The sequence below is a fragment of the Pseudomonas sp. IPO3749 genome (genome assembly GCF_013386605.1).
Lineage (GTDB): Bacteria > Pseudomonadota > Gammaproteobacteria > Pseudomonadales > Pseudomonadaceae > Aquipseudomonas > Aquipseudomonas azotoformans_A.
Map to the genome: position 1 here is coordinate 1 of NZ_JACARN010000057.1, position 56973 is coordinate 56973.

Annotated in this window: 53 protein-coding genes, 1 tRNA gene and 1 pseudogene (1 of these 55 only partly in view); 39 read left to right on the forward strand and 16 right to left on the reverse strand. The window is 58.8% G+C overall.

Features of this window, described 5'->3' with window-relative positions; all coding sequences use genetic code 11:
* Positions 1-210, forward strand: a pseudogene (locus tag HX812_RS32155) (IS110 family transposase); the annotation flags it as partial.
* Positions 211-242: 32 nt separating this feature from the next.
* Here the strand turns inward: HX812_RS32155 and HX812_RS21705 are convergent.
* From HX812_RS21705 to rfbB, 7 genes are read right to left on the reverse strand one after another with little or no spacing between them, the layout of a single operon-like run.
* A complete protein-coding gene (locus HX812_RS21705) occupies positions 243-698 on the reverse strand; it encodes a YiiD C-terminal domain-containing protein (protein WP_038842151.1) in 456 nt (151 codons plus the stop codon).
* Between the two features lie 26 nt (positions 699-724).
* A complete protein-coding gene (locus tag HX812_RS21710) occupies positions 725-2101 on the reverse strand; it encodes a sigma-54 dependent transcriptional regulator (protein ID WP_033898710.1) in 1377 nt (458 codons plus the stop codon).
* Complete coding sequence (locus tag HX812_RS21715) at positions 2098-3906, reverse strand: ATP-binding protein (RefSeq protein WP_033898706.1); 1809 nt, start codon at positions 3904-3906, stop codon at positions 2098-2100. Before HX812_RS21715 ends, HX812_RS21710 begins: the two co-directional genes overlap by 4 nt.
* Positions 3907-3951: 45 nt before the next feature.
* Entirely contained in the window at positions 3952-4824 is an 873-nt protein-coding gene (gene rfbD / locus HX812_RS21720) for a dTDP-4-dehydrorhamnose reductase (RefSeq protein ID WP_038842147.1), read from the reverse strand.
* Positions 4821-5366 carry a dTDP-4-dehydrorhamnose 3,5-epimerase gene (gene rfbC / locus HX812_RS21725; RefSeq protein ID WP_038842144.1) on the reverse strand — a complete coding sequence of 182 codons (546 nt, stop codon included), beginning with the start codon at positions 5364-5366 and terminating at the stop codon, positions 4821-4823. The genes rfbD and rfbC overlap by 4 nt, the downstream gene beginning before the upstream one ends.
* Positions 5347-6240 carry a glucose-1-phosphate thymidylyltransferase RfbA gene (gene rfbA / locus HX812_RS21730; protein ID WP_038842142.1) on the reverse strand — a complete coding sequence of 298 codons (894 nt, stop codon included), beginning with the start codon at positions 6238-6240 and terminating at the stop codon, positions 5347-5349. The genes rfbC and rfbA overlap by 20 nt, the downstream gene beginning before the upstream one ends.
* Positions 6237-7319 (reverse strand): dTDP-glucose 4,6-dehydratase, encoded by a 1083-nt coding sequence (rfbB, locus tag HX812_RS21735; protein WP_038842140.1) that lies wholly within the window; start codon positions 7317-7319, stop codon positions 6237-6239. Before rfbB ends, rfbA begins: the two co-directional genes overlap by 4 nt.
* A gap of 151 nt (positions 7320-7470) precedes the next feature.
* Between rfbB and HX812_RS21740 the strand changes: the two genes are divergently transcribed.
* The 3 genes from HX812_RS21740 (at position 7471) to HX812_RS21750 (ending at position 12050) form a co-directional block, all read left to right on the forward strand.
* A complete protein-coding gene (locus tag HX812_RS21740) occupies positions 7471-10371 on the forward strand; it encodes an aminotransferase (protein WP_038842138.1) in 2901 nt (966 codons plus the stop codon).
* A 122-nt stretch (positions 10372-10493) separates the two neighbouring features.
* Positions 10494-11600: an agmatine deiminase gene (aguA, locus tag HX812_RS21745; RefSeq protein WP_038842136.1), complete on the forward strand. Its 1107-nt coding sequence runs from the start codon at positions 10494-10496 to the stop codon at positions 11598-11600.
* A gap of 234 nt (positions 11601-11834) precedes the next feature.
* On the forward strand, positions 11835-12050 hold the full coding sequence (locus tag HX812_RS21750) for a hypothetical protein (RefSeq protein WP_038842134.1): 216 nt from the start codon (positions 11835-11837) through the stop codon (positions 12048-12050).
* A 59-nt stretch (positions 12051-12109) separates the two neighbouring features.
* Here HX812_RS21750 and HX812_RS21755 read toward each other — a convergent pair whose 3' ends face one another.
* Entirely contained in the window at positions 12110-14197 is a 2088-nt protein-coding gene (locus HX812_RS21755) for a TonB-dependent siderophore receptor (protein WP_038842132.1), read from the reverse strand.
* 411 nt (positions 14198-14608) lie between these two features.
* Here HX812_RS21755 and HX812_RS21760 point away from each other — a divergent pair, with 411 nt between their 5' ends.
* The 3 genes from HX812_RS21760 to HX812_RS21770 all read left to right on the forward strand — a co-directional run bounded on the left by HX812_RS21760 (position 14609) and on the right by HX812_RS21770 (position 17039).
* On the forward strand, positions 14609-15910 hold the full coding sequence (locus HX812_RS21760) for an OprD family porin (RefSeq protein ID WP_038842131.1): 1302 nt from the start codon (positions 14609-14611) through the stop codon (positions 15908-15910).
* A 203-nt stretch (positions 15911-16113) separates the two neighbouring features.
* On the forward strand, positions 16114-16317 hold the full coding sequence (locus tag HX812_RS21765) for a 4-oxalocrotonate tautomerase family protein (protein WP_016979078.1): 204 nt from the start codon (positions 16114-16116) through the stop codon (positions 16315-16317).
* A gap of 20 nt (positions 16318-16337) precedes the next feature.
* Complete coding sequence (locus HX812_RS21770) at positions 16338-17039, forward strand: SDR family NAD(P)-dependent oxidoreductase (protein ID WP_038842128.1); 702 nt, start codon at positions 16338-16340, stop codon at positions 17037-17039.
* A gap of 3 nt (positions 17040-17042) precedes the next feature.
* On the opposite strand, the gene HX812_RS21775 is transcribed toward HX812_RS21770, so the two are convergent.
* The 4 genes from HX812_RS21775 to HX812_RS21790 form a co-directional block, all read right to left on the reverse strand.
* Positions 17043-18620: a M48 family metallopeptidase gene (locus HX812_RS21775; RefSeq protein ID WP_038842125.1), complete on the reverse strand. Its 1578-nt coding sequence runs from the start codon at positions 18618-18620 to the stop codon at positions 17043-17045.
* A gap of 14 nt (positions 18621-18634) precedes the next feature.
* Positions 18635-19000 carry a hypothetical protein gene (locus tag HX812_RS21780; RefSeq protein WP_038842122.1) on the reverse strand — a complete coding sequence of 122 codons (366 nt, stop codon included), beginning with the start codon at positions 18998-19000 and terminating at the stop codon, positions 18635-18637.
* A 37-nt stretch (positions 19001-19037) separates the two neighbouring features.
* On the reverse strand, positions 19038-20384 hold the full coding sequence (locus HX812_RS21785) for a CHASE2 domain-containing protein (protein ID WP_038842120.1): 1347 nt from the start codon (positions 20382-20384) through the stop codon (positions 19038-19040).
* Between the two features lie 104 nt (positions 20385-20488).
* Positions 20489-21367 carry an AraC family transcriptional regulator gene (locus tag HX812_RS21790; RefSeq protein WP_038842117.1) on the reverse strand — a complete coding sequence of 293 codons (879 nt, stop codon included), beginning with the start codon at positions 21365-21367 and terminating at the stop codon, positions 20489-20491.
* Between the two features lie 122 nt (positions 21368-21489).
* On the opposite strand from HX812_RS21790, the gene HX812_RS21795 reads away from it, so the two are divergent.
* The 25 genes from HX812_RS21795 (at position 21490) to HX812_RS21915 (ending at position 49234) form a co-directional block, all read left to right on the forward strand.
* Positions 21490-21981, forward strand: coding sequence for a hypothetical protein (locus HX812_RS21795; RefSeq protein ID WP_038842114.1), 492 nt, complete (start codon positions 21490-21492; stop codon positions 21979-21981).
* Between the two features lie 456 nt (positions 21982-22437).
* The gene (locus HX812_RS21800) at positions 22438-23370 is read left to right on the forward strand and encodes an SDR family NAD(P)-dependent oxidoreductase (RefSeq protein WP_038842112.1); all 933 of its coding nucleotides are present in this window, start codon (positions 22438-22440) and stop codon (positions 23368-23370) included.
* A 62-nt stretch (positions 23371-23432) separates the two neighbouring features.
* On the forward strand, positions 23433-26246 hold the full coding sequence (locus HX812_RS21805; protein WP_038842109.1) for a bifunctional glycoside hydrolase 114/ polysaccharide deacetylase family protein: 2814 nt from the start codon (positions 23433-23435) through the stop codon (positions 26244-26246).
* Positions 26224-29823, forward strand: a complete 3600-nt coding sequence (locus HX812_RS21810; protein ID WP_038842106.1) for a tetratricopeptide repeat protein — start codon at positions 26224-26226, stop codon at positions 29821-29823. Before HX812_RS21805 ends, HX812_RS21810 begins: the two co-directional genes overlap by 23 nt.
* Before the next feature lie 26 nt (positions 29824-29849).
* Positions 29850-30368: a hypothetical protein gene (locus HX812_RS21815; RefSeq protein WP_016979090.1), complete on the forward strand. Its 519-nt coding sequence runs from the start codon at positions 29850-29852 to the stop codon at positions 30366-30368.
* 5 nt (positions 30369-30373) lie between these two features.
* The gene (locus HX812_RS21820; protein ID WP_038842103.1) at positions 30374-31741 is read left to right on the forward strand and encodes a PelD GGDEF domain-containing protein; all 1368 of its coding nucleotides are present in this window, start codon (positions 30374-30376) and stop codon (positions 31739-31741) included.
* Entirely contained in the window at positions 31719-32714 is a 996-nt protein-coding gene (locus tag HX812_RS21825; protein WP_038842100.1) for a HEAT repeat domain-containing protein, read from the forward strand. The genes HX812_RS21820 and HX812_RS21825 overlap by 23 nt, the downstream gene beginning before the upstream one ends.
* Positions 32704-34218 (forward strand): GT4 family glycosyltransferase PelF, encoded by a 1515-nt coding sequence (gene pelF, locus HX812_RS21830; protein ID WP_038842098.1) that lies wholly within the window; start codon positions 32704-32706, stop codon positions 34216-34218. The genes HX812_RS21825 and pelF overlap by 11 nt, the downstream gene beginning before the upstream one ends.
* Complete coding sequence (gene pelG, locus HX812_RS21835; RefSeq protein WP_038842095.1) at positions 34219-35589, forward strand: exopolysaccharide Pel transporter PelG; 1371 nt, start codon at positions 34219-34221, stop codon at positions 35587-35589. It begins immediately after the preceding gene.
* A 364-nt stretch (positions 35590-35953) separates the two neighbouring features.
* Positions 35954-37381 carry a site-specific integrase gene (locus tag HX812_RS21840; protein ID WP_177128286.1) on the forward strand — a complete coding sequence of 476 codons (1428 nt, stop codon included), beginning with the start codon at positions 35954-35956 and terminating at the stop codon, positions 37379-37381.
* Positions 37382-38823: 1442 nt separating this feature from the next.
* Positions 38824-39123 carry a helix-turn-helix domain-containing protein gene (locus tag HX812_RS21845; protein ID WP_050572363.1) on the forward strand — a complete coding sequence of 100 codons (300 nt, stop codon included), beginning with the start codon at positions 38824-38826 and terminating at the stop codon, positions 39121-39123.
* Positions 39120-39638, forward strand: a complete 519-nt coding sequence (locus tag HX812_RS21850; RefSeq protein ID WP_235165384.1) for a Rha family transcriptional regulator — start codon at positions 39120-39122, stop codon at positions 39636-39638. Before HX812_RS21845 ends, HX812_RS21850 begins: the two co-directional genes overlap by 4 nt.
* A gap of 472 nt (positions 39639-40110) precedes the next feature.
* Positions 40111-40374, forward strand: coding sequence for a hypothetical protein (locus HX812_RS21855; protein ID WP_038842092.1), 264 nt, complete (start codon positions 40111-40113; stop codon positions 40372-40374).
* On the forward strand, positions 40371-40880 hold the full coding sequence (locus HX812_RS21860; RefSeq protein ID WP_038842090.1) for a hypothetical protein: 510 nt from the start codon (positions 40371-40373) through the stop codon (positions 40878-40880). Before HX812_RS21855 ends, HX812_RS21860 begins: the two co-directional genes overlap by 4 nt.
* Positions 40881-40985: 105 nt before the next feature.
* Positions 40986-41273: a hypothetical protein gene (locus HX812_RS21865; protein ID WP_038842088.1), complete on the forward strand. Its 288-nt coding sequence runs from the start codon at positions 40986-40988 to the stop codon at positions 41271-41273.
* Entirely contained in the window at positions 41266-41493 is a 228-nt protein-coding gene (locus HX812_RS21870) for a hypothetical protein (protein ID WP_038842086.1), read from the forward strand. The genes HX812_RS21865 and HX812_RS21870 overlap by 8 nt, the downstream gene beginning before the upstream one ends.
* Positions 41490-42371 carry a toprim domain-containing protein gene (locus tag HX812_RS21875; protein ID WP_038842084.1) on the forward strand — a complete coding sequence of 294 codons (882 nt, stop codon included), beginning with the start codon at positions 41490-41492 and terminating at the stop codon, positions 42369-42371. Before HX812_RS21870 ends, HX812_RS21875 begins: the two co-directional genes overlap by 4 nt.
* Positions 42358-44160, forward strand: coding sequence for a DUF927 domain-containing protein (locus tag HX812_RS21880; protein ID WP_038842082.1), 1803 nt, complete (start codon positions 42358-42360; stop codon positions 44158-44160). Before HX812_RS21875 ends, HX812_RS21880 begins: the two co-directional genes overlap by 14 nt.
* 336 nt (positions 44161-44496) lie before the next feature.
* Positions 44497-44805: a hypothetical protein gene (locus tag HX812_RS21885; RefSeq protein WP_038842248.1), complete on the forward strand. Its 309-nt coding sequence runs from the start codon at positions 44497-44499 to the stop codon at positions 44803-44805.
* Positions 44802-45410: a hypothetical protein gene (locus tag HX812_RS21890; protein WP_038842080.1), complete on the forward strand. Its 609-nt coding sequence runs from the start codon at positions 44802-44804 to the stop codon at positions 45408-45410. Before HX812_RS21885 ends, HX812_RS21890 begins: the two co-directional genes overlap by 4 nt.
* 105 nt (positions 45411-45515) lie before the next feature.
* The gene (locus tag HX812_RS21895) at positions 45516-45896 is read left to right on the forward strand and encodes a hypothetical protein (protein WP_050572362.1); all 381 of its coding nucleotides are present in this window, start codon (positions 45516-45518) and stop codon (positions 45894-45896) included.
* A gap of 12 nt (positions 45897-45908) precedes the next feature.
* On the forward strand, positions 45909-46532 hold the full coding sequence (locus HX812_RS21900) for a tail assembly protein (protein ID WP_038842078.1): 624 nt from the start codon (positions 45909-45911) through the stop codon (positions 46530-46532).
* Between the two features lie 48 nt (positions 46533-46580).
* A complete protein-coding gene (locus HX812_RS21905; protein ID WP_038842075.1) occupies positions 46581-47012 on the forward strand; it encodes a hypothetical protein in 432 nt (143 codons plus the stop codon).
* A 156-nt stretch (positions 47013-47168) separates the two neighbouring features.
* Positions 47169-48275: a hypothetical protein gene (locus tag HX812_RS21910; protein WP_038842072.1), complete on the forward strand. Its 1107-nt coding sequence runs from the start codon at positions 47169-47171 to the stop codon at positions 48273-48275.
* A 251-nt stretch (positions 48276-48526) separates the two neighbouring features.
* Entirely contained in the window at positions 48527-49234 is a 708-nt protein-coding gene (locus HX812_RS21915) for a hypothetical protein (RefSeq protein WP_038842069.1), read from the forward strand.
* 113 nt (positions 49235-49347) lie between these two features.
* Here the strand turns inward: HX812_RS21915 and HX812_RS21920 are convergent, their stop codons facing one another.
* Positions 49348-50349, reverse strand: a complete 1002-nt coding sequence (locus tag HX812_RS21920) for a DUF5677 domain-containing protein (protein ID WP_038842066.1) — start codon at positions 50347-50349, stop codon at positions 49348-49350.
* A gap of 338 nt (positions 50350-50687) precedes the next feature.
* Here HX812_RS21920 and HX812_RS21925 point away from each other — a divergent pair, with 338 nt between their 5' ends.
* The 6 genes from HX812_RS21925 to HX812_RS21950 all read left to right on the forward strand — a co-directional run bounded on the left by HX812_RS21925 (position 50688) and on the right by HX812_RS21950 (position 55184).
* Positions 50688-50915 (forward strand): hypothetical protein, encoded by a 228-nt coding sequence (locus HX812_RS21925; protein ID WP_038842064.1) that lies wholly within the window; start codon positions 50688-50690, stop codon positions 50913-50915.
* 705 nt (positions 50916-51620) lie between these two features.
* A complete protein-coding gene (locus HX812_RS21930) occupies positions 51621-51845 on the forward strand; it encodes a hypothetical protein (protein WP_038842061.1) in 225 nt (74 codons plus the stop codon).
* Positions 51846-52871: 1026 nt separating this feature from the next.
* Positions 52872-53492 carry a hypothetical protein gene (locus tag HX812_RS21935; RefSeq protein ID WP_050572361.1) on the forward strand — a complete coding sequence of 207 codons (621 nt, stop codon included), beginning with the start codon at positions 52872-52874 and terminating at the stop codon, positions 53490-53492.
* Positions 53493-53504: 12 nt separating this feature from the next.
* Positions 53505-53882 (forward strand): hypothetical protein, encoded by a 378-nt coding sequence (locus tag HX812_RS21940; protein WP_152514678.1) that lies wholly within the window; start codon positions 53505-53507, stop codon positions 53880-53882.
* 16 nt (positions 53883-53898) lie between these two features.
* Positions 53899-54330, forward strand: a complete 432-nt coding sequence (locus tag HX812_RS21945) for a protein-export chaperone SecB (protein ID WP_038842058.1) — start codon at positions 53899-53901, stop codon at positions 54328-54330.
* Positions 54331-54983: 653 nt separating this feature from the next.
* The gene (locus HX812_RS21950; RefSeq protein WP_038842055.1) at positions 54984-55184 is read left to right on the forward strand and encodes a hypothetical protein; all 201 of its coding nucleotides are present in this window, start codon (positions 54984-54986) and stop codon (positions 55182-55184) included.
* 130 nt (positions 55185-55314) lie between these two features.
* Here the strand turns inward: HX812_RS21950 and HX812_RS21955 are convergent, their stop codons facing one another.
* The 3 genes from HX812_RS21955 to HX812_RS21965 all read right to left on the reverse strand — a co-directional run bounded on the left by HX812_RS21955 (position 55315) and on the right by HX812_RS21965 (position 56381).
* Positions 55315-55608 carry a hypothetical protein gene (locus HX812_RS21955; protein WP_152514677.1) on the reverse strand — a complete coding sequence of 98 codons (294 nt, stop codon included), beginning with the start codon at positions 55606-55608 and terminating at the stop codon, positions 55315-55317.
* A gap of 340 nt (positions 55609-55948) precedes the next feature.
* Positions 55949-56024, reverse strand: a tRNA-Thr gene (locus HX812_RS21960).
* A 123-nt stretch (positions 56025-56147) separates the two neighbouring features.
* Complete coding sequence (locus HX812_RS21965; RefSeq protein WP_038842052.1) at positions 56148-56381, reverse strand: DUF2790 domain-containing protein; 234 nt, start codon at positions 56379-56381, stop codon at positions 56148-56150.
* Between the two features lie 346 nt (positions 56382-56727).
* Between HX812_RS21965 and bcsQ the strand changes: the two genes are divergently transcribed.
* Positions 56728-56973, forward strand: partial view of a cellulose biosynthesis protein BcsQ gene (bcsQ, locus tag HX812_RS21970; RefSeq protein WP_235165383.1) — the beginning only. The gene runs 705 nt beyond the window's last position; 246 of the gene's 951 nt are visible here — the first part of the coding sequence; it begins with the start codon at positions 56728-56730; its stop codon lies beyond the right edge, outside the window.

The following is a 56973-nucleotide window of genomic DNA, read 5'->3' on the forward strand; positions in this document are numbered from 1 at the left end:
TTACGGCGCCTGGCTCACAACGCGGCAATGGCTGCTTGCCGGTCGGCTACCTGGAAACCATTTTATGAGTCGTACCTAGCGCGAGGCCTGGCAAAAACCCAGGCCCTGGTGATCCTCGCTCGCAAGCTGTGTCGAGTGGCATTCGCTCTGATGAAAAACCAGAGCGAATACCAGCCAGATTTAAGGTCGCAGGGTTGTCCTGCAACATAGAATCTCCCACATTCGGTTTTGTGCAGTGGCGGCTAGCGGTGCAGGACGTATTGACCGGTGAAAGCCACTGCTCTTTCCTCACTGCCCTCATTCACAACCCACGTCTCCAGCGTCAACCGCGCGCGGCCATAGCGCTTGTAGGTCGCCAGAAACCGCTTCCATACCTTTTCCTCGGGTGCTGCGCAAATCGCGGTTGCATCCCGCGTGACCGGCAGCGGATAGCTGATCTGCCCTTCCTGAATCACGATATGCCCGTCTTCAATCCCTTCTTCCCGCAACTGCAAGTGCAGCCAGCCCCAACCCGCCAGCACCGCGCCGCAATACAGACTGCCGCCGAACATGGTGCTCTTGTGGTTGATGTTGGCTTGCAAGGGCAGATGCAGTTCCAGCCGCCCCTGTTGCCAGTCGAGCACCTTGAGGCCCATTTCCCGGGTGAGGGGGATGTCGTGGTGAAGGATGGATTCCAGGTAACGGCTGTCGCGGTTCATGGGGGCCTCTTGGCGGGTGGGGGCTGTCATTCGTCGTCGCTGCTTTGGTTGGCGAAGTTCAGGCCATGCTTGCGTAGCTTGTCGTGCAGGGTCTTGCGCGGTACGCCCAGGGCTTCGGCGAGGCTGCGCATGGAGCTGTGGGGACGGGTCAGTTCGGCGGCGATCAGGCTTTTTTCGAACTGCTCGACTTGTTCGCTCAGACCGCCGGGGGTGGAGGTCAGGACACCGGCCGATGGATTGTCCGGCGTATTGTCCAGCGCCAGTTCCAGGCCTAGCGCAAAACGTTCTGCAGCATTCTGTAGCTCACGCACATTGCCCGGCCAGCTATGGCGCAGCAGCAGCGCGCGCTGACCGGGTTGCAGTTCGTGCAGCGGCAAACCGTGGCGGCTGCTGGCCTCATCGGCGAAATGCTGGAACAGCATCAGCGCATCCTCGCCCCGCTCGCGCAGCGGCGGAATACGCAGCGGCGCGACGTTGAGGCGGTAATACAAGTCGGCACGAAAACGGCCCTGATCGGCCGACTGGCGCAGGTCTTCCTTGGTGGCGGCGATGATGCGGATATCCAGCGGGATCAGTTGATTGCCGCCCAGGCGCTCGACCACCCGCTCCTGCAACAGGCGCAAGAGTTTGACTTGCACATCCAGGCTCATGCTTTCGATTTCATCCAGAAACAAGGTGCCTCCGTTGGCGAATTCGAACTTGCCGATACGGCGTTTCTGCGCGCCGGTAAAGGCGCCGGGTTCGTGGCCGAACAGTTCGCTTTCCACCACGGACTCGGCCAAGGCGCCTGCGTTGATCGCCACAAACGGGCCGCTGCGGCGGCTCGACAAATCATGCAGCGCGCGCGCCACCACCTCTTTGCCGGCGCCGGTTTCACCGAGGATCAGCACATCGGCCTTGGTCGCGGCCAGGGCACCGATCTGCTCGCGCAGGCGCAACATTTGCGGCGAGTGGCCGACCAGGCGCGTGCTCAGTTGCTGACGGTCGCTGAGGGCCAGGCGCAGGCTGCGGTTGTCCAGCACCAGGCGGCGCAGGGCCAGGGCGCGGCGCACACTGTCGAGCAGGGCGTCACTGGCGAACGGTTTTTCCAGGAAGTCATAGGCGCCGGCGCGCATAGCTTGCACCGCCAGCGGCACGTCGCCGTGGCCGGTGATCAGCAGCACCGGCAGGTCTGGGTCCTGGCCATGCAGTTCGGCGAGCAGCTCCAAGCCGTCCATGCCGGGCATGCGGATGTCGCTGACCACCACGCCTGGCCAGTCCCGCGACAGGCGCGCGGTGAGGCCGGTGGCTTCGCCCAGGGTCAGGACCTTCAGCCCGGCCAGGTCCAGGGTCTGGCACAGGGCCTGACGCAGGTGTGGATCGTCGTCGATCAACACCACCTGAATCTGGTTATCGATACTCATACACTGCGGTCCTCGGACGGTTGCAGACTGACGCCCGGCGCACCGGCACGCAATTTCAAGGTTAACAGCGCGCCGCCTTCCTTGTGGTTGGCAAACAGCAGTTCGCCGCCAAAGGCACGCATCAGGGTGTCACAGATTGCCAACCCCAAGCCAAGCCCCTGGGTGCGGGTCTTGGTGGTGTAGAACGGCTCGCTGGCGCGGCCCAGGGCCTCCATGCAAAAGCCCGGGCCGTTGTCGCGAATGTACAGGTTGACGCCCTGTTCGGTGGTTTCGGCACTCAGCCAGAGCTTACGCGGCGGGCCTTTTTCGGTGAGGGCGTCGAGGGCGTTGGCCAGCAGGTTGCCCAGCACCTGGCGCAGGCGGGTTTCACCGGCCTGGACCCACAGCGTCGCTTCGGGCAAATCGCGGATCAGCTCGACCTCCATCGACCGCCGCCGCTTGGCCAGCAACGCCAGTGCATCATCCAGGGCCGGTTGCAGGGCCACACTCTCGGGCGCATGGCGGTCGCGGCGGGCAAAGGCGCGCAGGTGGGCGATGATCGAGGCCATGCGCCCGGTCAACTCGCTGATCAGCTTGAGGTTGCCTCGCGCATCGGTGGTGCGTTCATGGTCGAGCAGGATTTCAGCATTCTCTGCATAGCTGCGAATCGCCGCCAGGGGCTGGTTGAGTTCATGGCTGATGCTCGCCGACATGGTGCCCAGTGCCGACAACTTGCCTGCCTGCACCAGGTCATCCTGGGCGCGTACCAATTCCTGCTGGGCGTGTTCACGTTCCAGCACTTCCTGCTTCAGGCGCCGGTTGAGGCCTTCCAGGTCACTGGTCCGCTCGACCACACGCGCTTCCAGCTCGCGACGGGCCTTGGCTTCGAACGCAATGCGTTCCAGGTAATGGCGGCGACGTTGCATCATCAGGCCCAGCAGCAACATCAACACCAACAGCGTAGCGCCGCCCACGGCGACCACCGTGCGCACCGGACGGTTGATCAGCGAACGCGGCGCGAGGATCTCCACGTTCCAGCCGGTTTCGGCGATGGCCGTGGATTGGCGCAGCCAGGCGGTGTTGCTCAGGCTCAGCGGCTGTGGGTCGCGGGTCGGGTAGGGCTGGATGGCGATGATGGCCTGGCGTTCTTCAGCCGTCAGTGGTCGGGTGGCACGGAATCGCCATTGTGGGCGTGAGGTCAGGATCACCACGCCATTGTGGTCGGTGACCAGCAGTTGCTCCGGGGTGTTGCCCCACAGGCTTTCGGTGTGGTCCAGGTCGACCTTGACCACCAGCACGCCGATGATCGTATCGCCATCGCGCACGGCGGCGGCGAAGAAGTAACCGCGCTTGGCCGAGGTGGTGCCCAACCCGAAAAACCGCCCCAGGCGTCCGTCCATGGCTTCGCTGAAATACGGCCGGAACGAGAAATTACGCCCGACGAAGCTGTCTTGCTTGTCCCAATTGGACGCCGCCAGTGTCTTGCCGGTGGTGTCCATCAGGTACATCACCTCCACCCCGGCCTGGGCGGCGACGTCCTTGAGCAGCAGGTTGGCGTTGACCAGGTTGGTGCTCACCCCAGGCGCATCCAGCGCGGTGCGCAAGGCCGGCAAGTCGCCGAGGATCTGCGGCAGCACTTCATAACGGTGCAGGGTCCCGAGCAGGTTGGCCACGTACAGGTCGAGGGTCTGGCGGTTCTGGCCGGCCAGTTCGCTGCGGTAATAACGCTCGGCCAGGTGCTCCAGCGGCCACAGCAGCGGTGCCAGGCACAACGCCAACAAGGCGAGGCTGCGCCAGCGGGGTCTACGCGGGAGGGGTGGAGTCATGGGAGTCGTGCGCCTGTGGGTACAGGCGCATTATGCCTAGTGCTGCTATGCAAGACACTCGCGCAATGCATCTTGCCAGTGTGGCTGGCTGACGTGCCATTGCTGTAGCAGTCTGCTGCAGTCCAGGCGCGAGTTCAGCGGACGCTGGGCGGGTGTCGGATAAGCGCTGGAAGGGATGGGCTCCAGTTCGGCGCAGGCTTTGCCCTGTTCGCGCAGGTGCTCGCCAATGGCCTGGGCAAAACCGAACCATGAGGTCTCCCCTCCGGCGGTCAGGTGATAAATGCCCCATTCTCCCTGTTCGCCTGCTTGCCAGCGCTCGATCAACGCACGCGTGCTGTTGGCAATGCTGCCGGCCCAGGTTGGCGCGCCGATCTGGTCGGCGACGATGCGCATCTGCGGTTTCTCTTGCAGCAGGCGCTGCATGGTCAGCAGGAAGTTCTTGCCGTGGTTGGAGTAGACCCAACTGGTGCGCAGAATGAGATGTTTGCCACCGACGGCCGTAATCGCCTGCTCGCCCGCCAATTTGCTTTGGCCGTAGACGCCCAGCGGGTTTGGCGGGTCGGCTTCGGTGTAGGGGGCCGGCTTGCTGCCGTCGAACACGTAGTCGGTGGAATAGTGGATCAGCAGGATGCCCAGGGTCTTGGCTTCCTCCGCGAGAACGCCAGGGGCAATGGCGTTGATCGCGAAGGCGGCGTCCGGCTCGCTCTCGGCCAGATCGACAGCAGTGTGGGCTGCCGCGTTGATGATCAGGCCTGGACGATGGTTGCGCACTTGCTGGCGAATGTGGTCTACGTTAGCCAGATCAAGCTGGCTGCGGCCCAGAACCACGAGTTCGCCCAGGCCTTGGAGCCGAGTTTGCAGTTCATGGGAGACTTGACCGTGTTGGCCGGTGATGAGGATTTTCAAAGGCGCGGTCATGGAAACAGATCCGCATCTCTGAGGTTTTTGCCGTTTTGATCCTTGGCCGACAAAGTCGGGGCACCGCTGAGTTGCCAGTCGATATTGAGTTCTGGATCATCCCAGCGGATACAGCGTTCGGCAGCGGGCGTGTAGTAGTCGGTGGTCTTGTAGAGGAACTCAGCGTATTCGCTGAGTACCACAAAACCATGGGCAAACCCCGGAGGAATCCAGAGCTGGCGGCTATTGTTCGCCGATAACCGCACCCCTGCCCACTTGCCGAATGCCGGTGAACTGCGGCGGATATCGACCGCTACATCCAATACTTCCCCGGCAGTCACACGCACCAGCTTGCCTTGGGCGTGTTCGACTTGGTAGTGCAGGCCCCGCAACACGCCTCGTTGTGAACGTGAGTGGTTGTCCTGCACAAACTCTTGTTGCAGCCCGGTAGCGTGGGCAAAGTCCCGGGCATTGAAACTCTCATAGAAAAAACCGCGTTCATCGCCAAAAACCTTCGGCTCGATGATCAAAACACCGGGCAACTCAGTGGCGGATACATTCATATGGATTATCCCCTGCGAGGGTGAACAAGTATTGACCATAGCCGGTCTTGCCAAAATATTTGGCCCGTTCCAGCAAGTGCTCACGATCAATCCAGCGATTCTGGTAAGCAATTTCTTCCAGGCATGCCACTTTCAGGCCCTGGCGATGTTCAATGGTTTGCACATACAGCGAGGCTTCCAGCAGGCTGTCGTGGGTGCCGGTATCGAGCCAGGCGAAACCTCGGCCGAAGCGTTCCACATGAAGGTCGCCGCGCTTGAGGTAGGCGTTGTTCACGTCCGTGATCTCCAGCTCGCCGCGGTGCGAGGGCTTGACTGCCTTGGCGATTTCGATCACGTCGTTGTCGTAGAAGTACAGACCGGTCACGGCATAGCGTGACTTCGGCTTGAGAGGCTTTTCTTCGATGGAGAGGGCCCGGCCGTCCTGGTCGAAATCGATCACGCCAAAACGCTCCGGGTCCTTGACCCAGTAGCCGAAAACCGTGGCGCCGGAAGGGCGTTTGGCTGCTGCCCGTAGTTGATCGCCGAAATACGCACCGTGGAAAATGTTATCGCCCAGGATCAGGCAGACAGGGTCAGTGCCTATGAATTCTTCGCCGATGATAAATGCCTGGGCGAGGCCATCGGGAGAGGGCTGCTCCGCATAGCTGAACCGCACGCCAAACTGGCTGCCATCCCCGAGCAGGTTGCGGTACTGGGGCAAATCCACCGGGGTGGAAATTATCAGGATGTCCTTGATGCCCGCCAGCATCAGTACCGAGATCGGGTAGTAGATCATCGGCTTGTCATACACCGGCAGCAATTGCTTGGACACGCCCAGGGTAATGGGGTGCAAACGGGTGCCTGAGCCACCGGCCAATACGATTCCCTTCATCATGCAATCAGATCCTTCATGTCGGTATTGCCCAATCGTTCACCCTGATAACTACCGTCCTGCACCCTGCGGCACCACTCCAGGTTATCGAGGTACCACTGCACCGTCTTGCGTAGACCGGTCTCGAAGGTTTCCTCAGGAACCCAGCCTAGCTCACGTTCGATCTTGCTGGCATCGATTGCATAACGCTGATCGTGGCCTGGGCGATCTTTGACGAACGTGATCAGATCAGTGAATTTCTCGACACCGGCCGGGCGTTGCAGCGCCAATTCTTCCAGCAAGCCGCAGATACCACGGACCACATCGATGTTCTTCTGCTCGTTATGGCCGCCGATATTGTAGGTCTCGCCTACCACACCTTCCGTCACCACTTTGAACAGTGCGCGTGCGTGGTCTTCGACGAAGAGCCAGTCGCGCACCTGCAAACCATCACCATAGACCGGGAGCGGCTTGCCTGCGAGTGCGTTGAGGATTACCAGCGGAATCAGCTTCTCCGGGAAGTGGAACGGCCCGTAATTGTTCGAGCAGTTAGTCAACAATACCGGCAGGCCATAGGTTCGATGCCATGCGCGCACGAGATGATCGGACGCTGCCTTGCTTGCAGAGTACGGCGAGCTGGGCGCGTAGGGAGTGTTTTCGGTGAACAGGTCATTCACGCCGTGCAGGTCACCGTACACCTCGTCGGTGGAGATGTGGTGGAAGCGGAATGCGCTTTTGGCCGGTTCTGCCAACCTGTGCCAATAAGCGCGGGCAGCTTCCAGCAAACTGTAGGTGCCGACAATATTGGTCTGGATAAAGTCCGATGGCCCGTCAATTGAACGGTCGACATGGGATTCGGCCGCCAAGTGCATGATCGCCTGGGGCTCAAAACGCTCCAGTACGGCGCTGACAGTGGCCTGGTCGATGATGTCGGCCTGGACAAACTCATAACGACTGCTGGACGCGATGCTGGTCAGCGATTCCAGATTGCCCGCGTAGGTGAGTTTGTCCAAGTTGAGCACTTCGTGCTCGGTGTGTTGAATCAAATGACGGATGAGGGCGGAGCCTATAAACCCAGCGCCGCCGGTGATGAGAATGCGCATGTCGGGGGCCTTTTCCTTAGACAGACATTAAGCGAATGAAGCATAGCTTGAGTTGTGCGGTGAGGTGGTGCAAGCGCGGCATGCCTCAGGGGTTGCCTAATCCCCCTGAACAATGGCGATATACACGCCTAAAAAAGCCGAGGCCAACCCCATGCTGCTCGCCACCCTGATCCATCGCGCCAGTCTACCCTGCCCGCAAGTAGGCCCCGACCAGGCGGCTCAACTGCTTGAGCAGCATTACGGCCTTACTGGCACTTTGCAATCATTGGGCAGCCAACAAGACCTCAACTACAAAGTCGACAGCCCTCGCGGTCGGTTTGTTCTGAAAATCTGTCGAGGTGACTACGCTGCCGTTGAACTGCACGCCCAACACGCCGCACTCAATAGCCTGCAGGCTGTACGCGTACCCAAGGTCATCAAGTCTTTGACAGGAGAGGAGTTGTTGACCCTGACCCTCGACGGCCAGACCCTGCATGTACGAGTACTCGATTATATCGATGGCCAGCCGTTGACCCATCTGCCGCACCTGGGGCGCAGGGTGATCGCCGGATTTGGTGACCTGTGTGGGCGCATGAGCCAGGCGCTGGCGCGGTTCGAGCATCCGGGACTGGACCGCACGCTGCAATGGGACCCACGCCACGCGCAGGCTTTGATCACGCATCTGCTGGCGACGCTGGACAATCTTGCGCACCGCCCGGCATTGGAGCAAGTGGCCGAGCAGGTCGAAAAGCGTATCCGCCCCCTGGCCGATCACCTGCCGTGGCAAGCAGTGCATATGGACATCACCGACGACAACGTGGTGTGGCAACGTGATGCTCAACGTCATTGGCAACTTCAAGGCGTGATCGATTTTGGTGACCTCGTGCACACCTGGCGCATTGCCGATCTGTCGGTGACTTGTGCGGCATTGCTGCACCACGCCGACGGCGATCCCTTTGCAATCTTGCCGGCGATCCAGGCGTGCCACGCGGTGACGCCGTTGCAGCACGAAGAATTACAGGTGCTGTGGCCGCTGATCGTCGCCCGTGCGGCGGTGCTGGTGTTGAGCAGTGAGCAGCAGCAACGCCTGGATCTGGATAACAGTTACCTGCTGAAAAACGCCGAGCATGAGTGGGAAATCTTCCACGTGGCGACGTCAGTGCCGTTTGAGTTGATGGAGGCGGCGATTCTGGGGTGTGTCGGTCTGGCGCCCGCACCGATCGCCAGCCAGGGTTTTGCGCCCTTGTTGCCGGGTTTGGTAGGGCGCGAGTTCGCGTTGATCGACCTGGGCGTCCTCAGCCCGCATTTTGAGGCTGGAAACTGGGAGCAGCCCGGCATTGATCAGCGCCTGTTACAGGAAGCAGCGGCGGTGCATGGCCTGGCGGCGAGTCGCTATGGGCAATACCGTTTGTCGCGTACCGAGCCCGACAGCGCGAATGAGCCAGAGACGTTCCCGCTGCATGTCGAACTGCACGTGCCGTTGGGTACCTCCGTCGAAGCACCATTTGCGGGTGTTGTGCAAACGGACGCCCACGGTGAGCTGCAGGTACACAGTAGCGAGGCACGCGTGCGGCTATGGGGCGTTAAAGCACAGTTGCAGCCAGGTGCTGCGGTGCTGAAGGGTCAGGTGATCGGCGAGGTCGAAGGCCCGCTCACCGTGCAGCTATGCCGTGCTGATGTACCCGCACCGCTGTTCTGCACACCGTCCCGTGCACAGGCTTGGCAAACGCTGTGCCCATCGCCGGCCGCGTTGCTGGGACTGGCCTGCGATGCCGAGCCCGAGCTGGACCCCGAGGCCCTGCTGGCCCGTCGCGACGCCAGTTTCGCCCGTTCGCAAAAGCATTATTACGTCGACCCGCCGCGTATCGAGCGTGGCTGGCGCAACCACCTGATCGACATGCAGGGCCGTTCCTACCTGGACATGCTCAACAACGTCGCAGTGTTGGGCCACGGCCACCCGCGCATGGCGGCGGTGGCGGCGCGGCAGTGGTCGTTGCTCAATACCAACTCCCGTTTCCACTACGCGGCGATTGCCGAGTTTTCCGAGCGCTTACTGGCGCTGGCGCCTGAGGGCATGGACCGGGTATTCCTGGTCAACAGCGGCACTGAGGCCAATGACCTGGCGATCCGCCTGGCCTGGGCCTACAGCGGCGGGCGCGACATGCTCAGCGTGTTGGAGGCTTACCATGGCTGGTCGGTGGCGGCGGACGCGGTGTCCACCTCGATTGCCGATAACCCTCAGGCATTGAGCAGCCGCCCGGACTGGGTGCACCCGGTGACTGCGCCCAATACCTATCGCGGCGAGTTCCGTGGACAGGACAGTGCGCCGGATTACGTAAGAAGCGTGGAACACAACCTGGCGAAAATCGCCGCGGGCAAACGCCAACTGGCGGGTTTCATCTGCGAGCCGGTGTATGGCAATGCCGGTGGTATCTCGTTGCCGCCGGGCTATTTGCAGCAGGTGTATGGACTTGTCCGCGCCCAGGGCGGCGTGTGCATCGCCGATGAAGTGCAAGTGGGTTACGGCCGGATGGGGCATTTCTTCTGGGGCTTCGAAGAACAGGGCGTGGTGCCCGACATCATCACCATGGCCAAGGGCATGGGCAATGGCCAGCCGCTGGGCGCGGTGATTACCCGGCGTGAAATCGCCGAGGCGCTGGAGGCTGAAGGGTATTTCTTCTCATCGTCGGGCGGCAGCCCAGTGAGTTGCCGCATTGGCATGGCGGTGCTGGATGTGATGGAAGAGGAAAATCTATGGGAAAACGCCCAGGTAGTTGGCGGGCATTTCAAGGCAAGGTTGGAGGAACTGATTGATCGTCATCCATTAGTCGGTGCCGTCCATGGTTCCGGTTTTTACCTCGGACTGGAGTTGGTACGCGACCGGCAAACCCTGGAACCCGCCACCGAAGAAACCACGTTGCTGTGTGATCGCCTGCGGGAGCTGGGGATTTTCATGCAGCCCACGGGTGATTATTTGAACATCCTCAAGATCAAGCCGCCGATGGTCACCTCCCGGCGTAGCGTGGATTTTTTCGTCGACATGCTGTCGAAGGTGCTCGATGAGCAACTGTGATTAATCGATTGTTATCGGCTAACTATTGTAATATTCACCCGCTATCATCTTATGTAGCTTCTAAAGCCGATTTTTATCCGTTATAAAGTCGGCCTTCACCCCCATTCGGAGTCCTGATCGCCATGACCACCCTGCACAGCACCCCCCGCGCCGATGGCTTCCACATGCCTGCCGAATGGGCGCCACAGACCCAGGCCTGGATGATCTGGCCGGAGCGCCCGGACAACTGGCGCCTGGGTGGCAAACCCGCGCAGGCCGCTCATGTGGCGGTGGCCAAGGCCATTGCGCGTTTTGAGCCGGTCACCGTGGCAGTTTCCGCCGGTCAATACGAAAACGCCCGCGCACGCCTGGATGTGCCGAATATCCGCGTGGTCGAGATGTCCAGCGATGACGCCTGGGTGCGCGACACCGGCCCAACCTTCGTGATCAACAACACTGGCGAAGTGCGCGGCGTGAACTGGGACTTCAACGCCTGGGGCGGTTTTGATGGCGGCTTGTATTCGCCGTGGAACCGCGACTCGCAGGTCGGCGGCAAGATCCTCGAAATCGAACGCGCACCGCGCTATCGCACCGAAGGCTTTGTGCTGGAAGGCGGCTCGATCCATGTCGACGGCGAAGGCACCCTGATCACCACTGAAGAATGCCTGCTCAACCGCAATCGCAACCCACACCTCGGTCGTGCCGAGATCGAAGCCGTGCTGAGTGCCAACCTGGCTGTGGATAAAATCATCTGGCTGCCGGACGGTCTGTTCAACGACGAAACCGACGGCCATGTGGATAACTTCTGCTGCTACGTGCGCCCAGGCGAAGTGCTGCTGGCCTGGACCGACGACCCGCAAGACCCGAACTACGCGCGTTGCCACGCCGCCATGGACGTGCTGCAAAGCAGCACCGACGCCCAGGGACGCCCGTTCACAGTGCATAAAATGCCGATCCCTGGCCCGCTGTACGCGACCGAGGAAGAATGCGCGGGCGTCGACCCGGTTGACGGCAGCCAGGAGCGCAATCCGACCGTGCGGTTGGCCGGTTCCTACGTCAACTTCCTGATCGTCAACGGCGGCATCATCGCGCCGAGCTTTGACGACCCGCTGGACAGCCAGGCCAAGGCCATCCTGCAGGACCTGTTCCCGCAGCATGAAGTGGTGATGGTGCCGGGCCGCGAACTGTTACTGGGTGGCGGCAATATCCATTGCCTGACCCAACAGCAGCCAGCGCCGCACAAAAATTGAGTGCGGTTGTAACATCGCTATGAGGACGAACCGGCGCTGATCGGTTCAGGTGTCCACAACAAGCCCGCGACCCAGACAGGTCGCGGGCTTTTTTGTGTCCAAACGCCTATGGGCCCGAGACATTGGCATAGCTCTTGTATCGCCGTTGTGACAGTAGCTCAGGGTCATGACTGCGCAGTTCTGTCATAAACCTTGAGTAAGTTAGCCGCTCACGCAGTAGGAGAGAGCGCTGAAATGAATGCCGATATCAACCTGATGTACACGCGCACGTTCCACCCTTTGCGGGTGAACGGCGACGCGATCCATGCGCTGGCGCTCTGGTTGAAGGAAAACGGCTCGCGGCAGATCAGGCAACCGACTGACTTGCGCAGCGTGATGAGTGAACGTTACCCGGCGGGGTTGTTCAGTGAGGATGAAGTGCACGCGCTGTGTGAGTTAATGAATAACTAAAGGAACACCGAAATCAAATGTGGGAGCAGGCAAGCCAGCTCCCACACGGACCGCGTTCTTCAGAAGCTGTAGGTACCTGTCACCACCAGGCTACGCGGCTCACCTGGCTGAATCTGCGCCACACTGGTCGCCGATGCGTAGTAATTTTTGTCCGCGATATTGTTCAGCGCCGCCCTCACGTCCCATTCCTTCTGCCGGAACCCGGCCAGCGCATCCCAACGGCCATAACCCGGCAACACCACGGTGTTGAGGCTGTCGGCATAACGGTCGCCCACCAGCGTCAGGCCGGTTTCCGCGTACCAGCCCATTTCCGGCTTCCAGGTGATGAACAGGCTGGCATTGCGCTTGGCCACATCGCTGACGCGCTTACCTTCGAAGCCGTTGTTGTCCTTCTCGACCTTGGCATCCTGCAGGCCGACACCGCCGCGTACATACCAATTGCCAACGAGCTTGCCGGTGGCGGTCAGCTCCACGCCCCGTGAGCGCTGCAAGCCGCTGAGCAGGGTGATGGTGCGGTCCAGCGGGTCGCTGGTGCGGCGGTTGTAGAGTTCCAGTTCGTACACCGCCAGGGTGGTGCTCAGGCGGTCGTCGAGCCAGTCGCTCTTGACCCCGATTTCCTTCTGCTTGGTCAGCTCGGGGCTCAGGTCGTTGACGCTGCCGGCAGCATTCGGGGTGATACCGATCAAGCCGCCGCCCGCAGGCGAGAATGTCTTGCTCCACGACGCGTAGAACGAGTGGTGCTCCAGTGGCGTCCACACCAGGCCGAAACGCGGGCTGGTGCTGTGGCTTTTGACAGCCTGCTGGGCGTGGGTCAGCTTGTTCTTGGTGTCGACTTCGAAGCGGTCATAACGCAGGCCTGCCAGGACTTGCCATTGATCATTCAGGCGCAGTTGCTCCTGTACATAAAGTGCGCGGCTTTCGACTTCGGTGTGATTGTTGCTCGACACGCTCATACGGCCGGTGTGGCTGAGGTTACGGTTGGGCTGGTTGAGGTCCAGGCTCGGCACGGCCTGGCCGCCTCGGCTGACGGCAGTGGCGGTATACAGCTTCGGATCGCGGCGCTGGCTGCCCAGTTCGAGGCCGGTGAGCAGGCGGTGCTCCAGGCCGTAGGTGCTGAAGCCACCTTCGAGCTCAACGTTGTTGAAGATATTGAGAGTGGTGAGGTCTTGCTGCCAGCGTTGGCGTGTGACGCTGTTGTTCGCCGGCACGTAGGCGGTTTGGTAGGTGTTGTCGAAATCACTGTCGAGCTTGAACACACCGAGTGTCTGGCGCAGTTGCCAGTTGTCGTTGAGTTCATAAGCCAGTTTGGAGCGCAGCGACTGGGATTTGTCGTCAATGTAGTCGCGGTTATCAAAGTAGGTGGTGCTGCGGCTTACGTCTGCTGGTCGGCCGTTGACGCCGGGAATGCCTCGGTCTGGCGTGCGGTTGTAGCGGCTGTATTCATATTGCACCAGCCAGTTCAGGTCGGGCGTGAGTTGCCAGCTCATGGACGGTGCGAACAACTGGCGATTGCCACTGACGCCGTCGCGGAAGCTGTTGTTGTCCTGGTTGCCCATGTTCAGGCGCAGGCTGATGTTATCGGTGGGGTCGGTGCTGAGGTCGGCGTACAAACTGCGCAAGTCGTTGCTGCCGCCTTGTGCCTCGATACTCGATTTATGCCCGGCCATAGGCAGTTTGCTCACGCGGTTGACGATCCCTCCCTGACCGCCTCGCCCGTAAAGCACAGCTGCTGGTCCCTTGAGCACTTCGATGCGCTCGATGTTGTGCAGGTCGCGCACATATTGGCTGTCGTCGCGAATGCCATCCAGATAGAAGTCGTTGCTCGCGTCGAAACCGCGGATGCGCAAGCTGTCGAAGCGCGTGTCAGCGCCGCTGCTGACGTTGGGAATGCCGCTCAACGCCTGGCCCAGGTCATTGGTGCCGTAGGACCGCAGGCTTTCGGTCTTTACCGAGTCGATCGCCTGGGGCACATAACGCACGGGTGTGGCGGTGCGAGTGGCGGTGCTGGTTTCCTTGACGCGCGGATCGTCTTCGTCAGCTTCGGCGCTGATCGACGTTTCGGGCAAAGTCGTGGCCGCACAGGCAAAACCGGCAGACAGCAGAACAGAAAGCCCAAGGGTGATGGGCGTCAGGCGAGGGGCAGGCATGGAGAAATGTATCCGAATTGTTTGGGAGGAAATTGCGCGTTAATGGTAATGCTTTGCATTTGCGCGCGTTATCCGTTATCAAACGTATCGGCTTTGAAATGTGTTACTAGATGTGTTTTTTGCCGTTTTGGATGCGGTTTCTTGTCGCTAACAGAACCGCTGTAGGCGCTTGCTTAGAATTATTTCGCCTAAATACAGACGATTCGCGAAATTGACACATAGTTCCGGGCGCGACTAGGATTGCGCCCAACGCCTGTGGCTAACCGCCATGACTCATCCAATAAAAAAGGCCCGCGGCCTGTTAAGTCGTCCGCGGGCCTTCTTTTTTCCGGAATCAGTCGACACCAGAAAAAGCAACACGGAGCCTGGTGTCACAGCGCGTACTCAACCAGGAATAAGGAATACAAGAAAATGTTGAAGCAACGGATGAGTCTGATCGCTCTGGGGATTTTGAGCGCATCGACAGCAATGGCAAACGACCAGGACCAGTCCAAGGGTTTTATCGAAGACAGCCACCTGAACATCGCCGCACGTAACGCCTACATCAGCCGTGACTACAAAAACGGCAAGCAAGACAAAGCCGAGTGGGGCCAAGGCTTCATCGGCAAGCTCGAATCCGGTTTCACCCAAGGCACCGTCGGTGTGGGTGTGGACGTGATCGGCCAATACGCTATTCGTCTGGACGGTGGTAAAGGCCGTGCTGGCGCCGGCGGTATCGACTTCTTCAAACCGGGTAATGGCACTGCCAACAACCCTGGCTCGGCACCCCACGACCTGGCCAAGGGCGGCGCTGCCGTCAAATTCCGCGTTTCCAACACCGTGCTCAAGTACGGTGATCAGTTCCCGGCCGTGCCTGTGCTGCAGTACGACAACTCCCGTCTGTTGTCGGAAACCTACACCGGTACCTCGATCGTCTCCAAAGAGATCGCCGGTCTGCAACTGGACGCGGGTCACTTCACCAAAGAAGCCCGCAAGAGCATGGAAGGCACCGACAGCGGTCGCCTGAAAAGCATCGACTACATCGGTGGTAGCTACAAATTCACCGAAAGCCTGTCGGCTGCGCTGTACGCCTCCGACATGCAGGACGTGCTGAAGAAGCAATACGTCAACATCAACTACGTGCTGGCCCTGCCAGAGAAGCAGTCGCTGACTTTTGACTTCAACGGCTACAAAACCAAGCTGGACAAGAGCTTCGCGCTGGAAAACCAGAAAGACGAAAACGCGCGTGACAACAAAATCTGGAGCCTGGGCGCCACGTGGGCTGTTGGCCCGCACAGCTTCACCGTCGCTCACCAGCGCAGCACCGGCGACACTGGCTACCTGTACGGCGGCTACCGCAACGCTGGCGGCATCGGCGACGGTGGCAACACCATCCTGCTGGCCAACTCCTACTGGTCCGACTTCAACGGCAAGGACGAGCGTTCCTGGCAGCTTGGCTACGGCATCGACTTCGCCACCTTCGGCGTACCAGGCCTGACCTACAACGTTGCCTACGTTCGCGGTACCAACATCGACGACGGTACCAACCGTGGCGATGGCACCGAGCGTGAAATCTGGAACCAGTTCAAGTACGTGGTCCAGAGCGGTCCAGCCAAAGACTTGAGCCTGCGTGCTCGCGCCTCTTGGTTGCGTGTCTCCAACAACGCTGACCAGTACAACGTAGGCGGTAACGAAATCCGTCTGTTCGCCGACTACCCGATCAACGTTTTCTAATTGATCCGGTGTCGCGCCTGATTCCAGGCGATAAAAAACCCCGACTGGTTCGGGGTTTTTTTATGCCTGGCATTCCATCGCGTCTTGTTACACCGCAGTACGAATGAAGTACCCGGCCCCACCTTTATCCCCTCCCGACGCAAGCCTAAATTGGCCCCACTGCCAGCCCATCACCCTGATGGCCGGCCACTGGAGTCATCGCCATGCCTTTTGTCAGCCTGCGCATCACCCGTGACGGCGTTACCCCGGAGCAAAAAGCCCAGGTCATCGCCGAGTTCACCGAAACCCTCGAACGCGTCCTGCACAAACGCCCGGACCTGACCCACATCGTCATCGAAGAAGTCGATACCGATAACTGGGGCTACGCCGGCATCACCACCACCGAATACCGCAAATCCCAAGCCTGAATCCCTACTGGAGAACCCTCATGAAAAAAGTCGTCATCATCACCGGCGCGTCCCAAGGTATCGGCGCCGCCGTGGTCCAGGCCTACCGCGCCCTCGACTACCGCGTAGTCGCCACGTCGCGCTCGATCCAGCCGTCCAGCGACCCGGATATCCTCACCGTCGCCGGCGACATCGCCGACCCGGCCACCGCCCAGCGCGTCATTCGCGAAACCCTGGCCACCTTCGGGCGCATCGACAGCCTGATCAACAACGCCGGTATCTTCATCGCCAAGCCGTTCACGGCCTACACCCAGGAGGACTACGCCAATGTGCTCGCGGTGAACCTCAACGGTTTCTTCTACATCACCCAACTCGCCATTGCCGAGATGGAAAAGAACCACGCCGGCCACATCGTCAACGTCACCACCAGCCTGGCGGACCACGCGATTGACGGCGTGCCGTCGGTGCTCGCCAACCTCACCAAGGGCGGCCTGAATTCAGCGACCAAGTCCCTGGCGATCGAGTACGCCAAGCGTGGCATCCGGGTGAACGCGGTGAGCCCAGGGATCATCAAGACGCCGATGCACGGCGCAGACACCCACGCTGCGCTGGGGCAATTGCACCCGGTCGGGCATATGGGGGAGGTGAGTGACATCGCCCAGGCGATCGTCTACCTGGAGAACGCCGGGTTCGTGACCGGCGAAATTCTGCACGTAGACGGTGGGCAAAGCGCCGGTCACTAAAGGTCAGGCTTTGGCCGGCGCCAGTTTTTTGCAGTTGTCTTTACGTGCCGGATATTGCTCACACTTGCGCAGCACGGTTTGTACCTGCTGCGCATTTTGCATTTGCTGGTTGGCCAACAGTTTCTCGGTGATGAACAGCTCTTCTGAGCCGAGGTGGCGCTCCGCCTTGTCGATCATCGCCAGCGCCGACTGCCCATCCCCGCGTTTGAGGTGATAGCTGATCATCAGGTCGTAGGTGGAGGGGCCCGCCAGGCTCCAGTCCTTGATCGCTTGCAGTTCCTTCAGCGCATCGCTGTTCCGGCCCTGGGCCAGCCGCACGGTGTAGGCGGTGCGCCGGATGCCTGGCTGATCTTTGACGGGGGAGGCCAAGGCTTTGCGGATGAATCCATCAGCGTCCGGGACTTTGTTTTTTTCCAGGGCGTCGTTGGCGAAATAGGCATCCTTGTAACCCTGCATGGCCTTCGCCACTTGCGGGGTGTTCTTCATTTTCGTCCAGCTTGCAGTGCTGACGCGGGCGCGGCGTTCCTGCCGATATTCGCGTTGCAGGTACTGGCGTAACTCGGTGTCGCGGTCGGTTGCCGACATATGGGAGCGATTGAAGTACTGGGCCGTCGCAGTGATGCTGGTGGTCAGGCCGCCTTTGACCAGCACATCCAGTTCCTGGGTAAACCGGTTCAGGTTGAACTGCTGCAGCGAGTCTTGCATGGCATCTTTACGTGCGGTCAGAAAGCCCGTGAGCAACGGTTTCTGCTTGCCCTGAAAATCGTTGAGGCGCTCAAGGCTGTGGGTGGCGGCACGGGGCGCATAACCGGCGCGGATCATCAAGTCAGTGCCGAGCAGGTCGGCCTGGTCTTCCTGGGTGCGGCCCCAGGCGGTGCTCCAGACATGGTCGGAAAACGTGTTGGCCAGCGCGGTATACAGCACGGTATTGCCGATGGTCTTCTGGGTGCCGGCCGGGTCTTTGCTGAACAGTTTCATCGTGCCGGAACTGCGATCCACGCCCGTGTCGGCAGCCATGGTGGCCAGCGCGACCGTGGAGGCGACCGTGGTGAACATCTCTTTCTGCTGCTGGAAGGCGGCCATGCGGTCGTGGTGGTGCAGCAAGACGTGGCTCATCTCATGACCGAGCATCGCGGCAATTTCGTCTTCGCTCCCCACGTTATCCAGCATGCCCAGGGGCACGAATACATTTCCGTAAGGGTCAGCCGACGGGCCGAAGCTGTAGCTGTCGGTGATTTTTACCTGCAAGACCGGCAACTCGCCCGGCCAGCCCTTGGACAAGCGCGTGACAATGCCCTGCAGGTACACCTGCAGCATCGGAATATCCACCAGGTTCTGCTGGCGGGCCTCGGCGGCGGGGACTGCGCGTCCGTCATAGCTCAAGCGTTGTTGGCTCTGGCGTTGCGGGTCGAGTTTGTAATACGGGCGCACGTCTGTGTTATCCACATAATGGCCCTGGACCCGGGATTGGGTCGAAGGCCCCACCAGGTTCATGAACGCCTGATCGGCGCCCTTCAACGTCGCGCAGCCACTGAGTAGCGTGCTTGCCAGCAGGCTGGCCGCCCATAGAGATCCTTTCACCGCAGCGCTCCTTGTTATTGATTACAGCCGGCACCAAAGCCAATGGTGGAGTTGTTGCGGCTGTCTTTGGCCTGGCTTTTGGTCAGGCCTTGGCAGGGAAGATCCACCACGTTCAGCGGCGGCTCGATGCGCAGGTCCATGGTGTCCAGCCAGACCTTCTGGCCGGCCAGTTCCACCTGCACCAAATCCAGCGCCTGGTTGTACTGCAACACCGGCAAAGGCTGCGTAGGCGTCTCTTGCTTCGATAACTCGCGCTGTTGTTTACCTTGCTCATCCAGCACCGCGACCGGGTCGGCGAGGAAGGCCTTGATGCTGTGGGTTTCCGCCCAGGCGCCCTGGGTAAAGAGGGTGGCGAGCAACACAATGAGGCTTCTGTTCATCCTTGGGTTCCTTGAGAAAGACATCTGAGTGGCCCCCTCAGCGATCGCGGTCGAAGAAGGCTTCGATCCGTTCGCTGAACAGCACCAATGACAGCAACACAATGCCCAGCACGTTGACCGGGGTGATGTGGTTGACGCTCAACAGCACACTCACCAGGACAAGTACGGACATCACCAATAGCCACGACGGGCACGGTGAAGAAAAAAATCGGATTTCCCTGCGGCGCCAACGGCTCCAGGTGCGGTGACCCGCCAGCCGTCGCGCATGCAGCGCCTTGAGCACGGCGATCAGCGCCAACAAGACAAGCTCCAGCAGGTCCAGCCAATTGAAGGGCAGGCCGGGAAAGTTGCCGGGCTCGTGGGCGTAGTCCATGCCTGAGTTGATCAGGTTGTCCAAGGCCATGGCGTGCAGGTACACGCCCGGTAGTTGGCCGTGAACCGGCGATTCAACCAGGTCGCCCGTGGAGGTGATATTGGCGCCGACCAGGACCAGGCGGTCGCGCAACAACTCGGTGAGCAAGGCTTGGTCTTGCGGGTCGCTGACTTCCAAGTCGCTGGCTGACACGGTCAGGGTGTAAGGGCAGCGGGCCTGGGCAGAGTCGTCGAGTTTCCAGAACACCGCCTGGAAAAACTGCGCGAGCCCATCCAGGACAAAGTGCCGCGTCGAAGCGCAGTGGCGCACATCGGCAATACGCGCCTGCTCTGGAGCCAGCTTAAGCCCCCACTGCACGGCGATAGGCTGCAGCTGTGCGGCGGTTTGGGCATCCACCGGCGGCGACGGGCACTCTTGCGTCCTACAGTGCTCGCGGTAGAGCGCCATGGCCGGCGTTTCCATCAGCCCGAGTGGCGTTTGAACTGCCAACGGGTACTGATCGCCCACGCCTTCCCAGGCCACCAGGCCTGGGCGACTGACCTCGGCGAAGGGTTGCAGTGTGTTGGCCTGGCCCGCCTCGCCTCGCACGACGCCGGTATTGGCCAGCCACAGCGGGATGCCCTGGCGCTGATATCGCTCGAACACATTTGCCAGTAGCTGACTGCCCCGCGCCGGGTCGCCAAAAGAATGGTCATGGCTGTACAGCAAATCGACGAAAACAGCCTTGGGCTTGTACGCCAGCAAGCGTTTGAACAATTTGCTTTGCTCGCCGTAGGGCATCGGCCAAGAGGTGCCGTTGCGCATCAAGTAGGCATCATCGATCACCACTACCGCCACGCGTTGTTGACCTTCGCTGGAGTAGTGGCTTGCGAACATCCGGTTCAGCCACTGAGCTGACGCCTTGTCGCTGGAGCTGGCCAGGCCGAAAGGGTCCAGGATCGCCAGTAGCACGATGATTGCCGCCAGCCAGTAGCGGCGGTGATTGAAAAGCGCAGGGGTCGACAAATCCATGTCTCGATAAAAAGCACAAGCAAGGCAGGGTTTTTAACGGAGCGAGGAGGGGGTGTCAATGAAAAAGGTGGCTAAGTGCCATAAGTGTGTGGCGCGCCCGCTGACTAAGCATTGTCCTCCCTTGGCGAGCGCCCGAAATAGGCTTTGTAGGCGCGGCTGAATGCCGCTTCAGACTCATAGCCAATCGCGAAGCCAACTTCTCCGATGCGGGCGTCCTGTTTGGACAGCATGGTTTTTGCCAGTGCCAGCCGCCATTCATTCTGATAACGCAACGGCGAGCGTCCTACCAGTGTGCTGAAGCGGTCGCAGAAATTCGACCGCGACATGCCCGCCATCTCCGCCAGGGCATCGATGCGCCACTGCTTGCCAGGCGTTTCGTGAATGACTTTAAGTGCCCGGGCGATCCGCGCATCCGACAACCCACCCAGCCATCCGAAAGCAAGCCCCTGGTGCACCCAAGTGCGCAGGATACGGATTACCACCAGGTCGATCAGCCGCGAAATCATCAATGCCCCACCTGGCTGCGTGTCGTGGGCTTCAAGCAACATGAAATGCAGGATGCCTTCCGACCAGGCGGCCGCGTCGGCATGCTGGATATGGATCAGCCGCGGCAGGGCAAACAGCATGGCCTGAAAGCTGCTCGCATCAAACCAGAAGCGGCAGATGACCACGGTGGCGGCCCCCTCCACTGCCGTCATCGCCAAGCCCGCTGGGCTGTGGGGCAGCAGGATGACATCGCCCTGGTTGAGTGTTTTTGGCGGTTGGCCGGCAATCTCCAAACGCAGTTGGCCTTGCTGAAGCACACAGATGTGAGCGCTTTTTTCATCGAGTTCCAGGGGCTGCGCTTGCGCCAGCGTGCAGGCATAAACACGGTCACCCGTCAGGCGGATCTGCGCCAGGACCTGGGACAGCAGATCCCCTTTGGCCAAACCTTCGAGTTGCATTTCTGGATGAATGATCAAGTTTTCCAAAGGATCCATCATGTCGCGCCGACCCCATCCTGATTAAGCTGAGCCTCGAGATCATAGCGCGCCGCCGCCGTCTGGATGCAAGTTTTCAGCGCCGCTCGTCTATGCACAACATCCAATTGCATGGGAACACTCAAATGTTCGGAATCTCCCCCCTTGGCTGGCTGCACACCCTCGGCAGCCTGCCGGCCGTTCCACTGGCCGCCTATATGTTTATCAAACACGGGCGCATTGTTCCTCGGTCGGTGCCGGGGTTGTTCTACTTCGTGTCGATGTTGATCGGTGGCTTGACGGTATTTCTGGTCGCGCATCAACCCGTCAGTCCTGTGATCGGTGTCATTACCCTTGCGCTGCTGTTGGCGGGCTACGGAGTCGAGTACGTCGTTTGGCTGGGAAGAGCGCGCGCGTACCTGGAAACCGTTTTCTTGAGCCTGACCGCGTTCTTTCTGATGGTGCCCACCGTATCCGAAACGCTGCGTCGTGTGCCGGATGGCCACCCTTTCGTGACCGATCTGAAATCCCCGGTACTGCTTGGCGCGCAAGCGATTATCGCCGTGATGCTGGTGGTTGGCGTGGCCGTACAGATGGTTCATTTGCGCAGGAAGGCGCGTCTTATCGCCGCCCACTGAAACTCTGCAAGACCTCCCCGCCAGTAAAGCCATTCCCCTCGGTATCCTGTATGCCGCCCGCAAAAATCCTCGGACGTTCTTGCCTTTTAGTGTGCTGATGGTGCCGCACGCTACAGGGCAAGTTCGGTCGTGCGGCGTGACCTGTGATCAATTAGTGCCGTCAATTAAATGACTTATTTTTGACTGAAACTGCCGTTTGGCGGCAAGTAAGACAATGCGTTGACAGTCTCTTGCGGATCCAACATTATTCGCGACGATTTTGATGGCTCTAAGCCATTAAAATGACATTAGCGACGCGCATTCGTCCCATGCTGTGGTTCTTCAAGATTCAGGGATAAGGCGGCTTGGACTCGGATGGCCAGGCGATGTTGGTCAGGGTAGCCCTTAAACACTGTCACCTTCAATTTGCGGGTCCGCTTCTGCGTGCCTGCGCTCGAGTCTTAGGAAGTAAACTTCATGGCTGTAGGACGAATTCTGGTTACCGGTGGTGCAGGTTTTATTGGGTCACATCTGGTTGATGCTTTGCTGGGTAAAGGCTACAAAATTCGCGTACTGGACAACTTGTCGACCGGTAAGGTGGCTAATCTGCCCGCCGGGAACCCAGAACTGGAGCTGATGATAGGTGATGTCGCAGACAGCGCCGTGGTCGAGCAGGCCATGCGTGATTGCAGCGCCGTCGTGCATCTGGCTGCAGTGGCGTCGGTGCAGGCCTCGGTAGACGACCCTGTCGCGACCCACCAGGCCAATTTCGTCGGCACGCTCAATGTGTGCCAAAGCATGCTCAAGGCCGGCGTGGCGCGCGTCGTGTTTGCCTCCAGCGCTGCGACCTACGGCAACAACGGCGAAGGCACAGCCATCGCCGAGGACACCCCCAAGTCCCCGCTGACGCCTTATGCCAGCGACAAGTTGGCCAGTGAGTACTACCTGGACTTCTACCGTCGTGAGCACGGCCTGCAACCGGTGATATTCCGTTTCTTCAATATCTTCGGTCCCCGTCAGGATCCGTCTTCGCCGTACTCCGGTGTGATCAGCATCTTCACCGAGCGCGCGTTGGCGGGTAAGCCGATTACCGTATTTGGTGACGGCGAGCAAACCCGCGATTTCGTCTACGTGCAGGATCTGGTGAGCATCCTCGTCCAGGCAGTCGAGACTCGCGAACCGGCACCTGAAGCAATCAACGTAGGGCTTAGCCGCTCGACCAGCCTCAACGACCTGATCGCCGAACTGGGCAATGCCACCGGCACCCCGTTGAACGTGACGTACCAGGCGCCACGCCAAGGCGACATACGCCATTCGCGCGCCGATAACACCCGTCTGTTGGAGCGTTTTGCACTCGCGCAACCGACATCCATCGGTCAGGGTTTGGCGCAGCTTTTGCGCAGTTTGTAGTTCGCCGGTCACTTCGCCCGACGTTTACGCAGTATTGGCTCAGTCATCTTCAAGAGTGAATTATGGAAATCGTTTTCCGCAGGACGCGTGTCCGCGCGATCGCTGAGCGGCTGTTCGCCGCTCTTGCCTTATTCGTCGGTGGGCCGGCTGTGCACGCTGCTGCTTTATCCCAGCCGAGCAGCGTAGCTTTCTGGTACGCCGAGCAACCCCCGCTGCCGGAACTGTCGCAGTTCGACTGGGCCGTGGTCGAGCCGGGCCACATGACGCCCGCCGATGTAAAGACCTTGCGGGCGCTGGGCAGCCAGCCGTTTGCCTACTTGTCCATCGGTGAATTCGATGGCAACAAGGCCGAGGTCGAGAAAGCGGGGTTGAGCAAAGCGGTTTCCCCGGTGCGTAACGACGCCTGGAACAGCCAAGTGATGGACCTCACGTCGACGGCCTGGCGCGAGCATCTGTTCGGGCGTGCCAAGGCGCTGGAAGCGCAAGGCTATGCCGGCCTGTTCCTCGATACGCTCGACAGCTTCCAACTGATGCCCCAGGCCTCGCGCGAAAGCCAACGCGTCGGCCTGGCCAGCTTGTTGCGGGAGCTGCACAAGCGTCAGCCAAACCTGAAGCTGTTCTTCAACCGTGGTTTCGAAGTGTTGCCTGAGCTGGACGGCGTAGCCGCCGCCGTGGCAGTCGAGTCGATCCATGCCGGTTGGGATGCTTCCGCCAAACGCTATCGCCCGGTGTCCGAGTCTGATCGCCAGTGGCTCGAAACCCACCTGCAACCGCTACGCGCCAAAGGCGTGCCGCTGGTGGCCATCGACTACCTGCCACCGGAGCGTCGTGAAGAAGCGCGCAAACTCGCCAAGCGTCTGCGCGATGAAGGTTTCATTCCCTACATCAGCACTCCCGACCTCAACACCCTGGGCATCAGCAGCATTGAGGTCCAGCCGCGTCGCATTGCGATGATCTACGATCCACGCGAAGGCGCGCTGGAGGATGCTGCCGGCCATAGCAACCTGGGCGGTTTGCTGGAGTATCTTGGCTACCGTGTCGATTATCTGCCTGCCAACAGTGACCTGCCGCTCTACGGTTTCAGTGGCTTGTACGCGGGCGTAGTGACCTGGATGACCAGCGGTCCACCGCAGGATGCGCCGGCGTTCAATCGCTTTATCAATGCACGCCTGGACGAACAGGTCCCGGTGGTGTTTTTCAGTGGCCTGCCGGTTGAGGACAAATTGCTGCTCAAGCGCCTGGGCCTCAAGCGGGATGCGCCGCCTGCCACTCAAGTGTTGACCGTCACCCACCAGGACAAAGCCTTGCTGGGTGCATTCGAGGCACCGGTGGTGCCGCGCTCGCGCGACCTGGCAGCGGTTTCTGTATTGCCCAACGGCCCAACCCCGGCGTTGTCCTTGAGCGGTGCCAATGGCGCCGTTTTCAACCCGGTGGTGGTCGGCAAATGGGGCGGCATTGCCCTTGCGCCTTACCTGCTTGAAATCAACAACGAGCGCAGCCGCTGGATTCTCGACCCGTTCGCATTCCTCCAGGCCAGCCTGCGTCTGCCGGCGCAACCGCGACCGGACACTACCACCGAAAATGGCCGGCGCATTGCGACCGTGCACATCGATGGCGACGGTTTCCCCTCCCGTGCCGAAGTGCGCGGCACGCCCTACGCCGGTCGTCACACCCTGGACGACTACATCAAGCCCAACCCGTTCCTGACGTCGGTGTCGATCATCGAAGGCGAGATCTCGCCGCGCGGTGCCTTCCCGTTCCTGGCGCGTGAGCTTGAGCCGATTGCCCGTGAGATCTTCGCCAACCCTAAAGTCGAAGTGGCCACGCACACCTACAGTCACCCGTTTTTCATGCAGCCGGACAAAGCCAAGAAGCGCGAGAACTTCAACCCGGAATACGGCTTGAACATGAAAATCGCCGGCTACGACAAAATCGATTTTCGCCGCGAGATCTTTGGTTCGCGCGACTACATCAACCAGAACCTGACCACCCCGCAAAAGCCGGTGAAAATGGTGTTCTGGCCAGGCGATGCACTGCCGTCCTCGGACACTCTCAAGCTGGCGTATGACGCCGGCCTGAAGAACGTCAACGGCGCCGAAACCATCATGACCAAGGCCAACCCGTCGCTGACCGGCCTCAACCCTTTGCTGCGTCCGACGCCTGGCGGGTTGCAATACTACGCGCCGATCATCAACGAGAACCTGTACACCAACCTGTGGAAAGGCCCGTACTACGGGTTCCGTGAGTTGATCGAGACTTTCGAACTGACTGACAGCCCGCGCCGTCTGCGTGGCCTGCACCTCTACTACCACTTCTATTCCAGCACCAAGCAGGCGTCGATCAAGGCCATGCACGAGATCTACGGCTACATGCGCGAGCAGCAACCGATGTCGTTGTGGATGAGTGACTACGTCGACCGTCTGCATGGCCTGTACCAGTCGAGCCTGGCGCGTACGGCTGACGGCGCCTGGCAGATTCGCGGGATGGACGCACTGCGTACTGTACGCCTGGATGCGCAAATGGGCTGGCCGGACTTGCTCAACTCCCAAGGCATCGCGGGTGTACGCGACTTGCCGCAAGGGCGCTACGTCGCCCTGAGCAGTGACCGGGCGTTGCTGGTATTGCGTGCCGACAGAGACCCCCGACCTGCACTGGAGGACGCCAACGTGCCGTTACTCGATTGGCGTTATTTGGACGATCGTCGCGTGAGCTTTTCCTTCGCCGGCCAGTTCGACCTGACCTTCTCCGTGCGCTCGGCCACCGCCTGCCGCGTGGAAGTCGATGGGCAACGATTCGCGGGCAAGGCTTCGGCCGGCCTTTGGACTTTTCAACTTCCTATGAAGCAGGTGAGTAATGGTCAACTCCTCTGCAACTAAAAGCAGCCGCCTGCTCAATCCATGGGCATTGGCGGTGGTCGCGGTGGCCGTGGGCGGCTTGCTGTGGGCAACCTTCCAGCGTGAAGAGGTGTTCCAGCCCGACGGGCGTGAACCCGACGCCGTGTCGGCCAACTATGCCGAGCTGTTGCTGACGGCGCACCCGGAGGACGACCACTTGCGTTTGCAACTGGTCGACCTGCTGATTCGCCTCGGTGACTACACCAAAGCGCGCCAACACGTGGATGCCTGGCCCAAGCCACAGCCGGAAATCCAGGCCTACTATCGCCTGGAACTGGATGCGCTGATCGCGGCCAGTGGCAACGACTTGATCGCGCAACAGGCGTTGGTCGAGCGTTTGCAAAGCTTCGATCATCGCAAGCTGCCGGTGGCCCAGCTGCAAAACCTGGCGAAGCTGGCGTTGACCCTGCAGGCGCCGGCATTTGCTGCCACGGTGTTCGAAGAGATCGCCGGGCGTGACCCGGCGCAACATACCGAGGCGCTCAAATCAGCCGCGCAGTGGTACCTGGCGGGTGAGCAACCGGCGCGCGCCGCAGACATCTATCTGCAACTCAAGCGTGAAGCCCAACAACCGAGTGAGCGACGGGAATACGCACAACTCGCGTTCAACAGCCTGCTCTCGGCCGGCCGTGACGAGCAGGCCGCGCAAGTGCTGGCGGATGAGTTGCCCCAGCTGAAGAACCCGCAAACCGACGTGGCATGGCTGGAGCAAGGCGTGGATATCGCCGTTGCGACCAAGCAGTTCGACTTGGCCCAGCGTGTGCTCCAGCAGTGGCATGACCTGGAGCCTGATAACCGCAAGATCCTGGTCAAGGAATTCCAGGTGCGTTTGTCTATCAATGATCTGGCGGGTGCATGGGAAACCGGTCAAGAGTTGGTCATCGATTACCCGGATGACACCGCGTTGCTGGAGCAAATGGCCAAGCTCGGTGAGTGGCGCGGCGATAACGAGGCCGCGCTGGACTACTGGATTCGCCTGCTCAAACTCAAGGAAGACGCAAAAACCCGCGAGCACGCCTGGCGTCTCGCCAGCCTGCAATTCGACTTTGCCCGCTCGATCCCGCTGCTCGCTGAGATCATGCAGCAGCGTCCGCTCACGGATACCGAACTGGATGCGTTGATCTACGGCCATGAATCACGCGGCACTCCCGCTGAAGCCGAGTCCTGGTTGCGCACCTACCTGCGCAAGTACCCGGCCCATCGCCTGGCTTGGACACGCTTGTTGCAGAATCTGGAAAACACCGGACAGTTCGCGGCCAAAGGCAAGCTCTACAAGGACTATGCCAAACGCTACAAGCTGACCACTGCCGAATTGGTCGATTGGGCCAGTACGGAAATGAAGCTGTTTGATGAGCAAGCGGCCTGGGAAGTGGTGAAGTCGGACGACGCCTCCATCAATGACCCTGAGTACTGGCGCACCCGTGCGGCGCTCGCTTGGGACCTGGAACGCGACGAAGACTTGCGCGTCTCCCTGGAAAAGCTGCTGTCCCTCAACGGCAAGCTGACCAGTGGCGACGAAAGCCAGTTGATCACCCTGTATCGCACCAGCGATCCCCAGCGCGCCTTGAAGTTGATGGTCGACAGTTGGCACCGCGCCCAGGACCCGCAACGGCTGGTCGAGGCGCTGCAACTGGCCCAGGAGCTACAAGAATGGGACCAGGTCGTGGCCCTGCTGGACGACGCCAAGAAATATCCGGCGGCCTACGAGCAAGCGCAGGTCCTGGCGGTTCGCGGTGCGTTGGCAGTGGAGCAGGGCGATACTGCCGAGGCCGAGCGTCTCTATCTGCTGGGCTTGTCGCGCTACCCGGATGACAACCTGTTCCGCGAGCGCTTGACCTGGCTGTACGTCGACCAGGCCGACACGGCAAAGCTCAAGCCTCTGCTGACCAAGTGGCGTGCCTATGCACGGGAAGACCGTCTGCTCTGGTTGCCATTCGCCAGTGCCAGCCAGCTATTGGGGCGCGATGCCGAGGCCTTGGCCTGGTATCGCCTGTACCTCAAGCTCAGCCCGAACGACTGGCTGGTGCAGGCGGCGTATGCCGACGCACTGGAAACGTCCGGCTACCAGGACGCCGCCCAGCGCCTGCGCTTGAAGTTGCTGCGCAGCCCCGAAGCCGACAACCTGCAACCCTCGTCCCAGCGCTATGCGATCTGGCTGCGCTTGATGTCGAGCAGCTACTCGCCGCAAAAGGCCCAGCAAGCACTGCTGAAGTGGAAAGACGGTTCGCCAGCGATGAAACAGCTGTGGTTCGAACGTCTGCTGGCCCGCCTGGATGCGACCAACCAGCAAGCGCAGAAAGACGACTGGCTGGCCTGGGCGCGTACCCAAGGTCTCAAGGTCGACCGTTACGAGCAGATCCAGGAAGCCTTGCGCAGCCGTAATAAAGCCCAGGTTGAAACCCTGTTGGCCAGCAGCGACCTGAACCCGGCGCAGCGTGCACAAGCGCTCAGCCGTTTGGGCCGTACCAACGAGGCCCTGGAAACCAGCCTGTCTGCACTGGGCGACGACCAGCAGGATTCGGTAAACGAGCAACTGCGTCGCCAAGCGGTGGAGATCCACGAAGCCACCCCGCAAGGTGCATTGCTGTCGTATCAGAAACAGGACTTCGGTGGCTTGTCGTTTGACTCGCCGCGCCTGGAAATCGCCCACAACCTGGGTGACAACTGGTACGCCGATGTCGAGATGGAACACGGCAACTATAAAGGCGACGACGTCATCTCTTCGCGCATCGGCGACGAGAGCAACGCGGCCCTGACCTTGGTGCGCTCGGTGGAAAACGGCAGCTGGAAGCTGTTCGCCGACACCAGCCAGCGCAAGGACGACGACCGTAACGGCCTGGGCCTGTCGCGCATGTGGCAGTTGGGCAACAGCCACCAGCTCGAAACCGGCCTGGACTGGCATCGCAAGAGCGACGACAGCGGCCTGATGCGTGCTTTCGGCCAACAGGACCGCGCCTGGGTCGGCGGTCGCCATGGCCTGACGGCACGGGACCAATTGAGCTGGGAAGTGGCACAGCGCTCGTTCTCGACCCGTGCCGGCGACTCGTTGGGCAATGGTCATGCGCTGAAGGTGGAGCTTAACCATACGCTGGAATTCGCCGGGCCTAACTGGACGGTGCGCAGTGGCGTGGATTACCAGAAGAACAACGTGAAGGATCGCAACCTGGACTACCTCTCCAGCGATTTCAAAGGACCGATTCGGGTGCCTGATGTCGCGCCGCCTGAGCCTGGTGATCCGATCGAGTTGCAGACCATCCCGTCAGGCGACCTGCTGCAAAGCCGCTACGGCCAACTCTACGTCGGCACGTCCTGGCGTCGCGGCATCCCTGGCGCGCTGGTGCGCAGCAAGCCGCAATACACCTGGCTGGTGGACATGACGGCGGGCTGGCAGTGGACAGACCAAACCTTCAACTATGGCATCAACACCGGCGTCGGCTTCGAAGTCCTGGGTGACGACGAACTGGCCCTCACCTTCGGCTACCAATCTGCGCCACAGGGCGGGGATGGCAAGTCCGGCGGCACACTGGGTATGAGCTACGGCGTGCGTTTCGGGCGCTGATTACAGAATCTACGGGAGAAAAACCTATGCAAGCAATTCGTAACCTGAGCCTGGCTCTGACAGTCCTGTTCGTCGCCGGCTGCTCCAGCTTCACCAGTGAAAACAGCCCGAACCTGCCGCGCAATGCGCAGTGGGGCATCGTGCCGATGATCAACTATTCGCAGACTCCGCAAGCGGGTGAGCGTAGCGAGCAGATCCTGCTCAGCGTGCTCAGCAGCCATGGCCTGCAACCTCGGGTCTACCCCACCAGCACCCAGGGCGAACAGGCGCTGATGGACGACAATGAGCGCCTCACCGGTGCCTTGGAATGGGCCCGTGAGCAGAAGCTCGATTACGTCGTTGCCGGCAGCGTCGAAGAGTGGCAGTACAAGAACGGCCTGGACGGCGAGCCAGCGGTGGGCATCAGCCTGCGCGTGCTGGAAGCCAACAGCGGTCGTGTGCTCTGGAGCAAAAGCGGCGCGCGCGCCGGCTGGTCCCGTGAAAGCCTGGCGGGCAATGCTCAGACGGTAATCGACAAATTGGTTGGCGCCCTTCGATTCGAGTGAACGCAATGAATTCTCCACACATGGATTACAGCCTGGCGCCTCGCGCCAGCGGGCCGGTGTCTTGGCTGGAAACGCTATTGGTGACGGGCTTGGCCATTGGCCTCGGCTTCTGGCTGACTCCCGAAGACCCGTTGCAGATGCACGGTGGTTTCCCCTGGCCAATCCTGGCGCCGCTGCTGTTGGGTGTGCGTTACGGTTTTGTGCGCGGCCTGTTCAGCGCTGTGCTGCTGGTGGCGGCGCTGTTTGCCCTGCGTTACACCGGGCATCAAGGTTATACCCAGCTGGAGCCGTCGTTCATCGTCGGTGTGCTGGTGTGCGGGATGCTGGTGGGTGAGGTCCGCGACCTGTGGATGCGCCGCCTGGAACGTCTTCAGATGGCTAACGAATACCGTCAGTACCGCCTCGACGAATTCACCCGCGCCCACCAGATTCTGCGGGTGTCCCATGACCTGCTGGAGCAGCGCGTGGCAGGCAGTGACCAGAGCCTGCGCAGCTCGTTGCTGGGCCTGCGTGAAAAACTGCGTGGCATGTCGGTCGAAGGCGATGCATTGAGCGAGCTGGCCGACCCGATCGTGGCGATGCTCGGCCAATACGGCGCACTGCGTGTGGCGGGCCTGTACCGCGTCGACGACAGCGAGAAAAACGTACTGCCCCAAGCCTTGGCGATGATCGGTGTGATGGGGCCGCTGGAAACCGATGACGGTTTGATCCAGCTGTGCCTGGAGCGCGGCGAGCTTGTCAGCGTGCGTCAGGAACTGATCGATGCCGGCAACGCCGCGCAGTTTTCCTCGCTGCAGGCGTGCATCCCGTTGATCGATGCCGAAGGCCGCCTGCTGGCGATCCTGGCGGTTCGGCAGATGCCGTTCTTTGCATTCCAGGATCGCACCTTGAGCCTCTTGTCGCTGCTGGCGGGCCACATCGCCGACTTGTTGCGCCGCGATTCGCAAGTGCTGCGCCTGCCCGATGCGGACGCCCAGCAATTTTCGTTGCAGCTCAAGCGATCGCTGGTGGATGTGGAACAGCACACGTTGCCTGCCGGGTTGTTTGCGTTCGAGATGACACGCGCCAACGATGAGCTGACCCGCCTGATGGCGCGCAGCCAACGTGGCCTTGACCTGCACCTGCCGGTGCGCAACAACCGCGATCACGCGCTGTTGCTGGTGCTGTTGCCGTTGACCAGCCCGGAAGGCACCCAAGGCTACCTCGCGCGTATCGGCCTGTTGCTGCACGAACACTTTGGCATCGACACCGATCTGGACAGCCTGGGTGTACGGGTCATGCCTTTCAATCTGGAGCCTGGCTGTGATCGCAACGGGCTGCGTAACTTCCTTTACAACGAGTGTGGCCTGAATGATCAGCAAGTGGCTGTTTAGCGGCGCCGTGTTGTTGGAGGCGGGCAGTTGGGCCAGTTTGTGGCTCGATGCGCCGCAGGTCCACCAATTGCTGGTATTCACCTTCAGCCACGGATTGGCCTGCCTGATGCTCTGCGGCGCCGTTTGGTTGCTGTTGCCGGCGCGCTACCGCGCGCCGTTGCCGTGGAGCCCGCTGTTCATTTTCAGCCTGGCGTTCTTTGTGCCGGTGATCGGCACCCTGGGCGTGGTGGCGTCGATCTTCCCGGCGCTGTACCTGCCGCGTAAGCGCGACCAGCAAGCGTGGCAATCGGTCGGTATTCCAGGCCTGCCGTTCCGTGCACAGGCCCAGACGCGCACGCCGATCTTCGCCGATGGGGGGTTGCAGGACGTATTGCGTCACGCGCCCAACCCCGATCAGCGACTGGCCGCCCTGTTGGCGACACGCCGCATGCCTGGCAAGGACGCAGTGCCCATCCTCAAGCTGGCCTTGGGTGACCCCAGTGATGACGTCCGTCTGCTGGCGTACTCGATGCTCGACAAGCAGGAAAGCGACATCAACCTGCACATCCAGATGGCCCTTGAGCAGCTGGCGGGCGTCAGCCCTCGCACAGCCGGCCCGGTGCACAGCATGCTGGCGCGCTGGTATTGGGAGTTGGCCTACCTCGGCCTGGCCCAAGGCAGTGTGCTTGAACACGTACTGAACCAAGCCAGTGAGCATGCCGAGCAAGGCCTGGCGGCCGGTGAGGGTGGTGAGCTGTTATTGCTGGCCGGCCGTATTGCCCTGGAGCGCGGTGAAAATGAGCGAGCCGAAGCGCTCTTGCATGAGGCCGAGAGAAACGGCTTGGGCGCGGCTCAGTTACTGCCGTTCCATGCCGAGCTGGCGTTCGAAGCGGGTCGCTATCACGAAATCCCCGGGTTGCTCGCCAGCCTGCCGGAAAAAACCCGTCAGCGGCCACCTTTCGCTGAGTTGGTGAGGAGCTGGAATGAATCATAAAGACGCGACCCCGACGGCCGACATCTGCCTGCTGCTGGAAGGCACCTGGCCGTACGTGCGCGGCGGTGTATCGAGCTGGATTCACCAGATGATCCTCGGCCTGCCAGAACTGACTTTTTCGGTGATGTTCATCGGTGGTCAGCGTTCGGCGTACACCTCGCGGCGCTATGAAGTGCCGGCGAACGTGTTGCACATCGAAGAGATGTTCCTCGAAGACGCGACGCACCCTGCCGACACCCGTGGTACGCCACGCGATGCCGACCCGCAGCAGCTGGCCGACCTGTATCGCTTTTTGCATCATCCGGACCAGCCCGAGCGGGAACTGGGTGAGCGCATGCTCAATTGCATCGCCGAGGGCCACATGACCCTTGATGACGTGCTGCGCAGCCGTGCCAGTTGGGACACCCTCAGCGAAGGCTACCGCCAGCATTGCGCCGACCCCTCGTTCGTCAACTATTTCTGGACCCTGCGTTCATTGCAGTCGCCCTTGCTGATGCTCGCCGAAGCCTCGCGCAAGATGCCGCCGGCGCGGGTGCTGCATTCGATTTCCACCGGTTACGCCGGGCTGCTGGGTTGCATCCTCAAGCACCGCTGGAAGTGCACTTACCTGCTGAGCGAACACGGTATCTACACCAAGGAGCGCAAGATCGACCTGGCGCAGGCCACGTGGATTGCCGAAAGCTCCGGGCAGGCGCTCAACCGCAGCCTCGACGGCGGTTCGGGGTACATCCGCACGCTGTGGGTGCGTTACTTCGAACGGATCGGCCAACTGGCGTACAACAGCGCCGACAAGATCATTGCCTTGTATGACGGCAACCGTCAGCGTCAAATCAAGGACGGTGCCGACCCGAGCCGTACGGAGTTGATCGCCAATGGCATCGACCTGTCGCAGTGGTCCCGCGCCATGGAAACCCGTGAGCCCGGCATCGCGCCTGTCGTGGGTTTGATCGGCCGCGTGGTGCCGATCAAAGACGTGAAAACCTTCCTGCGTGCCATGCGTGGCGTGATCAGCGCCATGCCGAACGCCGAAGGCTGGATTGTCGGCCCCGAAGAGGAAGACCCGGAATACGTCAGTGAGTGCCGCAGCTTGATGGCGAGCCTTGGGCTTGAAGGCAAAGTGCACTTCCTGGGCTTCCAGCGCATCCAGGACATCCTGCCCAAGCTGGGCCTGATGGTGCTGACCTCGATCAGCGAGGCGCAACCCTTGGTGATCCTTGAGGCTTGGGCCGCCGGTACGCCGGTGATCAGCAGCGACGTCGGCTCATGCCGCGAGCTGATCGAAGGCGGCAGCGCCGAAGACCGCGACCTGGGCGTGGCGGGCAAGGTGGTGGCGATTGCCGATCCTCAGGCCACGTCCGCGGCCATCCTCGAACTGCTGCGCAGCCCTGAGCGCTGGAAGGCCGCACAGGCCGCCGGCTTGCTGCGGGTCAACCGTTACTACACCGAAGCCTTGATGCTGCAGCGCTACCGCGACCTGTACCAGGCAGCCATGGAGAACAGTTAAATGGCCGGCATTGGCTTCGAACTGCGCAAGATCCTCTCGCGCGACTCATACACCGCCACCTTGCATGCTTATGTGTACGCGGGCCTGATCAGCTCTGGCCCGTGGGTGCTGTCGATCATCAGCGTGATGCTGGTGGGGATCATCAGCCTGGGCCTGCTGTTGCCCAACTCGCTGGTGGGGCAGTTCCTGGTCACGGTGACGTACCTGATGGCCAGCTCGTTGATCCTCACGGGCGGCCTGCAGTTGTTCTTCACCCGCTTCGTGTCCGACCAGTTGTTTGAGCGCAACTACGAACAGATCCTGCCCAACCTGCTGGGCATCCTGTTAATGGTCACGGTCGGCGCCGGGGTGCTGGGGATTATCGTGCTGGCGGTGTTGTTCGATCAGCCGCTGATCTACCGCGTGCTGGTGCTGTCCAACTTCGTGGTGCTGTGCAACCTGTGGCTGGTGATCATCTTTCTTTCGGGGATGAAGAAGTACAACCGCATCCTGCTGGTGATGGTGGTGGGTTACTCGCTGATGGTGGCGAGCGCCTACCTGCTGAGCTTCCTGAAAATGCCCGGCCTGTTGCTGGCGTTGTTGATCGGGCACGGCAGCCTGCTGTTCCTGTACCTGTACGACATCCTGCGCGAATACCGCGCCGAGAAAATGATTGCCTTCGATTTCCTCAATCGTCGCAACGTATTCCTCAGCCTGTTGGTGACCGGGTTCTTCTACAACTTCGGCATCTGGGTCGACAAAATCCTGTTCTGGTTCAACCCCGGCACCTCCAACGCGGTCATCGGCCCGCTGCGCGCCTCGATCCTGTACGACATGCCGATCTTCATCGCTTACCTTGCGATCATCCCCGGCATGGCCGTGTTCCTGGTGCGTATCGAAACCGACTTTGCTGAATGGTACGACCGCCTGTTTCGAGCCATCCGCGACGGCGAGACCTTGCAGCACATCGGCTCGCTGAAAACCGAAATGACCCTCTCCATCCGCCAAGGTCTGCTGGAAATCTGCAAGGTCCAGGGCCTCACCGTGGTGCTGCTGTTCCTCTTCGCCCCACGCCTGCTGGAGTGGATCGGCATCTCCAGCTACTACCTGCCATTGTTCTACATCGACCTGATCGGCGTGAGCATCCAAGTGGTGTTCATGGCGTTGCTCAACGTGTTCTTCTACCTCGACAAACGCCGCGTGGTGCTGGAGTTGTGCGTACTGTTCGCGATCCTCAACGCCGCCCTGACCCTGCTCAGCATGCACCTGGGGCCTAGCTTCTTTGGGTATGGGTTTACGCTGTCGCTGCTGGTGTGCGTGTTGCTGGGGCTGGCGCGGCTGTCGTCGGCGCTGGAAGATCTGGAGTATGAGACGTTTATGTTGGCGCGGTGATTGGCTGGCAGGAGATGTGACGAAGACACTTGTCGGGGACGGCAGGTGCCTTTTTTTTCGCTGGGGCTTGATGGGGCGGTTGTGCTTTGGTTTCCCATACTCCAGAAACCACAAAGCCCCGCATTGCGGGGCTTCGAGATATGGTGCCGGCACCAGGAGTCGAACCCGGGAACTACTGATTACAAGCCGTTTGCTCTGAGGCTTCACCCCACTTCATCGAGTATCACCTGTTTCTATTGGTCTAAGTTTTACTTGGTCTGTAGCCAATTCGATGTCTTTCTATGTTTCACCTGTTAGCGTACCTTTGCATGAGAAACGGGGAACGGATGGGGAAAACGGGGAAAGAATGGCTAAGCGTACGCGAATGACCGAGATGGAGGCCTATGCGGTAAAGACTCGTCAGTCGGAGCCGGTCGGCTCTCGCGGAAAGGGGACTTTGCTGCTCGAACGTAAAGCTTCCGGAGCTATTCAGGCCTACTACCGGGAACGCACATCGGACAGCGACAAGCGGCTGCCTCTCGGGACGCTCGCGAAGAAGCCGCGTGTGGGTACAGACGAGCAGAGCTTGGATGGTATCCGTGGTGAGGCTTTGCGAATTTCAGTTGAGGCCGCTGCCGCTGGCGGTATTGCCAAGTACTTGGAGCACATCTCGGTGCAACAATTAGCGGCCGCGGCTAGTCGTGCAGCCACAGCCGCATTGGAAGAAGCGGAGCGGCTAGAACGTTTCCGCCTCGACGAAATTGAAGCGGCCCGCGGAAGCTTTCACGATTTGTTCCTGGATTACATTGAGTCGCGCCGCGTGAAGGCGACACCAGGCGTTGTGAAGGAGTTGGAACGGCTGCTCAAGACGAACATGCAAGAGCCCCATCCAGAGGTAATGCGGATGAAGGCCCGAGATATTAGGGCTGACCACATCCTCACCATTCTCAATCCGATCTGGGAGCGCGGCTCCAAAGTGCAGGCGGATCGTATGCGTTCGTTTCTGGTGGCGGCATTCAACCATGGGCTCACGGCTGAGAGTGTGGTCGGTCGCTCCAATGCGAAGACCTATAGCCTTGAGATCAACCCTGCAGCAATGGTGAAGGTCGATAAAGTCTCGGCCCCTGTCGAACGAGCCTTGTCTTATGCAGAGCTGAAGCAATTCTGGGAGACGGTTGAGGATACTGACGGTATCGGTCCGGTTATGGCACTGTTATTCAAGTTCGTCATATCAACGGGCGGCCAGCGGATCAAGAACCTAATCGAAACCACTTGGGCGGACTACGATCTGGACGCGGGTACGGTGCTATTGATTCACCGTAAAGGTAGAGGTGGCCAGACCCTGAGCCGACCGCACCTGGTACCGCTCTCTGATCGAGCCATTGCCATAGTGCGGCAAGTTCGGGAAATCAATGGGGATCATCCATGGCCCTGGACTACACACGGTAAACAACCTTTTGTGATCAGTAGCCCGACCCATGCCGTTGCAGACTGGCTGGATTCCAAGCATGCGCTAATCGCTGGCGGGAAGATCTCGACGTTCTCCCCGAGAGATTTGCGCCGCACCTGTACCCAGCTAATGCAGAAACATGGGATTGATGATCGACTGTCGGATCTTCTTCAAGCTCATGGCCAAACAGGTGTCGTTTCTCGACACTACCGAAATAATCCCGAAGCGGCGATGCCAGAGAAACGTAAAGCTATCGAGCTCTTTGACCGAGCTTTGGCTAAGGCTTTGGGGGAGGTCACTGATACGGGCAACGTGCTTTCCATCTCGCGCCGGAAAAAGAAAAACCCCGATGCAATGTCGTGAATGTCGTGCAGCTGACCCGAATCTGAAAAAGAAAATCCCCGCCCCATGCCCCATTCTTGTCGCACATAGGGCACCACCATCAGTCCGCTGCTGAATCCCCATAGTACGCGGCCTACAGCACATTTCAGTTCCGCAAACTCTACTCAAAACACGCTGAAACTGCGAATAAGTGGGAATAACAGCGAATAAGCGGGAATAAACAACGTTTAGTAATACGGTACGTTGTTAGTTTGGTAGTTTGAGCTGGCGAGATATGTCGCGACACGGTTTCTTAACTCACATTTTGTGTCGCGACACTGCGATTACTTAGCGCGGCTGCGATTTCCGCGCCACGTTTTACTTAGCTTGTGTTTCGTGGCGCGCACGACAAAACACTGGGGCAATCATCGTCAAAATATCATCGTCAAATCGATGCATGATCATTGCATGAACCTACTGAGGCCCTCATAAGTCCCTCTGAAACCCCCGGCCGTAGGGCTTCATGACTAATCCGACGAACGGTCATTACGATGATTTTGGGTGCTCACGGGGGCTCAGGGGTAAGCAAGAGACAGTAAGTTTAGCGCTAGAGATGTACGGGGATAGTTATTGCACACAGGTGATTCGAAAAATCTGGTTGATGTTTTTCTAGCGGCAGTTAACATGCGACCACGGCTAGAGCTTTCTAACAACAAATGAAACGCCATAGAACATCAATGGCTGGAGTTAGAATCGCTGACAGTTGGATTATCAGACAAAGAAAAGCCCCGGACGCTACCAACGCCGGGGCCTGTTCGGGAAAGACGCTACCAACGTCCTCTGCATACCAGCTAGGCCAGTACACAACCCCGAGGGGAGAAGCATTTTGACGGGCTTCTAAGTGATTCAGTTAGGCTAAAAGCGCCTAATTGGTTCACGGGCGGACTGTAGTGCCTGCGGGAATATTGCGCAACACTGGTGTCCTATACAGGTGCTGTGTTTCCGATGACTTGCCACCTTTCGACCTTTTTTCAGGCGCTGGTGGCCTACAGAGCGCTCCTCTCGGTTTTTCCAGTCTTTGGAGATTCCGTGAATGGCACAAATAGCAACCCGCAGTACCGATGTACCCAATCTGCCCATACCTGGTGCACGCGCTACCGCTGCCCAGCTCTGCGCCAAATACCAAGTCAGCCGCGCTACCTGGTGGCGCTGGTCCAAGACTCCCGGCTTTCCCGCGCCTATTCGCTTCGGTCGTTCCGTCCGCTGGGAGCCCGACTCTGTGGAATCCTTCCTGCTCAGTCAGGAGGCTTAACCCATGATGACCAATCAACTCTGCGCTGACGCGGGGACAGGATCGCTTTGTCTAGAAAAAGCGGCTCTATCCCTTCCTCTACCCTTAAACGCTTTGGTGCTTAATCGTCGTCTAGTTTGCCGCCATCAATTCGTCCATCCCGACGCTGACTCTGATAGTGGGGTGGCCTGACATGGAAAAGATCCTGCATTCCGAGAAGAGTTGCTCGGCGCAAAGCATCAGCGACACCAGTGGTAGCGCCCAGCGCATGCGCCTTTTGGCTTACCTGCATCTGCATGGTTCGATCAACACCTTCCAAGCCATCATGTTTCTAAACATCCTGCGCCCTGGTGCGCGAATATCTGAGCTGCGTGCGCAGGGGCACGGCATCGTTACCCACCTGGGTACGCTGAAGGATGCTCAAGGCCGCGATCACCAGAAGGTTGCGACCTACTACCTGAGTATTGGCCCAGTGCAGAAGGTGACCTCATGACGACCAAGATCATTGAGCCGATGGGCGAGGGTGATCTGGGAAATCCTCACATTGCCGTGATTGATTACCAGGGCGAACCTCGCGTGGACAGCCGCCTCCTGGCTGAGCAACTGGGTAACAAACACAAAAACTCGATGGCGCTTATCGAGCGCTACCTGGCGAAATTTGAAGAGTTCGGAGTTGTTCCTTTTCAAACGGAGAAACCCTTGGCCGGAACTGCCGGTGGTAGGCCGGAGCGCTTCGCCCCGCTGAACGAAGATCAAGCGTTCTTCCTGCTGTCGTTGTCCCGCAATACCGACCGAGTTGTGGAGCTGAAAGCGAGCCTGATCATGGCGTTCCGCGAAGCACGGTATGGGAACGCCTGCCGGACGCTGGAGGCCCGCAAGAAGGAAGCCAGCAGCAGTGGCCGGCGCCTTGCCCACTGGCGCTACGACAAACCAGGCGTGTACGCGCACGTCGCCCATCTGAGGGAGCAACTGAAGCTGCCTCTCGGTTTGGAGGACTTCCGTCCATGACAGCTATGCTCATGATCAGCGATAAACGGTCGATAACTTTTGTTGCAAGCAGTCGTGGTCGTCGGTATGGTTTGCCCGTCGCTGCAAATTCAGCGATCGGGCTTGGTAACCCGACGAAATCAAGGCGCAACAGCGCCCCCATTACGATTGCAGGCGCTTTTTTTGTGCCCGCAGTTACGTGTTATGGCGGCTGTGCGTGGGAGGCATTCGTGCCTGCCGGGTTCCTTGATTCCCGGTTTACCAACCTGCGCACAGCTGCCACCCATTCGCTTGGTAACGAACGTGGCAGCTCCTCAGATCAAGGAGCTACACCGATGAAACACGCCCTCATTCCGTCCGCAATTCGCGCATTTGCTCACCGCCGCATGGCCCTGAGCGCCCTCCGCGCAAACTCATCACTCTCCGTTCGCCTCGCCCGTTACAACTCCCACATGGCCATCGCTCGAACCCTGGAGTCTGCCGGCGGTGCGCTATGAATACTCCCGTCCGAACCATCCAAGAAATCGCCCACGAAACGCTTGAGGATCTCGAAAGCGCCCAGATCGCCCTGCGCAAGGTTGAGGCTGTGCTCTACGCCGCGTTGGCGGACAAGGGCACCAGCCAGCACGTCCGCAACTTGGTAGACGTTGCGTGGAACCTGGCCGCTGACGGCGCCAACACCGCCGACTGCAACCGCGAGGCAATTTCCGCCGCTCTGTCCGGGTGCGCTTGCCTGGGCGCCGGGGGCGACCTATGAGCCGCTCCTACAAGGAAATAGCCGAGACCGGCGTCCAAGATCTGTACGAAGTGACAAGTGCGCTCGAGAGCGTGCGCGCAATCTTCACACTGATGCTTGAGACCTTCCCCGAAGACAGTACGTCTCACGCTTTCGCGCAGTTGGGCACCCTCGAAATAAGCGACTGGAACACCAAGGTTTATCAGTGGTGCGAGTGCATGGAAGACGAGCTGGATGATGCGAACGCCGAGGCTAAAAAGACAGCACCATTGCCGCACTACCTGCTGGACCAGCGCAGCAACGAGGTGGCCGAGGCGATTTCTGCCGAGCGCACACACGCTACCAGATGGTGGACGCACTTGAACGAGATGCGGCGCCGCAAGGAACTGCCTGACTGGGTGGCGGCGGGCGTCGGCACGCATGATGAACACGATCTTATGCTGGAAAGCCGGAAGGCCGTCAACCAAGCCCTATTCGGATCGGACGATCTGGGCGGCGTTCAGACATACCGCGAGGTCGCCCTATGAACCAACACATGCGTTCACATTCGATCTTTTTATCAGCCTCACATTTTGCCCAAAGCCAACGCGTACTCACGCGAAGCGCCGACACCCTGACCTAAGAGGTTAAGCATGAAAATTCAAAACGGCGCATCTGCGTCGACGGGATCGGCTTGCCCGAAAAAAGCCACAGAGCTTTGGTTCGTCACCCACCCGAAGGTGCCCAAGGCTTTGCTAGGGCCGTTCTTGAGCGAGGCCGACGCAGAGTTCGGGCGCCTAGTTATGCGTAGTGCTGGCGCTCACGTAACAGCCTGTCTCGTTGACGGGATCGACGACATCACCCGCTGGCATGGCGTGAATAACGGCCAGGTTTGCCGGGCCTTTGCTGGCGCTGATCGCCGGGAGGTCGGCCATGGGTAGTGTGACCCCAATGAAGCGCAAGGGCAGCGGCATACCGCCCACCACGGGCGCCCACATCGACAGCACCAGCTATGCCCTGCTGGTGGAAACCCTGATCGGCTTCCTAGAGCTGCGCATCTCGGAAGGCGACCAAGGCCGCCACTGCGATGAGCTGGAACGCCTGACTCAAAAACTGGAGAACTTAGCCAAGCGGTTTACCCCGCCGAAGGGGGCCGCATGACTGACGCAACGATCCTATTCCGTGATGCGCTCCAGGCCGTCTATGGCCCTCTCGACTGGCTACCAGAGCCCGATGGTGCAATCCACCGGTTCCGTGTGCCGGAGGATAAGCCCGGCTCGCTCAACGGCTGGTATGTGCTGTACCTGGACGGCATTGCTTCCGGCGCGTTCGGCAGTTGGAAAGCCGGTGGCGCCAGCACCTGGTGTAGTCGCGAACCGGTAGACGCCCGCGAAGCGGCCCAAATCCGCGAGCGGGTCGACCAGGCCCGGCGTCAGCGTGAAGCCGAGCAACACCGGCGCCAGCAGCAGGCCGCCGAGAAGGCTAATCACTGGTGGCGCAATGCACGCCGGGCCGCGCCCGACCACCCGTATCTGGTAGCTAAGGCGGTTCGCTCCTACGGCCTGCGCCAGCGTGGCACTGACCTGCTGATCCCGCTGTACCTGGATGGGCGCTTGGTCAATCTGCAACGAATTGCTCCGGACGGCGAGAAGCGCTTTCTGTTCGGCGGCCGGATCAAGGGTACCTATTCGCCACTGGGCATTATCGAGCCAGGTTCTGTGCTTTGCATCTGCGAAGGGTGGGCAACGGCTGCCAGCCTCCACCAGCACGGCGGATACGTCGTTGCCGCGGCCATGAACGCGGGCAACTTGATCCCGGCAGCGATGAGCCTGCGTGCTCGCTACCTGGGCCAACCAATCGTCATCGCCGGCGACGACGACCGGCTCACCGATGGCAACCCGGGGCGCGCAGCGGCAAACGCAGCGGCCGCGGCCGTGGGTGGTCAAGTGGCTTTCCCCGAGTGGCCGGAAGGCGCCCCCGATGACCTCACCGACTTCAACGACCTCGCCAACTGGAAACTCGCCCATGTCCAAGCCTGACACCAACGTGATCAACCTTCGGCCGGACGCCGCGACCATTGCGCCAGATCGCCCCTGTTGGGCGGTGTATGAGCATTGGGTGATCAATGAGAAGGGCCGCAAGCTGCGCCCGGGCGTTTACTGGCATAGCTTCAAGCGCGCCGCCGCTGACCAGGACGACGCCGAGGGCGACACCGGCGACCGGCCTATCACTGATGAGTGGATCTCCAGCCCCGTCACCGTCGTCGCCCGCACCACCAACAGCGACGATGGCAGCGAAGGCCGTTTGCTGCGCCTGGTCACAGAGGGCGGTATCAAGGAATGGATCATCGCCATGGAAGTGTTCGGCGGCAGCGGCGAGGACGCCCGGCGCGCTTTGTTCGGGATGGGCGTCATTATCGCCCTCAAGAAACGCGGCACGTTCATGGAGTACCTGCTCGACCAGCATCCTGCAGAAGTGTTTGCCACCACCAGTCGGCCGGGCTGGCATGAATCGGGAGCGTTCGTGCTGCCTGGGCGAACCATCGGTAGCGCCAATGTGCGGTACCAGGCCAGCAACAAGGCTCAGGTACTTTTCAGCCGGCGCGGCGAGCTGGCGCTGTGGCAATCGGAGGTTGCCGCCAAGTGCGCCGGCAACCCGGTGCTGACTCTGGCGATCGGCTGCTCGCTGGCTGGCCCATTGCTGAGTTTGGTGGGCGTGCTGGGTGGTGGTGTTCACCTGGTGGGCGACAGCTCAAGTGGCAAGTCACTGGCGCAACTGATCGGCTCGTCGGTATGGGGAGACCCGGGCGTGTTCGCCGCCAGTTGGGACATGACCAAGGGCGGCCTGGAGATCGAAGCATCAAGCCGCAATGACACCATCCTCCCCCTGGATGAGATCAAGCGTGCTGATCCCAAGCGCGTACAGGAAATGGCGTACTCCCTCGCCAACGGCCAGGGCAAAGGCACCATGACCCGCGAGCGCGAAGGCCGCGCCAAATTGAGCTGGCGCCTGCTGACACTCTCCAGCGGCGAGCGCTCACTCTCTGAACACGCGGCTATATCCGGCAATGCCGCCCACGCTGGCGCCGAGTTGCGCATGGTCGACGTGAACGCCGGTACCCGCACACACCGGGCCTTCGACGAATTGCACGGGCTTGAGGGAGCGGACTTTCACCGGCAGCTCACCGTAGCGGTAGGCGCCCACCACGGCCACCTTGGACCAGCGTTTGTGGAGCACCTGGTCGCCGCCAACGATAAGCCCGGGCTGCTCAGTGACTTTGACGGCATCCGCGCCCAATTCGTCGAGGACAACGCTCAGGCCGGCCGCGTGGCTGACCGGTTCGCCGTGATCGCGTTGGCGGGCGAGATGGCCATCGCCTACGGCCTGTTGCCATGGGAGCCGGGCACCGCCCTCTCCGACTGCCGCTTGCTCTACGGGGAATGGCTCTCCCGTGTCGGCGGGGGCAACGCAGAAGACCGCCAGATCCTGGCCGGCATCATCGATTTTATCGACAAGCACGGCAGCAGCCGATTCTCCGATGTCGACGCGGCGGAGGTGGACGCCAAGGTATTCAACCGGGCTGGATACTGGGAGCTGGTGGCCGGCAAGCGGCTCTATCTGTTCAACAAGTCCGCGCTGATCGAGGCAGCCCATGGATTCGGCCTCACCCGCGTGGTCAAGGCACTGGAGGTTGGCGGGGCCCTGGCCAAGCGCGACACCGACCGCGATAGCCGCAAAACCAAAAAGTACCGCATCCCCGCCGGCGGATCGGCGCGCCTGTACGTGATCGACCCAGAAGCCATGGACAGCGAAGGGAGCGGCGCATGACCACCAAATCCACCAAATATGAATGCCCGAGTTCACAGGAACCTATAAACGTGGGGAACAGGGGGAACGGGGGAACAGCCAGTAAAACCGTGGGCTGTGGCCGTTCCCCCGTATTGAATGTATGGGGAACAGGGGGAACACAAACATGTTTTTGAATATAAGCGTGTCTGCGTTTTCCAGAATTTGGTTATCACCGTTCCCCACAAAAAAACGTGGGGAACAGAAACCCCCTCTGAAAGCCCTGGAAACATTGGCTGTTCCCACTGTTCCCCCGTTCCCCCGATTTTTTTCTAGAGACACATATGGGCAATGGCGCAATCAGGCCGAGGTGACGCCATGAGTCTCCTTTTCGGCTTGCTCGATCAAATGCCGCCAGCCATTGCCAGTACCGACACGCCAAAAATGGATAGTCGGCCTCGTCCACGCCTGGTGCTGGCCAACCCTGTCGAGCGCACTCCCCGGCTCATCACAAGCCCACACGCAAGCGCCGCCACTGCCACGCCCGAATGGCGGCAAGCCCGTGACCAGTACCTCAACCACATCATGGTTTGTCGGAGCTGCTACGCGCCCACCGGCCGCCATTGCACGGCTGGCGCCCACCTGCGCGCCAGCTACGACGCCACACCTATGGAGGCGCACCAATGACGCCCAGCCTTATCACCCGCTTGTGCAACATCGGTATGAAACCCGGCATCAGCGCCGCCACACAACTCATCACCACCCGGCGAATCTGTCGCGCCATTGCTGAACAGCTCGACGTTATCCGCAGTGAGCGGCGAGCCCTTCGTCGGCAGGCGGGAAAGTTGAAAGCATTCCTCCCCTTCACCCGGCAGACCATTGCGGAACTGGAGGAGCGAGCCCAGGAACACCAAGAAGCCATCCGCAGCGGAGCGTGGAGCGCACTTGCTGGGTTTGGACAATCACTGATGTTCGACCGTGAGGGGCTGGCGCAGGCGTTGGGCTTCGACCAGATGTGCGACCTGCTCAGCGTCAACCCAGTACATCGCCATCGGGCTATCGCAGACGGTGACACCAGCCTTCGCGGAGTGGCCTACCTATCCCAACTGGAGGACAGCGCCGACCGCAAAAGCGACGAATGGGGTGCCGGTGGACCGCTGTATCGCGCCTGCCACGCCGCCATGATCCGGTTCATCAGGGAATGCCCAGAAGACCAACTGCCCGACCCATTCGCCCCTGGTGCGCCGTTCGGCCCAAAGCTGCCGCCAGTCCTGAGCATCGTCGGCAACTGACCATTTTCCGCGCCACGTTTTGCGAATCACGAAAACGTGGCGCGACACCGAGCAGCACCATCGGGCACCTGCCCACGACCAGCGCCAGCGGCGCACAGAGGAAACATGACTGACCAAGACAGCAACATAACGGGCCAAGCGCCCACGCACCGGGAACGCTTCGCCGAGGCGTGCAAGATCACTGACTTTGCTAGTGATCCAAAGATGATTGGCGGGTATGTCGTTTGGGGCGTCAATCACATCGTCAAAGGTGGGCGTGACGGAATCGACGGCCCGTATTACACCGAGCAAGAGGCTGCGATTGCCGCGGACTTGTTGAAAGCCATAAATCCATTCGCCAAGGAATACGCATCTACCCACTGCTCAGCCTGGAACCCTGACCCGCGCCGCGAAAAGGCTACCCGTGACGACGCCATGGCATCCCGCATGCTGCTGGCAATGCAGATCGGAGCAGAAGTACCGACCCAAGTCACCAACGGCAAATAGGAGAAATAGACCATGGCCGCATTGGCAATCGAGTACAGCCCGCGCACAACCATCATCCTTGGCGGTTCACTCGCAAAGAAATACGGACGCAAACACACTTTTCTGCTTTCTGATCACGGGGACGTGCGAGAGGCGGTGAGAGCGATAGACGTGAATCATCAGGGATTCGCCCAGGATCTAGCCATTGCCAAGACCAAGGGTATTGAGTTCGCAGTATTCCGAAATGGTAAGAATGTTGGCGAGGCTGAGTTAGGTCTGGGGGGCTGTCGCGAGATCAAGATTATCCCCGTGATCTGCGGGAGCAAGCGCGGCGGCGTTCTTCAAACGGTAGTAGGTGTCGTCCTGCTCGCAGTCGGGGCTGTACTGACATACGCGTCTGGCGGTACGGCGACGCCGTTTACGTCAGGGATGATGATGCTGGGCGCTTCCCTTGCTCTGGGAGGGGTGATCCAAATGCTAAGTCCCCAGGCCGGCGGCTTGAAGACCAGCGCAGCGCCGGAGAACACCCCCGGCTATGCCTTCGGCAGCGCCAAGAACACCACTGCGTCCGGCAACCCGGTACCGCTTTGCATCGGCGAGCGACGGTGGGGCGGGGCGATTATCAGCGCTGAGATCTACGCCGAAGACCAGATGTGATCTGAGGTCTGCCAGTGCTACCTTTGCAGCTCATGACAAGGAGTTCCCATGCTTAAGATCATCGCCGCAATTGCCCTGGCCGCCTTGGTGACTGGCTGCTCTACCTCCCCGGTATCGTTCGACCAGGCTAAGCCTGTTCCTGGTAGCAGGGTAATGGCGTATGGGCAAAAGCCCACAGGCCCGTACGGAACAATCCAGGTTTCACGCGATACCGGTTTCGTAGGTGGTGGCTGCTTTGTAGCCATTCATATCGACGGTCGACCAGTCGCTCGCATTGATACTGGTGAGGCGGTGAGCCTGTTTGTTCCCACTGGCGACCACTTAGTCGGGCTGGGTGCAGACGAACGCGGTTCAGGACTATGCAGTTTTTCAGGGTCGCTAAAAGAGCAATCTGCAACGTTGAAAGCAGGCCAAGTGAGGCGGTTCCGAATCGGCGGCGACACGAATGTCGGCTTGGACATTCGCCCAAGCTCTATTTAACAAGCGCCCCAAACAGACGATATGGTCTCACTCAGACCAAATCGTCTGTTTCGCCACTGCCTCGCGGATCGTTGGTAACCACTATGGTAACCACCAAAAGTAACCACTCTGCTTAATCGTAATCCGTTAGCAACCACATGCATTCAGAGGCAAAACATGGAAGCTCAAGCCTATCTTCGAGAGCTGAACACCCAGCTCACCTATTTGTTTGCCTATGTGCGCAAAATCAATGAAATCGACACCGCCGCAGGTCTTTTCGGCGAGTTCCGAGGAATGCAGGATGCTGGCTGGAGTACTGTCGCCACTGCCCACGAGGTTTTCCATGAACTGAAAGTCCTCGGGTCAAAGGGGGAGCCATTGACTCGGGCCGAGCTTCGCCAAGTGCTATGCCTATACGCGCATCTTGCCGAGGCAGGTGGTGTGTACGAGGGGTTGTTGAACACCATGCAGATCCCTCAGTTGAAGGCTTACAACCTCTGGCCGTTTCAAAAGCTCGTCCGAGTGCGTCCTGAACCCAGAGCTATAATCGGCCCAAACGCTAACGCGATGTTTCGGCACCTAGCACGGGTTGCGACTGAAATAGGTATGAGCAGCCTGGCGAGGTTGTTAGAGACCACCTTTCGGGACGACATCAGAAATGCCATAGCGCATGCCGACTACACTCTCGTTCCTGAAGGATTGCGAGTAAGGCGAAGAAACGGAGGCCAGCCAGTCATTGTCTCCCACGCAGAGATCGGAGAGGCTTTACAGATAGCAATTTTCTTCTTTGAAATGCTCCAATCCTTCCAACAGGAAATTGCAGAGTCATTTCGCCCGGCCCGAACTATTGTCGGAAGGTTCAGCGAGAACCCACCCATGGCCTGGAAAATCGAATTATCCGATGATGGGGGATTCTCCCTTTCTAGCGATGCGCCTGGCCCACAATACGATGCTGCGTATGAACGACAGAAGCGGATTAATGACCGCTTGGGCGGGCGTATGGTGGCGGCTTACATTGAACCAGGCGCGGACTTGCCGCCCGGGCTCATTGCAGAGATCTCAACAATGGGCTTTGAGGTTTTGATAGTGGAATTCGAGAGTGACCAGCAATTTGCAGATCTTGTAGCTGAAGTAGAGAAGCATCAATTGTGGAACCCAGGGCCAATTCCAGAAAATGATTTTGGACGTGTGCTCATGTCGACACCTTTTGGATTTCAAAAAATCTCAAACGGGGAGCAATTCAAAGCCTCGCTTCCCGTTGTTGAGGAAGTTCTGATGGCATGATCTTTACGGAATTCGGCCACGCGCTTGGTCTCAGGCTTTGTCAGGTTCCACGCTGGCCCTATGTAAAGTTTTGACAAGTCGCCGGCGTGGACCAGACCAGTCCGTAACCACCACAAGTAACCCACTCGCGTTGCTACATCAATCAAAGGGATCTCCATCAGGGAGCCGTCCGGTGCCGGTCAACCTTGACTATTGTTAACAGCACCACTGGATGTGTAAGCGGCGGCAATCAGCCAATAGGAGAGCTGGACATGGCGAAATTTGATGAGCCTTTTCACGCCAACCTTGACACCCAAAAAGTAATGATTGGGGGTAAGAGTCTTGAACAAAGGAAGAGTGATCTTGAAGCGGGCGTGGCTCGGATTGGTGGCTTTTGGCGTCACCCGAATTACTTTCAAGCCTACTTACATTCAGCATCTCTACTGATCGAACAGGGACGAGCGACAGAGACGCTGGATGAGGTAGGGTTGCCCGCCTTTTACCTCCAGAGACACGCCATCGAATTATTGTTGAAAAGCTTGCTGTCATGGCTGACCAATATTTCCGATCTTCGCAACGACTTAGGACGATCTAAGGAGCAACCAAGCGACGATCTGAAAGATGCTTTGCGCAAAAGCCATGACCTCAAAAAGCTCCATGGACACCTCCTAGAATTTGGCGCCGCGCTTAACGTCCCACCGCCTCCAGCGGAGCTAGGCAGCTTGATAGAGAGTATGGGGCAAGTGGAGATAACGGAGACCTGGTCCAGATACAGTTCCTCATCAAAAAAATCGAAGGACGGCGCACGCATACAGGTCAAACACATTCCAGAAGAAATTCTGATCCCGATCGTTGAACTACAAGAGGGACTTGATGCTATCGCGGTCCTCGTGTCGGCGCGCGTAGCCTTCGGCGAGACATACGAGGATGAGCTACATGACATCTGGGCGCAGCTAAATGCCGATCTAGATCGAGCATAAAACGAAGCAGAGGGTTAGCCTTTACTGAGTTGCAGGCGCTGACCAGGTCGGGCGGTATCCACTCCGGTATCCACGGTTTGGAAGGTATCAATTAGCCATGAACTGAGGCGCGTTTAATCGCCTTCGGGTTCTCCGTTCTGGGCGGCTGGTCCCGTTGCAGCCAAATCCTCTAATGCCTCCAGCGTCTCCCTGTGCAGGCTTTCCAGCCATTTCCAAGCTGTTGCTTGAAATAGATCGCGTTGACTCTGAGGGTATTCATTAGCGATAACAGAAAGAGATCCAACCAAACTGAGCCCGCAGAACATTAGGGGTTGTGCCAGCCCCTCATTAGACGGACCAGTAAGAAGTATGTTTTTCCGGCTGAGATACAGCCCCATTTTGTTATCCAGGCTATCCGCACCCGTGTGAACGTATTGGCTCGCAAGCTTGTATTGCGGCCTGAGAGACTGATACCCCGAAAGCTCCTCCAATATGGAGAAAGTGATTTTTTTGGTGTCAGGAAGAAGGACTTTTGCCCATCCGTTTTCACGGTCAAAATCGGAGCCATGTTTCTGAATTGCGCGATCAAATGCCTCCTGAAGCTCCGTCATTACCTCGGCTGAGATCGGCGGCTCACCAGTAACCTTGCTGTGTGCATTAAAAAACTCAGCAGCTCGTAAACCTAGAACTGACTGGAAATCTTTAAAACGCTCTGACAGCGAGTTATCTGCATTACCCAACAGAGAGAGCACTACGCATGTCTCATGCATAGCCCGCCAGCGGCTGAACCCGCCTTCTGAGTATCCGCCAGAAAGAGAGTTATGGATTTCTCCGGATAGCTGAACAGAACGCGAAAATAAACGAGTCAACACATTAAATTTTACGTCGGATGGCAACTGTCCGTTACGTTGCTCCTCTATCAGCTCAGACAGAATTTCTTGGCACATCAACGTGAGACTTCTAAGTCTGCCTAGCGGTTTTCCCCAGGTCATGGAAAGTCTTTCACGGAAACCGGAGAAATCTGAATGGTCTCCGGATAGCGTCTCCTCGAGCCGCCCCTCCAATCTCTGTTTGAGATTTTCCGCTTCGCGTTGGAGAACGGTGTCTGCGTCAGCGGATGATTTCTTTAGCGTCATGTGCCTTCAGCTCTTTAATGAATGGGTTGGCCGCCTTCGATATCTTGAGCGGATGGTCCCACTTTTTAATCGCTGTTAACACCGCCCCATACCCTAGCGACAACAACTTGCCGCAGCATGAACACACAGTAAGTACGCAGCTCCGTTCGCACGGTTGGTACGCATTCGGGTGCGTACTGGCAGCAGGTTCGCACTGAGGTTCGCAACCACCTACGCGCGAACCAGGGCCGCCAACATGAGCCGGCTATCTACACTGTTTCCAATGGTCACTGCTGTCTCTCCCGGCAGCATGGACAAACAGCGACTATTGTTGCTGTTCAAACCAAAGGAGATTTCAAATGGCTGAACAGTACGCGGGACAGATCGTTGCGGTAGGTCCGGACAACTTGGATTACCACATTCAAGTCTTTCAAGACGTGATCACAGAACGGTTACTTAGCGGTGAGGTTAGGCATATGCCTGGATTGAAGCGTTTTCAAATTCAAGGAGGCGGGGCGGTAAATCAGCTATCTGAGACTGAGTACCAGGTAGTCGCAACTGGCATGAAATTGACCGTGTACGCTTAAGCGAGCGAGTTTTGCACGCATTAGCAGCATGGGATCAGAGTTCGAATCCCACGCTACGCCTCTAAGTCAGCACAGCGCCAAAAGGAGTTAGGGCCTTCCGGCTGGTAACAAAAGTTGTGCTTTTCAGGCGCTGGTTTCCACTGTGGTTTCCAGGGTTTGGCAGTGGTTTCCACTGGCAACCTGGCCAGACCCAGACCAAACCCACGGTGCGGGGTCGACTGGCCGGCGCGCACGATCCGCGCCAGCATTGTGCGTTGAATTCAACTCACCGTGTAGATCCCAACACGCTGGCGCCGACTATTACTTTGACCACACTTTGACGGAATGCGAGACAGGCATCAGACCAAAACCACGCCTGGTGGGCGTCTGAGGCTTATCCCGTGGCCAGCCCGTCAAACAAGCGCATCGTGGCCGCTGATACCCCTGACAGACCCCAGACGGATACGGCGCTTTCGGCCCACCTACTTTTACCCGACCTCTACTGAATCGCTGGCGAATGTGAGACAGGCATGAGACGGATTCGGCGAGCGTGGCCGCCTGAGAACGCGCAGCGACCAATGCGGGCGGGGCTCACGCATTAGATGCGGGGAAATCCCGTATCACATCACCAGGGCACTTTGCCGCCGGCAGACGCAAACCACGTAAAGGTGATTCCGGGCATTCGCGGCGCCGGTGCTACGCTCTCCCGAAACACGGAGAGCCACCATGACGGAAACCAAACTGATTGCCAGCCTGTTCGACCGCCTCAACCAAAACCAGCTCGCCCTGGGCGCCGCGGTGGAGGAGCTTTCCAACTGGGTCGAACAGCGCGGATCGGCAGACATTGCCAACAACGTGCGCGGCGCACTGGAAACGCTCGACGAGAACCTGGTGTTCATTCGCCAGGGCATTGCTGAGTTGGCCGTCGCGGGCAGTCTGGGCCAATCGTGAGGAGGCAAATAATTCTGGACAGTTCTGGACGGATCGCGCCGCGGAACGCGATCTGACCCAGCCTGCGAGCCATAGCAATCAAGGGCTCTGACCGATCGGCGTAGCAGGGCAGATAGTCACCACGTCCAGAATTAGGGGTGTGTCCCGCTGCGGGCGGTTCCGAGAGCCACATCAGAAGTCCAGAGATGGAAATACCTCCCTCAAATCCTAGACCATCCTTGACAGAGCCTTGACCAAATTCTTGACAGGTCTTGACGGATTTCTCCGGCGCCATCAGCGGTTGGAGCGCTGTCGAGCCAAGCGCGGCGGCGCTTTGCTGATCTTCCCGCAGCCCTCTCACCACCCGCCTTGTCAAAAAATCGAACGTGGCGGTCAAGCTAAACATTCTGCGGGGCGCCCCATCAGGAGAAAAAGGATTGTGTAGCAAGATGCAAGGCCAGCCGAACAAGCGCATTAATTAGTAAATCATGCCTCCAGCGATTTTAGTTGAGCGAAAAAAGATGATTACTAATCATCAGGATTCAACAGCTTAAGTAGACCAGGCGTCCTCGAGCAGTGCATGCGAAGCTCAAAAAAAATGGCACGTAATCGCTAGCCCCTCCCGAGATCGCTTACACATGATTTTATGGTGCAAAGGCTTCTGTGAAGGGCGAGAATTCGCTCCCTGTACGGCGCCCTTGTGTTAAAAATTCAATAAATTAGGTAGCCGCTAACAATATTTTTTCTTCAAGCGCATCGCCCCAATTGGAACCCGTCTCGGACCTCTCCAAATAAACTTAATAGGTTCATCAGGTTAGCTATTGAGAATAGCGGCGCTGTAATAACGTCAAATTTCCGTCATGATCAGGCTTCGTAGCTCTTAATTGACGCTCATTGAGATCGGTTGGTTGGTCGTGATAGTCTTACGCCATCAGCTGCCTCGGGCGGCTTTTTTTCGCTTTTTTCAACATTTTTTCTATCGACACATTCAGTTTTTTTTTCGAAAGTCTGTCGGTTTGACTGTTAGGCTGTGACCAAGGAGTGGCAATGGCAGCAGCGTTAGAAATCGATCCGGAAGCTGGGAAATTCAAGGTCTGGGGCACCCATGGCACCAGTTTTTCCCGTGCGGAGATGATCCACGAACTTGGATTTGTAGCTAAGCCGGGCCGCATCGGGGTAGGCGCCTACTTTTGGACCGCAGTCGTTGAAACTGACGAATGTATGGATCTGGCTCGACGTCTTGCGAGGTCTTGGGCAACGAAAGTGGAAAAAGGTGGTCTCTATGCAAGAGACAAAGACAAATCCCTAGCTATAGTAGAAGTAGGGATTACCGTAGAGGAGGACGAGGTGCTTCCCCTTGATGATCCTCAGATGACATTCAGGCTGTGGTCGCTGCTAAGGCGAAAATTGGCAGAAAAGCTAGGCTTTGAGAACAATGATGAAGACTGGGCAGGTGTAAATTTAAATAAGTGTCAGGAGGAGATTAATGGCTTCATCGAAGCGTTCATCCTTGACCTTGAACAGAACCTTAAGACGAGGTTCAAAGTGATTTTCAAGTCGCAAGGTTGCCCATCATTTGGAGATCCTCTTATTCCTTATCTGGGAAACCATAGTTGTTTTGCGATTCGCGATACTGATGTTATCAGCATTATGAATATCACTAAATAAGTGAGTAATGTTATGAAAAGTGTACTTGGCTTATCGAAATCGAAAAAATTCAGCGATGCCTTGGATAAAACCTTTGCAAAGTTTGAAGCTATGCCTGCGAAAGAAATGTTCGCTATTGGTTTACAGCATTCGAAGGGAGAAATTGCGGCTTTTGTATCGGCTTGCAGTGGAATCGATAGTGCCCACCACCACGAAATTAGCTTTGTGTTCGAATCACCTGACACTAGCCTAAAAAGCTTCACAGCGTCATTTGAACGTAAATCCACCCTATGCTTCAATACCGGATCATCTTCGCAGGATATGACAGCTCATACGAACGTTGCAGCCAACTCCGCCTATTTAGGCGTAGTTGGGGCGACGGGTATTGGCATGCTCTGCCAAGCTGCTTGAGCACTAAGGAATGTCCATGGATCGGCACGCTATACAGCTTTCCAATATCACCGTAGACGAGCTTTATATAAAGATTTTAGATCGAGAATCTTTCGATGGCAAAAGCTTCCCGAGAGACTTTTCGCTGACAGTGTCTCGATCCGACTATGACGCAGAAGACAAGGTCATATCCGTCAGGCTTGAAATGAATCTACAGCCTGAGTCTGAGATAATAGATCGCCCGTTTGAAATGCGTATTAAAATCGCCGGGCACTTTGAAGTCGACGAAGACAACTTTCCTATGGAGCAAATTAACAACTTTGCTGAAAATAATGCTCCGGTACTCTTAATACCATATATTCGGGAGCAGGCATATTCGCTTAGCATCCGCGCTGGCGTTGATCCCGTATTATTCCCTCTAGTTCAAGTCCCTATCTTTCGAATTACAAAGAAAGAAGTCAAAGAATGAGCTTATAACTAACACTTTCAAGTTCTGCAAACCGCGCTCGACATAGAACGGCTAGACAGAACCTTGAACGTGATAGTTATTTATTGCTGTTCCAGGCTTTAGCTTTCTCTATCTATCTGAACGGTTTCGCTCACGAACATTTCAAAATTAGCTCTTCCAGAGCTAACTGCCCCTAAGTCAAAAAGCAAATGCTGAGTTCCGGGCGAGTCGACCCTGAAGCTTTACTAAAAATGACTCTCAGTGGCTGTTACAGTTCTGCTCGATAAACGTCAGGTGCCAACGGAAAACGTTGCCTCGCCAGATAAATCCTTCGCGCACCAGTTAATACTAGACAGGCCCTAGACGGATTTCCGACGACAGAACACGGTCAAGTTGCCCGCAGCCCAAGCAATGCGCCACTTCCAGTATCAAAGGTGGCGTGCTGGCGCTAGATGCTCGTCTAGTATTTTCCGGGGCTTCCAGCGACCTGACAGCAGGTCGGAGCAGTTGGTGAACGAGTCGCTCACCCTCAAGCGGAAACCGGTCGGCCTGCCAGCTTGGTCAGCCCCCTGATTCCAGGTAGCTGCTCACGTTCCGCTGGTAACATCTGCAGGTCATTTGCTGGCCATGCCTCATTCCGGCGCCAGCATCAACCGCGCACCGAGGATAGAGTCGTGTCCGTTATTGACTGTGATTATCTACCCACCGACAAAGTGGTATTTCCGCCGGAGCTGGCGCTGCTGATCGTCAGGAAGGCCAGCGCGATGGCGGCAGCATTCGAGGAGCAAGCGCTCGACCAGCTCACCAAGGACGCCCGGCGTGCCCTTTCGCGGGGAGCTGAGCCACGGTGTGTAATTAGGGAAATGCGCTTGTAGGCGGGAAAGAGAACTGCCGGGATCTCGTTAGCTTTTCCGGCACCTACCATACCGAAATGGGAGGCTAGGTGCAGGCCCAGAATTCCGGGTAAGCGAAAGTAAACAAAACCGGCTGGGTTAAAGCAATCTGCTACTGTGCGGGAGGCCATTCCTTCGACTTTTCAATATCGGCCCAAGGCCATGGTGATGGATGACTTCGATGACGAGCCCAAATCAAAAGTTCGACTGCGTCGGCTTTGTCCCCAACGCCGAGCAGCCGGGCATTCTCTAACGCACAAACAAACCCGTGGGCGAACAGAAACTGCCTTTCACGCTCTGTCGGACTTTTCTCTCCTCGAATCGCCTCAAGCAAGCTCAACCAACGATCAGCGCAACTCTCTGGAAAACGATCTTCCAAAGTACGCGTGTAGATATCGGTCGACATAAAGGCAGCTCCAAGCACTTATTTCAGAGCCCAGAGCGTAGCAGCCACACTAGCTGATCGCCATCGACGAAAGCCGCCCGCCCAGAATGAGGCAAAGCACGCTAACCAACTTGAAGTGACGCCATTGCAGTCTCCCCCACCATGAATGCCCACTACCCTGATCCGGGGTGGTGATCTTAAGAGGTATAGATGATTGAGATGGCTTTTTGCTTGGATGGCTGACGAGGGGGGAATCACCAGCCTTTTAAACAAACGGGGAACGAACGGGGAAAATTTCTACTGGAAAAGGTCAAAAACGAAAAAGGCCCACCGTGAGGTGAGCCTAAGTCGTTGTTCTATATGGTGCCGGCACCAGGAGTCGAACCCGGGACCTACTGATTACAAGTCAGTTGCTCTACCAACTGAGCTATACCGGCGTGTTAGGGCGACGATTATAGCGATTGGCGAGGTTCTGTAAACCCCTGAATTCTGACTATTTTTGCAAATCCGCAGGTTTTTTCATCTGGCGCGGTTTCAGGGCTGTGGCGGGGCTTCTTCTGTCAGCTTCCGTCTGCGCAGTTGTCGGCGAATTTGCTGTAGTTCAGTACGCGTTGTTGGCCGTGGGAGTCCAGGTAGGTCATGTGGGCATTGACCACGCCGCAGGAGGCGGTGTTGTCCTGCACGGTGGCGACGATGCGTTGGATGTCCGGCTTCGGCTTTGTGTCGGCGTGGGCGTTGAGGGTGAAGGCAAGCAGGCTGGCGGCGATGAAGATGTTCCAGTTGTTGGGGTTCATGGTTGCGTCCTCGGTGCAGATCAACAGTGGGTGTGGGTCCTATTGAATGCTCGGGAGGTATATGGGGTGTGTCGCGAAACTCGGGTTTTGTTTCGTTTTGTATGAGGCGTTTGCGTAGCTACAGGGGAATACGCATCTGGCTGAATTCTTGATAAGTTGATCAGAAATTGCGCTAAATAATCCTAAATGACTGATATTTAAAGTGAAAATAATAAGTCATATAAATGGCGTCAAGCCGCTCATCTGAAACAAGTTAGTTGAAATCATCAAAATACTGACACTATCAAGGTGATATCACACAATGCGCGCCTTATTTATTCAAACACTCAGAGGGGGGAGCAGGACAGTGAGTCGCGCAGATGATATTTCCAAACTATACGACGCACTGACTGGGACTCTCCGTGTTGATCAACACCAGGTTGATGAGCCGATTTCCCCTGGTCTGCAAGGCTTGCTCGATCAGTTGAATCAGGGCGCCACCCAGCATCTTCATCCACCTGAGTTGATGGAAGGCCCGCTGGGCGAAGTGTATTCGGACCCCTCGGCGCCCAGGGTTGTGGTGGTGGTCTCCGCCAAGGGCGGGGTTGGCCGC

Excerpts from the sequence above, each read along its gene's own strand:
- HX812_RS21855 (WP_038842092.1), top strand. The coding sequence starts at position 40,111 with ATGAATACTCCCGTCCGAACCATCCAAGAAATCGCCCACGAAACGCTT.
- HX812_RS21885 (WP_038842248.1), top strand. The coding sequence starts at position 44,497 with ATGAGTCTCCTTTTCGGCTTGCTCGATCAAATGCCGCCAGCCATTGCC.
- HX812_RS21900 (WP_038842078.1), top strand. The coding sequence starts at position 45,909 with ATGGCCGCATTGGCAATCGAGTACAGCCCGCGCACAACCATCATCCTT.
- HX812_RS21880 (WP_038842082.1), top strand. The coding sequence starts at position 42,358 with ATGTCCAAGCCTGACACCAACGTGATCAACCTTCGGCCGGACGCCGCG.
- HX812_RS21810 (WP_038842106.1), top strand. The coding sequence starts at position 26,224 with ATGGTCAACTCCTCTGCAACTAAAAGCAGCCGCCTGCTCAATCCATGG.
- HX812_RS21965 (WP_038842052.1), bottom strand. The coding sequence starts at position 56,381 with ATGAACCCCAACAACTGGAACATCTTCATCGCCGCCAGCCTGCTTGCC.
- rfbC (WP_038842144.1), bottom strand. The coding sequence starts at position 5,366 with ATGAATGTATCCGCCACTGAGTTGCCCGGTGTTTTGATCATCGAGCCG.
- HX812_RS21765 (WP_016979078.1), top strand. The coding sequence starts at position 16,114 with ATGCCTTTTGTCAGCCTGCGCATCACCCGTGACGGCGTTACCCCGGAG.
- HX812_RS21785 (WP_038842120.1), bottom strand. The coding sequence starts at position 20,384 with ATGGATTTGTCGACCCCTGCGCTTTTCAATCACCGCCGCTACTGGCTG.
- HX812_RS21910 (WP_038842072.1), top strand. The coding sequence starts at position 47,169 with ATGGAAGCTCAAGCCTATCTTCGAGAGCTGAACACCCAGCTCACCTAT.
- HX812_RS21945 (WP_038842058.1), top strand. The coding sequence starts at position 53,899 with ATGGATCGGCACGCTATACAGCTTTCCAATATCACCGTAGACGAGCTT.
- HX812_RS21710 (WP_033898710.1), bottom strand. The coding sequence starts at position 2,101 with ATGAGTATCGATAACCAGATTCAGGTGGTGTTGATCGACGACGATCCA.
- HX812_RS21905 (WP_038842075.1), top strand. The coding sequence starts at position 46,581 with ATGCTTAAGATCATCGCCGCAATTGCCCTGGCCGCCTTGGTGACTGGC.
- HX812_RS21865 (WP_038842088.1), top strand. The coding sequence starts at position 40,986 with ATGAAAATTCAAAACGGCGCATCTGCGTCGACGGGATCGGCTTGCCCG.
- pelF (WP_038842098.1), top strand. The coding sequence starts at position 32,704 with ATGAATCATAAAGACGCGACCCCGACGGCCGACATCTGCCTGCTGCTG.
- rfbD (WP_038842147.1), bottom strand. The coding sequence starts at position 4,824 with ATGACCGCGCCTTTGAAAATCCTCATCACCGGCCAACACGGTCAAGTC.
- HX812_RS21890 (WP_038842080.1), top strand. The coding sequence starts at position 44,802 with ATGACGCCCAGCCTTATCACCCGCTTGTGCAACATCGGTATGAAACCC.
- HX812_RS21930 (WP_038842061.1), top strand. The coding sequence starts at position 51,621 with ATGACGGAAACCAAACTGATTGCCAGCCTGTTCGACCGCCTCAACCAA.
- HX812_RS21845 (WP_050572363.1), top strand. The coding sequence starts at position 38,824 with ATGGAAAAGATCCTGCATTCCGAGAAGAGTTGCTCGGCGCAAAGCATC.
- HX812_RS21925 (WP_038842064.1), top strand. The coding sequence starts at position 50,688 with ATGGCTGAACAGTACGCGGGACAGATCGTTGCGGTAGGTCCGGACAAC.
- HX812_RS21795 (WP_038842114.1), top strand. The coding sequence starts at position 21,490 with ATGTTCGGAATCTCCCCCCTTGGCTGGCTGCACACCCTCGGCAGCCTG.
- HX812_RS21780 (WP_038842122.1), bottom strand. The coding sequence starts at position 19,000 with ATGAACAGAAGCCTCATTGTGTTGCTCGCCACCCTCTTTACCCAGGGC.
- HX812_RS21770 (WP_038842128.1), top strand. The coding sequence starts at position 16,338 with ATGAAAAAAGTCGTCATCATCACCGGCGCGTCCCAAGGTATCGGCGCC.
- HX812_RS21760 (WP_038842131.1), top strand. The coding sequence starts at position 14,609 with ATGTTGAAGCAACGGATGAGTCTGATCGCTCTGGGGATTTTGAGCGCA.
- HX812_RS21875 (WP_038842084.1), top strand. The coding sequence starts at position 41,490 with ATGACTGACGCAACGATCCTATTCCGTGATGCGCTCCAGGCCGTCTAT.
- HX812_RS21740 (WP_038842138.1), top strand. The coding sequence starts at position 7,471 with ATGCTGCTCGCCACCCTGATCCATCGCGCCAGTCTACCCTGCCCGCAA.
- HX812_RS21800 (WP_038842112.1), top strand. The coding sequence starts at position 22,438 with ATGGCTGTAGGACGAATTCTGGTTACCGGTGGTGCAGGTTTTATTGGG.
- rfbB (WP_038842140.1), bottom strand. The coding sequence starts at position 7,319 with ATGCGCATTCTCATCACCGGCGGCGCTGGGTTTATAGGCTCCGCCCTC.
- HX812_RS21935 (WP_050572361.1), top strand. The coding sequence starts at position 52,872 with ATGGCAGCAGCGTTAGAAATCGATCCGGAAGCTGGGAAATTCAAGGTC.
- HX812_RS21790 (WP_038842117.1), bottom strand. The coding sequence starts at position 21,367 with ATGATGGATCCTTTGGAAAACTTGATCATTCATCCAGAAATGCAACTC.
- HX812_RS21920 (WP_038842066.1), bottom strand. The coding sequence starts at position 50,349 with ATGACGCTAAAGAAATCATCCGCTGACGCAGACACCGTTCTCCAACGC.
- HX812_RS21915 (WP_038842069.1), top strand. The coding sequence starts at position 48,527 with ATGGCGAAATTTGATGAGCCTTTTCACGCCAACCTTGACACCCAAAAA.
- HX812_RS21840 (WP_177128286.1), top strand. The coding sequence starts at position 35,954 with ATGACCGAGATGGAGGCCTATGCGGTAAAGACTCGTCAGTCGGAGCCG.
- rfbA (WP_038842142.1), bottom strand. The coding sequence starts at position 6,240 with ATGATGAAGGGAATCGTATTGGCCGGTGGCTCAGGCACCCGTTTGCAC.
- HX812_RS21820 (WP_038842103.1), top strand. The coding sequence starts at position 30,374 with ATGAATTCTCCACACATGGATTACAGCCTGGCGCCTCGCGCCAGCGGG.
- HX812_RS21870 (WP_038842086.1), top strand. The coding sequence starts at position 41,266 with ATGGGTAGTGTGACCCCAATGAAGCGCAAGGGCAGCGGCATACCGCCC.
- HX812_RS21940 (WP_152514678.1), top strand. The coding sequence starts at position 53,505 with ATGAAAAGTGTACTTGGCTTATCGAAATCGAAAAAATTCAGCGATGCC.
- HX812_RS21705 (WP_038842151.1), bottom strand. The coding sequence starts at position 698 with ATGAACCGCGACAGCCGTTACCTGGAATCCATCCTTCACCACGACATC.
- HX812_RS21750 (WP_038842134.1), top strand. The coding sequence starts at position 11,835 with ATGAATGCCGATATCAACCTGATGTACACGCGCACGTTCCACCCTTTG.
- HX812_RS21815 (WP_016979090.1), top strand. The coding sequence starts at position 29,850 with ATGCAAGCAATTCGTAACCTGAGCCTGGCTCTGACAGTCCTGTTCGTC.
- HX812_RS21955 (WP_152514677.1), bottom strand. The coding sequence starts at position 55,608 with ATGTCGACCGATATCTACACGCGTACTTTGGAAGATCGTTTTCCAGAG.
- pelG (WP_038842095.1), top strand. The coding sequence starts at position 34,219 with ATGGCCGGCATTGGCTTCGAACTGCGCAAGATCCTCTCGCGCGACTCA.
- HX812_RS21715 (WP_033898706.1), bottom strand. The coding sequence starts at position 3,906 with ATGACTCCACCCCTCCCGCGTAGACCCCGCTGGCGCAGCCTCGCCTTG.
- HX812_RS21825 (WP_038842100.1), top strand. The coding sequence starts at position 31,719 with ATGATCAGCAAGTGGCTGTTTAGCGGCGCCGTGTTGTTGGAGGCGGGC.
- aguA (WP_038842136.1), top strand. The coding sequence starts at position 10,494 with ATGACCACCCTGCACAGCACCCCCCGCGCCGATGGCTTCCACATGCCT.
- HX812_RS21895 (WP_050572362.1), top strand. The coding sequence starts at position 45,516 with ATGACTGACCAAGACAGCAACATAACGGGCCAAGCGCCCACGCACCGG.
- HX812_RS21850 (WP_235165384.1), top strand. The coding sequence starts at position 39,120 with ATGACGACCAAGATCATTGAGCCGATGGGCGAGGGTGATCTGGGAAAT.
- HX812_RS21755 (WP_038842132.1), bottom strand. The coding sequence starts at position 14,197 with ATGCCTGCCCCTCGCCTGACGCCCATCACCCTTGGGCTTTCTGTTCTG.
- HX812_RS21805 (WP_038842109.1), top strand. The coding sequence starts at position 23,433 with ATGGAAATCGTTTTCCGCAGGACGCGTGTCCGCGCGATCGCTGAGCGG.
- HX812_RS21860 (WP_038842090.1), top strand. The coding sequence starts at position 40,371 with ATGAGCCGCTCCTACAAGGAAATAGCCGAGACCGGCGTCCAAGATCTG.